The sequence below is a fragment of the Metabacillus bambusae genome (assembly GCF_017497975.1).
GTDB classification, from domain to species: domain Bacteria; phylum Bacillota; class Bacilli; order Bacillales; family Bacillaceae; genus Metabacillus; species Metabacillus bambusae.
In genome coordinates this window covers 1-57,671 of record NZ_JAGDEL010000023.1, presented here as the reverse complement: position 1 = coordinate 57,671, position 57,671 = coordinate 1, and the positions used below count along the sequence as shown (strand labels likewise).

Genomic DNA, 57,671 nt, shown 5'->3' with positions numbered 1-57,671 from the left:
CCTACAGGCATAAGACGCTCAGGAATAGAAGATGTTCTTTGTCAATTCCTGAGTGGCTTATGACCCCGAAGGTCTAGGCGCTGGAGCTAGACACCATAACTGAGTAATAAAAGTTATAAATTCTGATACTAAAATGAAAATGAGTGTGACTCTCAGAGAGTCACACTCATTTTCGATTATTCCTTATTTAAAAGGTCGTGCGCATGATAACCAACCTTTTTAAGGAGCTCAGTAACCATACTTTTTTCCTCATCAGTCAGAACACTTACAATTTCATTGATCCGTTCCTCATGTGGAGGGAATATTTCTTCAATTAATTGTTTCCCTTTATCGGTAATTTGAGCATGAGTTACTCTGCGATCTTTTGGACAAGCTTTTCTCGCAAGTAACCCCTTTTGCTCTAATTTATCTACTACGTACGTAATACTCCCACTAGCTAACAAAATTTTACCACCTATTTGTTGCAATGGTTGATCCCCTTTGTGGTAAAGTAGCTCTAAAACAGCAAACTCAGTTGGGTTTAATTTAAAGGTAGAAATATGCTTATTCACAACATCGTTAAATGCCCTATGCGCACGTGAAAGTACGATAAAAAGCTTTAGTGATTCTTCAATTTGCTTTGTTTTTTCCATTCCACTCAATCCTTTAATAAATATCTTGAATTCAAAATAATTTTATTAAACCTATAATAGATCATGAAAATAATTAAGTCAATATTTTCAGTTATAAATTCATGACCAAATGATGTTCCAATTATGATTGACTTCTGCATGAATTTTTTTTCGCTTCATTATATATTCAGCCATTAACTCTGACATATCAATAGGAATATCTTTAATAACAGGTTTCCCTTTAAACATTGAATAATTCCCTCCACCACCAGCTCGATAGTTGTTCATGACAACATCAAAGGTCTCGTCCATCCGAATCTTTTTACCGTCCTTCTCTAGCTTTACAACACGAGTTTCAATTGGCTTTGTTATGTCAAACGTATACTCGATCCCTTCCCACATATCGTAGTTATAATGCTGAGGCTTTGGTTTTGTAAACTTGGGATTGACACCTATGATCCCATCTTTTAGAAGAAAATAAGCTGCTGAGCGTTCTAAAGCATCTTTTATATCCTTTCCACTTATGCGAATAACCTTAAGTGTATTTGGATAAATATAATTTGCAACAATATCTCTCATCGTAATTTGATTTGGTATCCCTGGTGAATCATTATAAAATAATGCTGTTGCTGATATTGATACACCAGCAGCATCCATTTGAACCTTGTTTATAAACTCTATAATTGGATGTTCTTTTAAACGCAAGCTGAAACCATCCTTAATCATCATGTCGCCGACTACCTCGCCAATAGGTTGATCAAGCCATTCCTGCGTTTTTTGTTCATTTTCATTTACCAAGGCTAGCAGTTTTTCATCAGTGTTAGTTTTCTCAACCTTGATCACGCTTACCTTCTTATCGACTATTTTCATCCCTTGGCTTTTATCAAGTAATAATTCAACTTTACCAATTGCTTGTCCATTAAAACTTGGTTGAACGACAACTACATTATTAATTGTAGCTGTGATTGTACGGTGCTGATGTCCAGTTAACAGTACATCTATTCCATTTATTTGCTGACACATTTGATATCCTTGATTTTCACCTGTGATTTCTTCCAATCCTTCACCAGTATAGATATCCCTCTCAAATCCACCATGGTATGAAACAATCATAATATCTGGGTTCTCATTTTTTTTAATAAAATTAACCCATTTCTTTGCAGATTCAAATGCATTCTTAAATGTCAAATCAGCTATATGACTTGGATTTTCCCAATTTGGTATATAGTGTGTTGTAACTCCTAAAACTGCGATTTTTATTCCTTGTACGTTCTTTATTATATATGGTTTACCAAAAACGGGATCCATTGTATTTTTATGGAGAATATTTGCTGATAGCCAAGGAAAGGTTGATTGGGATACTGCATGTTCTAATACAGACATACCATAATTAAATTCATGGTTTCCAATAACTGCAGCATCATATTTTAATTCATTTAACAGAGTGATCATTGGATTTTTTTTTAATTGATTCTTTTTCACATGATGGAAGGTTAAAGGTGTACCTTGAATTAGATCTCCATTGTCAATTAGGAGCAAATGTTTATTTTTCTTCCGCTCATTTTTTATAATTGTAGAAATCTTTCCTAACCCAAGGGCTTTTTCTTTATTTGAGCTATAAACAAGTGGAAAAACATTGCCATGTATATCACTAGTTTGTAAAATCGTAATTTTTACTGTCTCCATATCTCACCGCCTCTTGTAGCTCCATTAAAATTATCTTACACAACTATTTGTAAGGCTACAATAAAAACAATTATTTTCAAATCCACAGATTTGATTAAAAAAGTATCCTTTTCGCCCATCCACCCATATACTATTCACGTATGAGACCATTAACTCATTTTTATAACCTTTTTAATGATGAATTACAAAGGAAGCCCTTTTTATAAACAATCATTTTTAAAAAGATAATTGCATAGTTATTTTATACATTCTTTCAATTTCGAATATTTCCGCTATAATATTTCTATATCAATGATTTTTTTGATAAGGGTTATAACCAATCAAAGGAGCATACTCATATGTCAGGAGTTTTATTAGGTAGTATTTTATCAGCTTTATCAACAGGGGTAGGAGCTCTTCCAATTTTGTTCTTACAAGGATCTATTACTCATCGCTGGCGTGATATTTTATTAGCCTTCACAGCTGGTATTATGATGACTGCATCGATGTTGGGGCTCATTCCTGAATCATTAAAATATGGTGGAGTCATTGAAGTATCAATTGGGCTATTTCTTGGTGTTCTCATCTTAACAACTCTAGAAAAAGCCATTCCACATATCGATTTAGAGCATTCAAGAAGTGGAATTAAATTTGATGAAAAAGCAATGCTAATTATTGCTGCAATTACCTTGCATAACATCCCTGAAGGCTTATCAGTTGGGGTAAGCTATGCTTCAAATGTAAGTGATACTGGTAACTTAATTGCATTTGCAATTGGCTTACAAAATGCACCTGAAGGTTTTTTAGTTGCGTTATTTTTAATAAACCAAAGTATTAGTAAAGGGAAAGCATTTTTAATTGCAACAGCCACAGGAACAGTAGAAATCGTTGCATCGTTACTTGGTTTTTATCTTACAAGCTTCATAGGATTTCTTGTGCCATATGGACTTTCCTTTGCTGCTGGCGCGATGCTATTTATCATATATAAAGAGCTAATACCAGAAAGTCATGGAGATGGTAATGAACGTAATGCAACATACTCCTTTATTATCGGAATTCTCTTTATGGTTATTTTAATTAATAGCTTTTAAACATTTGACTTGATTTATGAGAAAAGCGCAAGCGCCTTGATCAGACCCGACAGGCATAAGACGCTCAGGAATAGAAGACGTTCTTTGTCTTCAATTCCTGAGTGCTTATGACCCCGAGGGTCTAGGCGTTTGCGCTAGACACAAAACTAAGTAAGAAAAGTTATAAATTCTGATAATACAAAAAAAGCTGACTCAGCAAGGGGCAGACCCACTCCAACAAAATATATAGTCTATTCTCAATCTAGATAAATGAGACTATATATAAGTTATGTTTGGATGGTCTGCGCCTTATGGATCAGCCTCTTCGGTCTGATGATTTAAGCCAGTAATTATTTTTCAACCAACTGTAGTGAGTATCTGTCTGTTAGTGTCCAGTTTTTCATAGTGTGAACAAATTCATGAAATGGCCCTGTAGTTCTTTCCTTCTCTTCTAAGACAATTTGTTGATATTTATTTAGAAGCATGTCCAATTCTTGACTACACTTTACAACAGCATCACTTGTATAACCTTTTCTATTTGCAATATCGATCATTTCATTTCTTTTATTATTAATTGTTTCAAGAAGCTTTGCTTTTAATCGATCACGATTCATCGAGAGCCCCTCCTAGTTTTTCTGCAACTTATACGGTAACTTATTCAAATAAATATCTTACCTGTGAAGTATTACAGATTTTGCTATGTTTGTAAATACATTCGCAATTTTAGACAATCTTCTCAGTACTAAATTTGACAATTTATAAAATTTTCGATTAAGTGACTTGTTTTATACATTCCCAATAAATTATTTATTTAAACTACCGTTACAAAATATCGTTTCTCCTTACCTAATGATGTTAATACATGATTTCTCACTTGGTGGTTAGACTATACATCATTAAGTATGCTTCGTATAAAAGGAGAACATGTTTATGAAAATGCTTTTATTACTTGGATTACTATCAACAACTCTGTTACCTTCATTACCTCACTTATCAAGTACTCAACAAAGTAACGAACAAAAACATGTGGCGATTGTTATTGATGATTTTGGAAATGGAATGAAAGGAACGGAGGAAATCTTATCATTACCAATTCGACTTACTGTTGCTGTTATGCCATTCCTTTCAACAACAGAAAAAGACGCAAAGCTTGCTTTTGAAAAGGGGCATGAAGTCATCCTTCACCTCCCTATGGAACCAGTACATGGTAAAAAAAGCTGGCTTGGACCAGGAGCCATAACCACAGATTTATCAGATGATGAAGTGAGAAAGCGCGTAAATAAAGCTATAGATGCCATTCCACATGTTGTGGGAATGAACAATCATATGGGATCAAAAGTTTCTGCTGATAAAAGGGTCATGAGAATCATTTTAGAGGTATGCCAAGAGAGAGGATTATATTACTTAGACAGTAAAACGACTGGAAAAAGCGTTGTCGCCACTCTTGCGAATGAATTAGGTGTACCCTATTTAGAAAATGAGCTATTCTTTGACGAGCAGTACACTACAAGTCATATAATTAAACAGGCAAATCTACTGATGAATAAAATTGACGTAGACAATGAAATCATTGCCATTGGACATGTTGGAATAGCTGGTGAAAAAACCGCCTCTGTATTAAAACAATATGTGCCACTAGTAGAGAAAAAAGCGGAAACTGTCACACTATCCGAATTATTTATTGAACCAGAAGATGTAACTGAAATTCACTGAACAAAAGCGCAAGCGCCTTGAACAGCCTCTGGCAAATAAGACGCTTAAGAATATTTACTTATCGTCAAAATAGGAGTGCTGACTTTTCGTGACAGCACTCCTATTTTTAGTTATTATTTTCTATACGATCAACAGAGGCAACGCGGAAATCCTTATCCTCTAATTTATCTATTATTTTTTTCAGTTCTTTATCTGTTAGGTCACCCGATAAATTTAAGATGATTCTTCGAAGATACTTATCACCATTATCAAGGGTAAGTAATCCCTCAATATTCACATTTTTAACAATTGTTACAAGATCTTTAATTGCACCCTTATGCTCCTTTGTTCCTACAGTTAAGAGATAACCTCCTGTTTGCATCCCAAAGGAATCCTCTAGTACATCCATAATGTTTGAATGTGTAATAATACCTGAAAATTCATTTTGTTCGTTTAAAACAGCTAGGAAAGGCAATCTACGAATTGTTAAAAATGTTTTAAAGAAAGAATCCTCTTCATATATGTAAGCATCTTGATTTTTAAGTAGAGGCTCAATCGGGTCATTATCTTTTCCCTCATGTTCAATATAATGTTCAAGTAAATGGACTTTATAAATAAAACCAACAAATGTTTTCCCATTGTTTTTCAAGACAGGAATTGAACGAAAACCGGTTGTTTTCAAAAAATCATATGCTTGTTTTACGGTTGAATTTAGATCGCAATACTTCACATCTTCTTTTGATAGCGAACCTTCATCTATTCCCCCCCCTCACTAATTTTGTTGTTATAAAAGTCGTTAAAGAAAATTAAAAATAGCAAAGAATAGTCTCCTTATCATATGAAAAAATAAACATATTCATGTAAGAGTTCAATTCATTATTATACTACGACAATTTTCCATGTAACAGTTGCATTTCCAAATAAAACCTCATATACTTATTATTAATAAGCGAAGGAAAGGGTGAATGTTGAAGCAATGAAGTTCTAATCTATTTTTTCAGGACATTATATTCAACCAAATTGAATCATAATCAAACCTAGAGAAATTGGATTAGTCTGCCCATTCTTCAACTTATACATCCTTATAACAAATATCTGTGGATTCTTATTCTATTTGAGAACCTTTATTTGTTTTTACGATTATGTATAAAGTGGCAAGCGATACCTCTCTAGGTTATAGGGAGGTTTTTTTATGTTCATATTACAAGCACGGAATCTTAAGAAGCATTTTGGTGATAAACCAGTTTTAGAGGATCTTTCATTTGATCTAAATAAAAATGATCGGATCGGCCTTGTCGGTGCAAACGGAGCTGGGAAAACAACATTAGCAAATTTGATTTATGGAGACATAGAACCTGAACAAGGTACAATTAATAGAAATCCACAAATGAGGATTGGCTATTTACTTCAATCAGTAGATTATACGGTGAATGATGATAAACAACTGTCTGCCGAGTTTCTTGAACGCGCAAGTGAACTAGGGTTAAAAAAAGTTCATTCATGGCAGGAAGAACGGTTTGCCCATCTCAGTGGCGGTGAAAAGCTAAAAATTGCTTTAGCGCAAATTTGGGCAACTAACCCAGATATTCTCATATTAGATGAACCGACAAATCATCTAGATTTTCAAGGTGTGAATTGGTTAATTAATCAATTACAAGAATTTAACGGGACAGTCATCTTGATCTCTCACGATCGTTATTTTCTAGACAAAACGATCACAAAGGTGTTTGAATTAGATCTAGGAAAATTAACGATTTACAATGGGAATTATTCTACTTACCGTACTGAAAAGCAAAACCGGTATGAGGATCAATTACATCAATATGACGTTCAACAAAAATATAAAGCCCACGTAGAAGGACAAATGACACAATTACAACAATGGGCTGGAAAAGCACATCGTACAATGCGAGATCAGGAAGGCTTTAAAGAATATCATGGTGTTAAGGCGAAAAAGATTGATAAAGCGATTAAATCTAAAATGAAACGATTAAATCAAGAGCTAGAAAAAAACAAGGTAGAAAAACCAACCGAAGAAAAAAAGGTTCGGTTTCAATTCGAAGCTAGTAAAAAACGCGGAAAAAGAATTATAGAGGCAAAAAATCTTACTAAAAAGTATGCAAGCAGAACGCTTTTTACAAACAGTCAATTTTATATCAATCATGGTGAGCGCATTGGGATCATCGGTCCAAATGGATCTGGTAAAACAACTTTAGTGAATATGATTTTAGGCGATGAGTCGATAACGTTTGGTGAGCTATCGAAAAGTGATACATTAAAGATTGCTTATTTAAGCCAAGATGTTGCTGACATGCCTTTATCACAAACAGCATTAGATGCTTTACATCTATCTGAAAAAGAAAAACTTTTGCAAGCGAGAACAACACTTGCAAATATGGGAATGAATGCTGATAAGTTAGAACAACTAATCGGAACATTAAGCTTAGGAGAACGGACTCGAATTAAACTAACCAATATGTTAATAAGCGACTATGACCTATTGATTTTGGATGAACCTACAAATCACTTGGATTTAGCAAGTCGTGAACAATTAGAAACAACCCTAAGTGAATTTACTAGTTCCCTACTCATTGTTTCACATGATTATTACTTTATAAATAAGCTCTGCGATAAACTTCTTGTCATTGAAGATAATAAAATCAAGCGCATTGAAATGAATTTAGAGCAATATGAATTGAAAAAAAAACAGCAAGAAACGCCTGGAAAACAACAAATTGAGGAAGAATTATTACTCATAAATACTGAGATATCTGCGGTTCTCGGTGAATTAAGTTTGTTGACACCAGATTCTGAGAAATATAAAGATTTAGATACTACATTTTTATCATTAACGGAAAGAAAACGAGATTTGATGAGACAGATCGAAAGCTTATAAAAATTGATCGAAACAACAGACTGAGGCTGACTCAATCAAATGTTCACAACCTACCAACCCCAACCTATTATGGTTGGGGAATTGTTAGACATATAGAGTCAGCCTCACTTATACAATAAAAATGCCCTCTATTCAATTACACCTGTTTCAAGAATTTGGACGTCCGCCTTTACGTTAATCTCTACATTTGGGTATAAAGAATACCATTCCTTTTGATCCCAATTCCTTGTTCTCGTTCTAACTTGATCACCAATTCCTAAGGGATCAATGCCCAAGTCTTGAAATTCCTTTATAAGTTCCTCCCCTTTTTTTTCAATTTCCTCCTTCATTTTGCTCTCAATCTTGGATACAGCCTGCTTATTTATTTTTTCTCCCGAATACTCATTTACGATCCCTTTAAACTTTACTCTTAAAGTTATTTTAGAATCTGTCATTGGCTTTGGTACATCATAGGACCTTTTAGTATTTACATTGTAAACAGATGCCATTTCTTCTCTTTCGCCAAGTTCAAGTTCCATTGAAGCATCACTCGAGCTTTTTTCATACAGAATTTTAAATATAAACATATCGGTATCTTTTAGATGCTGCACGAATTTATCTTGTTTAAAAAGGGCTAGTCCCTTAATATCCGCTTTATCATATTCCTCTCCGATAATTGGTAAAAAGGGATCCATTCCTTCAGAATGGTAAGAATATTTAAATTGATGAAGGTTCGTTTTCGGAATCCTTCCGCTCTTAATATTTTGCTCAATTAAATTTGATAAATAGATCCCATTGTCTGTACTTCCATATTGTTTTTTCAAAAATTCCTTTGCACTACCTTCTACTATAACTAAATACACTTTTGAACCTATACTAGGATCGCGTACTAATGTATCTAATGTATCAATCAATCCTTCTTCCGCTAAACGGCTACTATAAAGTGCAACCTGTATTTTCCCACTAACAAATGGTTTATCAGATTGTTCATTTAGCTTTACACGAGCTTCTTTACTAAGTGATACACTTGTTGTAAAGGTCTCATTTAGAACAGATTTGTCAGGCCTATAAATGGGCGTCACAGCAGTAACCTCGACTGTTCTACTATCAACATAGTCGTACCCTCCCGCTGAACTGAGTTGAATATCATCTAATATTTTTTTATCAATATTCATACACCCTGACATCAAGAATAGGGAAAGTAAGATTAGAATGACGTTCTTAATGCTTAATTCCTCCTTATTTTGGACATTAGTTTTGAGTATAAGAGAAGACATGGGACATATAAATACACTAAAAGTAAACCTGAAAAGGTAACCAGGTTACTTAATTGATCAATTTTTTCTTTTCCTTCTATAAAGATACAACCCACATATAAAAAGACCATCATAAAAATGAGTATTTTCTTTTCCTTTATCTTAAAAGTGCCTGAAGCCACCTTTAAAGCTGCCCATACGGCTAAACTAATATTTGGTAGAATAACAAGCACCCAAGATGTGATACCGACATATTCAAATCTTTCAACAATTGGCATTTCAACAATCTTCCACATCGAAAGAGTTGCCCAAATATGTTCGTCTAATTGGCCTTCACTAAAATAGCAAATAGAAATAATAATTAGAAACATATAGACTAACGTAGTTAAGATATTGCCCAACTGCGCCCATTTTTGTGACTTTTCAGGATGTTTAATGTAAGGATAATACATTAATAAAGTTGAAAAACCTAAATAACTTAAGCCCATATCCTTTGTGGCAATGGCCATTTCATTTATGGAATGATTCCAAACAGGTAAAAGATTACGAAAATTTGTATATTCAATAGGAAAAAGAAACGTTAAGGCTAAGTAGAATGGAATAACAACACCTAAAAAACAAATTCCAGCAACAACACGAAAACCACCAGAAATTCCATAGTAAACAAGTAAAAGTAATATAAAGCTAAAAACAATGACATTGATATGCGGAAACATCCAAACGGAAACAACTTCTATATACGACCTTATTATAGTAAGACCTAACATAAGCCAATACAAAACCCAAATAAGGTTTAAAAGCCCTCCAAACCATTTACCAAACAATTTCCGATGAATCCCATTTAAGTCCTTATTTTTTTCATTTTTTAGCAAACCATACATGAACCAAATAATAACACTTGTCGTAATTCCAGCAAAAATTACAGCAATCCATGCATCATTTCCTGCTGATTTCACAATTAATCTCTGAAACCCTAATATCCCAACACCAACTTGAATTGCATGAATTAAAAAAAACACAAGGAATCCTGAAATTCTGACTTTTTGGTCTTCTGCCACTAGTAATTTTTCTCCATTTCCTATTGTTTATTATTCTTTTTCTCCTTACCTTTTTTTGAATTGAACCGTAATGTGTCCTCTGTTTGAAGTTCGATTGGGCGTTTCGACTGAAATGAAAAAGGTAAACGAATGAATGCATCCTTTAAGTCAGAAAACCTTGGTGGAAAAAGCGGTTCAAGAAACGGTCTTCCTAAAGATGTTAGCCTTAATAAATGAATGAGTAGAAAACAAAAGCAAAGAGCCACACCGATTAATCCAATGTAATGAGCAAATAATAGAAATGGGAATCGTATTAATCTAATCGTGTTACCCATTTGATATACAGGTGTTGTGAAGGACGCCAATGCAGCAAGTGCAACAATAATTAACAAAACATTGCTCGTCAATCCTGCTTCAACAGATGCCGTTCCAATAACAATACCTCCCACGATCCCAATCGTCTGACCAACCTTTGTAGGTAAGCGGGCGCCTGCTTCTCGTAATAATTCAATCGCTAATTCTAGGATTAATGCTTCTAAAATTGGTGGAAGTGGTATTGCACTTCTAGACGTCACCAGAGTGCTGACCAGCGCTTTAGGAATTAATTCGTAATGATAGGTAAGAACTGCTACATATATAGGTGTAACCAAAATCGAGAACAAGACAGAAAAAAGTCGTACTAAACGGAAAAAAGAAGCAACCATCCAATTTAAGAAATAATCCTCAAATGCAGAAAAAAATTCGATAAGGGTTGTAGGGCCTATAAGTCCATGTGGAGCCCCATCAGTTAATATCACTACTTTTCCTTCTCCTAAGACAGAGGCCAGACGGTCAGGCCTTTCAGTATCAATAAATTGTGGGAAGGGAGAATTAGGATTATCTTGAATCAATTGTGTAATATATGAGCTATCATTGATCTGATCGACATCTAAATCAGTTAGTCGTTGAATAACGGTATTAACATTCTCCTCATTAGTAATTCCCTCGATATATAGCACGGCAACTCTTGTTTTTGAAAGCTTGCCAATAACTAGCTCTTTCGTAAGTAATTCAGGAATGGGCAATCTTTTTCGGATCAGGTTAAGATTTGTATCAAGAGATTCGACCAATGATTCCTTTGGACCAACTACACTAAATTCAACTTCTGGCAATGATACTTGCCTTGTCCTTTCAACTTTTGCTTTTATTAGCGCCGCAATTGATGGATCATTTTGCAGGATGATCATAATTGCACCTGATAAAAGCTGTGTTTGAACTTCCTTTGCTTTTCTAGTAATTGTAATACTCTCTATTGGAAGAACATGTACCAACTGATGAATTGAAGTACCATCAAACTGCAAAAGATATGGAAAAACATCTTTATGTAAAATTTCAACATCAATGAGGGAAGTATAATAGCCTATTTTAACGATTTCATTGGTCGTTTGTATCGGAAATAATGTGAAATCATTAGATTGTTGAAATTGCTTAAATAATGACTCAAAGGTTTGATCTTGTTCATCATCTAACATCTGTTTGTCGTTACTACTCATTCATTCCACCTAGATTTCCTATAAAGATACTACTCATTATGTACTTTTTAGAACCCACTTAAACCATCACTCTATAGTCAACGAGAATAATCTGTTTGATTTTCCCTTTAAGTTTAAACAATGCCAATAAAAAAGGAGGTTAGATTAATATATCTATCTAACCTCCTAACAAGTCATTAAGTTAACATCTATGTAAGCATTTAAGAGCTTTTAATACGATATTAAATAAAAAAGGGCTGATCAAAAACAAAGGTTCTGACCACACTGTTGATATGGTCTTTTAATATCATAAAAAGCACTATAATATAGTGGTGTCAGCCCCTTTTGAGCCAGCCTCTTACTTTAATTATTTACTAATCTTTTCTTTTTCTTGGAATGGATGTGCAACCCATCCCTCTGTTTCGATAAATAATCTAACAGCTACAACTTGGCGATCTTCCATCAATGTAAAGAAATGTGGATTACCTTCTGGTACAGAAATTACATCACCAGCTTCTAGCTCTACATCGAAATAGCCAGTTTGGTCATCGCCTTTGATGATAAAAATACCATGTCCAGCCGTAATCGCTCTAACCTCATCTTCTGTGTGAGTATGCACGTTTTCAAATTTCTTAAGTAAGTCCTCTAAGTTTGGTGTTGCATCTGATAAAGCAACTATATCCCAGGTTTTATAACCTCTTCTTTCTGCCAAATCTTCAATCTCTTCTTTATATGTTGATAAAATCTCTTCTTTGTCTTGATCACTAAGTACAAACTTTTCTTTCAAAGCTTCAGAAAGTTTACTCATTTCCCAATGCTCATAAAGAACTCCTTGTTTTTCCAAAAAAGTTGAAACATTTTCATGACCTTCAATTACTTCATTTGTATTTCTAATTTTAATAACTGCCATATTGATAACTCCTCCATTTTGTGTTTATTCGTTATTTTTTCTAGGGTACTACACCAATGCACGTTTGAATGCTAATAATTTCAAATGATAAGAAAAAAGAAATTCACTAGCTTCTAAATATTTTTTTGCTTCTAGAGCATCTCTTCCCCAAGCTGTAATTCCATGGTTTCTTATTAAGACAGCACCAGCATCTTCTTTCACAAACTCTGCGAAATCAGCTGCTAAAGTTGGGATATGTGCATGATTGTAGATGATCGGAATTGTAAACTCAGCATCTTCATCCCATAATCCATATGCTTTTATAATTTCTTGACCTTTAAATGTAATGCTTCCTTTATCACCATATAGTTCAGAAATCACATTATTATCAACAGTATGAACATGTAGACTGCAGCCAGCATTCGTTTTGTTGAAAATTTCCACATGGAGAAGTGTCTCTGCAGATGGCTTTAAATGTGTTTCTCCGACTGGCAGACCTTTACTGTCAACAAGTAAAAAATCCTCGTTTGTTTCCTTTGTTTTATCTTTTCCACTTGCAGTAACGAGAAAACTTACAGGCTCATTATCAACCTTTATCGCCAAGTTTCCACTCGTCCCAGGAAACCAATCACGTCTAGCAAGTACTCTTTTAATATCAGCAAGCTCTTCCCATCGCTTAGCCATTAGGCTCATACTGACACCTCCTCTATTATCTCAATTACATCATAAAAGGTTGTAAATGGTTTATGTGGTAAATGTAATTCTTCACATTTTTCTAACAGAAAATCTCTTGCAATCACAAAATCAGCAAGTTTTGCTGCTTGCAAATCTGTAATCGAGTCTCCGATGACAATTTTATGTTGATCCATGCTTGTTAACTTTTTAATAAGTGAAGGTTTACAGCAACCACAATCATTATCACAAATATGGTCACAGCTATGAGGCCATTCAATGGTAATCATTTCATTTGAAAAATCAGCTTTATTGCAATAAATTTGTCCTTCATCAATCAAACCTTCAAGAAGTGGATAAACGAAAAAATCAATGCCCCCACTAACAATATAAAGTGGAATATTTTTTTCTTTTGTATACTGGACAAATTCTTTAAAACCAGGGCGAATTTCAGCATGATCTAATATAAATTCTACAATGTCTTTTTTTAAAGAAGAAGGTAGAAGTTGAAACATGTTTCCAACACCTTCACGAACAGAAATATCTTGAGATAGTACTCCTTTTTTAAGGTTATCCCATTCTGGTGGTGCAAACTGCTTCATAATCGCAATGATGTTATCTGTCTCTGTGATCGTCCCATCAAAATCACAGATTATTGCTTTGTTGCTCATTTGTACACCTCTTTTGCACCCCAAAGATTAATCGCAAGCTTTAGATCTTCATCAAAGGTTGATGCTTGCTTCAAAGTGATGCCCTTAAGTGTTGCATCGATTGCGGATCGAAATGCACGACCTCCGCCAATTGCTCCATTTGGATGTCCGTGAACTCCTCCACCTGCATTAATCACAGAGTCATTACCAAAGTCTTGGATAAGCAATGGGACAAGCCCAGGATGAATGCCAGCAGATGGTACTGGGAATGACTGCTTAAAAGCATCTTCCTTTAAGCAGTTTTCCGCGATACCAAGCGCCTCGTTGCGATCTAACGCAACACTACCATATGGTGATGGAAATAAAGAGAAATCCGCTCCAGAGATTCGTAATAGCTTACCAAGTAATAACGAGCTAGAAAATCCATATAAGCTTGAAGCAGTTGACGCTCCGCTTACTGCCGGATGAGCCATGATTGGAACTGAAATTTCTGGATCTTCTGCTAAGCTTTGAAGAACATCAAGTCCATATGCAAACACATTGAAAAGTAATACATTTGCACCAAGCTCTGCAGCTCGCTTCGCTTTGTCCTTTAATTCAAACGTTTTTCCAGACAAATTAACAGCATAAAATGCTTTATGACCAGTTTCTTCATAGACATTTTTCAAAACATCTTTACCAGCTATAATTCGATCTTCAAAAGGTGTTAATGGATTATCAAAAAGGATTTCATCGTCTTTTACTAGGTCTACACCACCTAAAACCTGCTGTCTTAATTGATCCTTAAGATATGTAAGGTCTCTCCCAATCACACCTTTAAAGATGCTCATTAATAAAGGACGATTATAAACACCTAAAGCTTCACGAATTCCTGAAACACCAAATTCTGGACCAGGGAATGAAGACTTCACATCCTCCGAAAGCTCTAAATCAACTAATTTCACTTCACCATCGAGTGACAGCTTTCCAAAAATAGTTGTTAAAATGGCAGGTAGATCATGACTATAATTTAAGCTTGGATAAGCAATTTTTATTTTACCTTTTGTAACTGTCTTCCCTAAGTATTGATTCGTTTTTTCACAATTTTCTAGTTGACTGACTTCTAATACTCGTCCTTTATGTGCCTTTAATTGCTCTTGTTCAAGCAATGGGAGATCAGTCCAAGAACCAACTGTTAGACCTAAAGCAATTCCCTCAGCCTTTTTCGTTAAATCTCCCTTAGCATCATGCACGAGATATGTAGCAATTACTTCACTCACTTTAAACCCTACTTTCTATCAAAGCGTATCTGATATTCTGAATCTTTTTATTTATCTTACTAATTTTATCATTTTTATTTGGATAATACCTATTACTTTTTCTTGAACATTGATTAACATTTGTACATATGGCAGAGAATGTATTAGTCAAGAATATTAAGTTGCTCGAAAATACAATAAGCCCCTTCGACACTAATAGATCGAAGGGGCTTTTACATGCATAAATAACAAGCATATCTCCTTATCTATCAGCGAATGCTGCAAGAATTAGCACCGTGCTCAAAGCATTGTTTAAGTCGGTTGCCGGGCTTCATAGGGCTAGTCCCTCCACCTGCTCTTGATAAGAACGAAACGTTCATAATATTGATTAAATTAATATGGATTATGACAGATCATTTTTGAACTGTCAACTCTGAATATTAAAACAAATTCAATGCTTTTATTCTGTTAGCAGCTTCTACTAATCTTTCTTCTGAAGTGAGAAATCCTACCCTTACATAGCCTTCACCGTAATCCCCAAAGCCAATTCCAGGTGCAACTACGACATGGGCATTTTCTAATAAATAATCTGAAAAATCTTGAGATGATTCAAACTGACTTGGTACAGGAAGCCAGGCAAAAAATGATCCAGATGGAGCCGTCACATCCCAACCAATCTCACGAAAAGCTTGAATCAAAGTATTTCTGCGAGATTCATAAAGTGCATTTAACTCAGCTACACATGTTTGTGGACTTAATAACGCATGTGCTGCCGCTTCTTGAATTGCACTAAATACACTTACATACATATGATCCTGCAAAAGATTTAAGGCTTCAATCACAGATGGGTTACCAACGGCAAACCCAATTCGCCATCCAGCCATGTTATACGACTTTGAAAAAGTATAGATTTCAATCCCGATCTCTTTTGCCCCTTTTGTTTGCAAAAAGCTCATTGGACGTTTTCCATCAAAGCCAATGGCACCATAAGCAAAATCATGAACTACACAAATGTCATTCCCCTCAGCAAATTCTACGGTTTCTTTGAAGAATTCCTCTGTTGCAGTTGCACCTGTTGGATTATTTGGATAGTTTAAAATCATAAGCTTTGCATTTTCTACCGCTTCTTTAGACAAACTTTTATAGTCAGGTAAAAAATGATTTTCTCTGATTAGTGGCATCACTTCCATCTTGGCACGTGCAAGCTCAACACCTGACCAATAATCTGGGTAACCAGGGTCGGGAACAAGTACGACATCACCTGGATTCAACAAGCATTGAGGAACCTCAACAAGTCCTGCCTTTCCACCGAATAGAATCGCCACTTCTGTCGATGGTTCAATTTCAACTCCATATTCCCTTTTATAAAAAGTTGCGATCGCTTCCTTCAAGAAAGTCTGACCACGGAATGGAGAGTACTTATGGAATTGTGGGTTTTCCACTGCTTTTTGCATTGCTTTAACAATATGATCTGGTGTTGGCTGATCTGGATTTCCTTGACCTAGATTAATAACATCATGACCCTGTGCAACAATTTTATTTACCTTTTCAACTAAACTTGCAAAAAATTGCTTCGGTAATGTTTCTAATAATTGTGATTGTTTAAAGGTTTTCATTTTTAACACCTTCTCAAAAAATTCTTGAAATTCTAGTCACAAATCATATATTGTTAGAATCAACTTGTAAAGTAAAATTTTAAAAATGAAGGTGTGATTTTGCTTGAAACCTGTCATTACTTGTATACAACTTGATATTAAATTCGGTGATCCAGCATTCAACTATCAGCAAGTAGAGGAAAAAGTTGCTGTTGCAGTTGAAAAGGACAATCCAGCGATCATCGTTCTACCTGAGCTATGGACAACAGGCTATGACCTCACTCGCTTAGATGTGATTGCCGATGAAAAAGGAGAAAAAACGAAACAATTTCTTTCCAAACTCGCAAAAAAATACCATGTTAACATCATCGGTGGCTCTGTTGCGAAAAAGATGCAGGATAATGTCACAAACACGATGTACATTATGAACGACCAAGGTGAGTTTGTTCATGAATATAGTAAGCTCCACTTATTCAAATTAATGGATGAACATCATTACTTAACTGCAGGTACTGGAAAAGGACTTTTCGAAATTGATGGAATAAAATGTGCTGGTGTGATTTGCTATGATATTCGTTTTCCAGAATGGATTCGTGCACATACAACAAAAGGAGCAGAGGTACTATTTGTTGTTGCTGAATGGCCACTGCCCCGACTAAATCATTGGAGAACATTGCTTTTAAGTCGTGCAATCGAAAACCAATGTTATGTCATAGCTTGTAATCGATCAGGCACTGATCCAAAAAACGAATTCGCTGGTCATTCCATGATAATTGATCCTTGGGGAACAATTATCTCTGAAGCTGACGAAAACACTGGTTTCATTTCAGCAGAAATCGATGTTGAAACAGTCAAACAAGTAAGAAGTCAAATTCCTGTATTTGAAGACCGACTTCCTGACTATTATAAGTGATTTTCAAATTACCTGTTGACAAATCCAAATAATCATTGGTAACATGCTAATCAAGCATTACATTTTTCTTAATAGATAAAATGTTCTAAAAATAACGTAATTTAGTAAACATTAGTTTCATAATGTTTATCCATATTGATCTCTTATCAAGAGTTGGCAGAGGGACTTGGCCCTATGACGCCGCAGCAACCGACCATACTACCATTGCAAAATGGGGTGATTCTTTTCACCTTGGATTGTTTCCAATAGGGCACGGTGCTAATTCCATCAGAAAGGCAATCTTTCTGACAGATGAGAGGTGCGAAGCGACGCCTTCAAGCCTCTTTCATACTGAAAGGGGCTTTTCTTATTTTCTAAAGAAAAGCCTCCATCATTCAAACTACTAATATTTGGAGGTATTATTATGTCTACTAAAAAATCATCTGTTTATGAACCATTAACTGAAAGTGGAGCAATCGCTCTCACGAAACGATTACAATTATTCGAAGAAAATAGTAATCTACTTTGCAATGAAATTGGAGATGGAAACTTAAATCTCGTTTTCAAAGTTAAAGATAGTAAAACGGAAGAAAGTATCATCATTAAACAAGCACTTCCATATGCAAAGGTCGTAGGTGAAAGTTGGCCTTTAACACTTGATCGAGCACGCATCGAAACACATGCATTATTAAAACAAGCTGAATTTGTTCCTCAGTATGTACCAAAGGTTTTTTACTCCGATGAAAAGCTAGCCATTACCATTATGGAGGACTTATCACGTCTTCAAATATCTCGAGCTGCACTCATTGAAGGTAAAGATTTACCCCTGATTTCAAAACATATCGGAGAATTTTTAGCTAAAACTTTATTTTACACATCCGACTATTCCGTTAATCAACATTATAAAAAAGCTTTAGTCAAACAGTTTATCAATCCTGATCTTTGCAAAATTACTGAAGATCTTGTTTTCACAGATCCATTCTTCGATCACGACACAAATGATTATGAACCAGAACTCGAGCAAGATGTTGAACGAATTTGGCAAGATCAAGCTCTCAAGTTAGAAGTTGCTAAGCTTAAACAGAAATTTCTTACAAAAGCAGAAGCACTTGTCCATGGTGACTTACATACTGGAAGTATTTTTGCTGATGGTAAGGAAACGAAAGTGATTGATCCTGAATTTGCTTACTTCGGACCGATCGGTTTTGATGTAGGCCAGGTATTCGGAAATTTCTTGTTAAATGCGATTTCACGAGATGTTGAAAACCAGGAAGTGCTTTTCAAGCATATCGAAACAACATGGAATGTTTTTGTAGAAGAGTTTTCGAGAGCTTGGAAAAATGATGGTCTTGAGATCTTCACGAAAGTTGACGGTTATTTAGAACATGTATTATCAGAAATTTTCGAAGAAGCAGTTGGTTTTGCTGGCTGTGAAATCATCCGCCGTACAATCGGTCTAGCACATGTAGCAGATCTTGATTTAATTCAGCCATATGAAAAAAGAATTTCAACAAAACAGCTTGCCCTCACAATAGGTAGTGAACTTATTAAAAACCAAAAAGCAATTAAAGACCCTACTCAATTTAAAGACTATGTGAAACAAACTGTGAATCTATAAGTCTATTTCTAAAAAGTATGTTATTTTTAGACACTTAAAGCAATTTCATGAGATTAGGACTAAATTAATAAGCAAAAACAATTTGATAATAGGCATTATCTGAAAAACACAAGCATTGCAAATAGCCTTTCAAAAAAATGTTAGAGAATTAGTGAAAATAAAGGAGTTATTGAGCATGGCAACAACAAAATTTACGATACCTCGTTCAGTTATTTGGAAGGAGGAATCAATCTCCCTATTAAATCAGCAAAAAATCCCGCATGTAACAGAATATCTTGAATTAACAACGATAGAAGCTGTCTGGGAGGCTATACAAACCTTGAAAGTAAGAGGTGCTCCTGCTATTGGGATTACTGCAGCATTTGGCCTAGCATTATCAGCCTTACAAGATCAATCTAATACACTTGAGGGTTTTCAGCTAAAGCTCAAACAAAACCGAGATTATTTAGCTAGCTCAAGACCAACTGCTGTGAATTTAGTATGGGCTTTAGACAGATTGGTTACCAGTATCACTGAAACGAAATCCATCAATGAGGCTAAAACAAAGCTTGTACATGAAGCAATTCAAATCCAGGTAGAAGATGAAGAGGTTTGTCGATTAATTGGAGAGAACTCGCTCTCAATTTTTAACGATGGTGATCGCATTATGACAATTTGTAATGCAGGGTCTATCGCAACTGCAAAATACGGAACAGCTCTAGCTCCATTTTATTTAGCAAAGGAACAAAACATAGAATTAAGTGTCTTTGCGTGTGAAACCCGTCCGGTTTTCCAAGGTGCACGGTTAACAACTTGGGAGCTTATGCAGGCTGACGTTGATGTTACATTAATTACTGACAACATGGCAGCACATACAATTAAGTCAAAAAAAATCTCAGCTATTATTGTTGGTGCTGACCGTATTGCAGCTAATGGTGACACGGCAAACAAAATCGGTACATTCAATTTAGCACTATTGGCAAAATCATTTAACATTCCATTCTATGTAGCAGCACCTTTATCAACATTTGATCCTTCTATTTCAGATGGTAATCAAATTCCAATTGAGGAACGTAATCCTGAAGAAGTGACTGAGATTAATGGAGTACGAATTGCTCCAGAGGGTGTAAAGGTATTTAACCCTGCGTTTGACGTCACTCCTGCCGAGCTCATCACAGGTATCATAACGGAAAAAGGGATTCTTTCTGGGGATTATCGAGAATTAATTTCAGAATTATTTTCTGTCTAAATTGACAAAGTGAAAACCTTAGTCCTCCATTTTTAAAGGGCTAAGGTTTTTACATTTTAGAGCCTATTTTGATACTTTGACTCATACTTGCTCCCTGATGCTTCCATTTTTTCTAACAACCCGTTTTTTTCAGCTTCTGAGATGATATGAAGCTTTGAAAATAACGATGCATAAAAATAAACCTTTTTTGGACGTTTATGAATCCACATCTTACTTGCCCCTTTCTTTACCATACGCAACTTTTTTCTCTTACTCAAATAATATGTTACGTAGCTAAAATTGTGACAAGTTAGGCTTGTGAATCTTGTCAAATCAATGTTAATTTTTTATATTTCAATCTGGAAGATTATTGATTTATTGGTAGAGTAATATGAAAGGTAGTTCCTTTCCCTTCCTCACTTTCGACATCAACGATCCCTCGATGCTCCTCAATAATTTTATAGCTCACCATTAAGCCAAGACCTGTACCACGTTCCTTCGTTGTATAAAATGGTTGCCCAAGTCTTTTTATTTTATCCTCAGAAATACCTGTACCTCTATCTATAATTGATACTACTATATGACTCTCATCTTTTCGTTTAATTTGGACATCTATCTGTCCACCCTTAGTCATAACCTCAATCGCATTTTTAAGCACATTAATAAAAACTTGCTTTAATTGATTAGGTTCACAATAAATTAAAGGTAGGTCTTTTTCTAAGGAAAGCTTCATTTGTACATTTACAAGGATCGCTTGCGCGTTTAATAAATCAATTGTTTCCTTCATAATCTTACCTATTTCTATCTTTAAATATTTAATTGCTTGAGGTCTTGCTAAAATTAAAAATTCAGTAATGATTGATTCTATTCTGCTTAATTCTGATGTTATCACATTAAAATACATTGAAAAGTCATCCTTCACACTTCCTTCAAGAAGCTGAATGAATCCCTTTAATGCTGTCATAGGATTACGTATTTCATGAGCGATTCCCGCTGCTAATTCACCTACGACGTTTAACGTATCAGATTTTCTCAACTGCTCCTCAAGCTCCCTTTTTTCAGTAACATCACGAAATACTGCTAAATTCATATTTTCATTAATATTACTTTTTAAGGTGAATTCTAAGATTTTTTCTTCCCCATTTTCAAATCTATAGGTTATTTCTTGTAGTGATTCTTCCAAATATTTTGAGTCGAACCCTGTTTTAACTCGATCTTTTTTCAAATCAGAGGAAAGTAATTCATATAAGTTAAAGGAGATAATATCCTCAGAAGAACCATTTAAAATACGCAATGCCGAAGGGTTTGCTTCAATGATTTCAAAGTCATTGTTAAATAAAACAATTCCATCCATTGCCCCATCAAATATTTTACGGAACTTTTGCTCACTTTCTCTAAGTATCTTTACCATACGTTTTCTTTCACTTACATTGCGAAAAATCGTTAAGTGATGTCCTTCAGCTATATCCATTTTTGAAGTAAATTCGAGCTCCTTATTTTGCCCATTAGGCATATGGAAAAGGAGTTCCTCTCTAATTGCTCCCATTTGAAAGTATTCCTTTTTTACTTTTGCAAAAGCTAGTGTCGTTTGATCGATAAAATCAAGAATATTTCTAGTGACAAGCTCATCTTCTGCCAATTCAAATGTTCTGCTTGCGGCTTGATTTACCCTTAAGATTTGACCATCTTTTCGCCAAATCATAATGGCATCAATCGCATTTTCAAAAATCTCTCTAAAGCGTTCCTCACTCTTATAAAGCTTCAATTCCATCGAGCACTTTTCAGTAATATCTCTCATAATCGCCATATAAAAACCATTAATAATATTTGAGGTCGTTGTGAATTCAAAAATTTTCTTATCACCATTTTTTAGGACAACTGGTAGTTCGCCTTTAGCACTTCCGTTTTCCTTTAATACACCCCATAATTTATCTAGCTTATCATTATCTTGTTTATCGATAAAATCATCAAGTGCATATGAGTTTAATTGAACTTTGTTAATCTCAAAACTAGTACAAAAAGAGCCATTTGCATCAATAAAAGAGCCGTGCTGATCAAAGATGACAATACCATCTACTGCACGATGAAACAAATCTTTAAAAAGCTGCTCATTAATTGTTCGTTCACGTTCAAGCATTTTCTTAAACGATACGTCCTTAAGCATAGCAAGATCATATCCATTAATGGCCTGTCTGCGTAGCGAAATCTCTAAAAACCTTACTTGCCCGTTTTCTAATTTAACGACTACCTCCTTCCCTAATGAGTCTTTCTTATATAGTTCATCCACTAGTTGCTTTATTTCATTCTTAGGAATAAGTGTAAGAAAGTCATAAAGGTTTCGTTTACAAAGCTCTACCTTTGTTAACTGAAACATATGACATGCTGAAGAATTTACATCAATAAATCTCAACTGTTCATCAAATATTGCAACAGCATCAAGTGCACCTTCTAAAATATTTTCATGCTGAAGAACTTTCGATTTAAGCAATTCATTTTCAGCCTTCAATTTAGCCAATTGTTCTTTCATAGTAACGATTTCGTTTTCCTCCATCGTCTGCTTCAATCTTTTCACCCCTAATTACCACAATCTTCACTATCAAATATTCTACAAGGAGTGTCATTGTCCTTCACTTATCTACAAAATGATTAGAAAAACTTGGCTTTTCGCCGAGCACTTTGGTGAAAACCTTAGTTTTTCTTATACTATCCTCCTTAATTACCTATTAAAAGATAGTGCTAGAAAAACTTGGCTTTTCGCCGAGCACTTTGGTGAAAACCTTAGTTTTTCTTATACTATCCTCCTTACCTATTTAAAGATAGTGCTAGAAAACCTAGCTATTCGCCCGCACTATGGAGAAAGACTTAGTTTTTAAAGCACTATCTTTTTTGAATCTATTCGCATGAAAAAAATGTTTGCTTTTTTTTCAAAAAAAATTATGATAGATGTTGGCATATTTGAGATTTCATTTGATTTCATAACCATTCTTACATTAAGGTTACACTTACGTTACATCCCCAATAAAATATATGTCATTTTACGAATAATAGTTTAGTAACGCATGCTACTTGGGAATAAAATGGAGGACATCAATATTTCTCTTGTTAACTTGCCGTAAAAGTCCAATAAGTCTCGTTTTATAACTTCAAAAGAAAAGGTGAAAACATGAAAAATCGAGATAGTTACTTCGATAATGCTAAATTCTTTTTAATACTTTTAGTTGTTTTTGGACATATCATTCGCTCATTTATTGATGACAGTCCAATGATTATGAATATATACAAGTTTGTTTATACCTTTCACATGCCAGCATTTATCCTGATTTCTGGGTATTTCGCGAAAGGGTTTAGAAAAAAAGGCTATGTGTCAAAAATAACGAAAAAACTCATACTTCCATATCTTATTTTTCAAGGGATCTACTCAGTATATTACTTTTTCATTGAGAAACAAGGTTCAATTGTTCTTGATCCATTAGATCCACATTGGTCGTTATGGTTTTTGATCAGTCTATTCTTTTGGAATGTACTCCTATTTGTTGTTACAAAACTTCCGACGAAATGGGCACTAGTTCTAGCATTTTCAGCTGGGTTAGCAGTTGGTTATTTTGAGATCATTAGTAATTATTTAAGCTTATCGAGAACATTTGTCTTCTTCCCATTGTTTTTAGTCGGCTTTTACTTAAAACGCGAGCACTTTACGTTTATTACCAATTTACCTGTAAGAGGATTATCAATTACTTTTTTAACGATAACATTTATTATGTATTTTAATCTTAACTTTGATTATGAATGGCTTTTCGGATCAAAATCGTACTCACATTTTGGCGAGCCGTCTGTCTTGAGTGCAGTTATTCGCCTAGGATTTTATTGCTTAACACTCATTACATCGATTAGCTTTTTGTCGTTAATTCCAAAATCCCATGCCTTTTACACAGAATGGGGAACACGAACATTTTACGTCTATTTATTACACGGGTTTATTATTCAATATATGAGAAATAGTGAGTTGTTAGATTGGATGAAAGATTATCAAAGTCTTAGCTTAATCATTATTTTATCGATCCTTTTAACATCAACGCTATCAACCAAAATCGTAAAAGCACTCACCCAGCCATTTATTGAATTACGTGCATCAACATTCAACTATTATTTAAAGAACTTTACAACATTAAATACAAAGTCTGATTAAGAAGAGCATACCCTGCTCTTCTTTTTTTATATAACTGTTTTAAACCCACTTGTTTTCTTCCATACTATGGCTATGAAACCAGTAACACATGTACGATTTTTTTAGCAATTATGATACAATAAGATTTTAATTCCATGATAATCAACAATTATAATGACAAAAATATAGGTAGAAGTGGTGTTACATTAAATGAAAACTGTTTTATCAACATTAAATGCAAAATACATTCATACAAGTCTTTCTATTCGTTACTTAAAAGCTTATGCAGCTCCTGAGTATGATATTGAACTTGCCGAATATACAATTAAAGATCCGTCAATGAATATCGTCACTGATCTGTATTCAAAAAAACCTGAAATACTTGGTTTCAGTTGTTATATTTGGAACATAGAAGAAACAATTAAAGTTATTAAAATGATGAAGAAAATCAATCCCTCGTTAATTATTGTCCTTGGTGGTCCTGAGGTAACATATGACACAAGAGAATGGATGGAAACAATCCCTGAGGTTGATTTTATTATGATTGGTGAGGGCGAACAGTCGTTTAAGCAGTTATTAGATGAATTGCATGGTGAACAAAACTTTGCAAACGTAAGTGGCATTGCGTACCGTGAAAAGGATTCTGTACAAATTAAACCACAACGAAATAAAGTTGACTTAAAGGAACTTCCATCTCCATATCGTTTTGAAGAAGATCTACCACATCTTGCAAAACGTGTGACATATATTGAAACGAGTCGTGGTTGTCCATTTAGCTGTCAGTTCTGTTTATCTTCAATCGAGGTTGGTGTTAGATACTTTGACCGTGAGAAAGTAAAAGATGATATTCGTTTTTTAATGAATCATGGAGCAAAAACAATTAAATTTGTCGACCGAACCTTTAATATAAGCCGTAGCTATGCAATGGAAATGTTTCAATTTTTAATTGATGAACACAAGCCTGGAACTGTTTTTCAATTTGAAATAACTGCTGACATTATGAGACCTGAAGTCATTCAATTTTTAAATGACAATGCTCCAAAGGGGTTATTCCGTTTTGAAATTGGAGTACAATCAACAAACGATGCAACAAACGAGCTTGTAATGCGAAGACAAAATTTTAATAAACTAACAAGAACGGTAACAATGGTAAAAGAAGGCCAAAAAATCGATCAACATTTAGATTTAATTGCTGGATTACCTGAAGAGGATTACAATTCCTTCAAAAAAACCTTTAATGATGTATTTGAGCTACGACCTGAAGAGCTTCAATTAGGCTTCTTAAAAATGTTAAGAGGTACCGGGCTTCGTTTGCGAGCTGCTGACCATGGCTACGTCTTTATGGATCATTCACCATATGAAATTTTAAAGAATAATGTCCTTTCCTTTGAAGATATGATAAAAATCAAACAGGTTGAGGATGTATTAGAAAAGTATTGGAATGACCATCGTATGGATGAGACAATTGAGTACTTAGTTTCAACTGTTTTTGCATCTCCATTTGATTTCTTTCAAGGCTTCGGAACGTTCTGGGATGAAAAAGGGTGGACAAGGATTGGTCATCAGTTAGAAGACTTATATAAGCACCTTTTTGACTTCCTTGAGAGTGCAAAAAAAGAGGAGTTACACATTGTTAGTGGATTTATGAAATATGATTACTTGCGAAATCAAAAATATAAACCACGTAAACCTTGGTGGAATGATGCCTTAGCAAAGCATGAGAGAAGTACGATCTATCATGCAATCTTAGATAATCCGCTTATTTTAGGTGAAGAATTTGCTAGTAAGCAATTATCTGAAAAAGATCTATTTAAACATACAGTACTTGAAACACTTCCATTTAATGTGAATCATTATTTAAAAACAGGAAAAATAGTTGAAGAGGATTCATTAATTCTCGTTCATTATGATCCAATTCAGGCCAAGACTACTGTATATTCAACAGCATTAACTGAACTTGATTTAAAAGTGAGCTAAAAGTGAGAGGTCTTATCCCTCTCACTTTTTCTATTTTCATACCTTATTTTTCTTTACGTTTTTTTCCTTCTTTTTTACCCTTGTTTTTATTTCCTTCAATTACACCATATATTTGTGAAGCATTTACATCGCCAAGCTCATGACCAAACTCTTCTTGCAGAAGATCCTTAGATGTTGGTTTTTTATGATTTTCCATATCTTTGCTTTTCATATGTTTTTTTGTCATCGTAATATTACTTCCCTTGCTTTCCTTTTTTTGAATTACGATTTGCACCCTTCATCGGGTCTTTATCATCATTGATTTCAGCAAATTCAGTATCAGGAAGGCTTTCAGTTGGTGTGAAATTATGTTTCGTTGCCTGGTTTCTAGCAGCTTTTCTTTTCATTAAAATCACCTCAAATTCATTTATTTAAGATGCTACATATATACTTTTACCTAATTTGCTTTTTTCTATCATAGGTAGTAAAAGGGAAATTTAATTTTCGTTATGCTCATAAGCGATGAGTACAATATCTTCTCCTGTTTCTTCTCGTAGCTTAGATTCCATTTGGAGTATAGATTGAATTTGTGACTCCGTTAAATTCGCAACAGGAAACTCTCTCTGATTGTCCATTTTCTCACCTCACTTCTATCCTTATTTACTTTTTCAATTTCATATCTAAATTATGTACGGGAATAATAAGACAGAGGTGAGCATAGTGTCTAAAGGTAAAAAAACAAAAGTTTCAATCGAAGATACATTACCACATCAAATTAATTCTCCTTCCTGGAAGGATACAGGGATTAAGATGAAAGAGCCTTTTATTAATAAATATGGTGTAATGATTGGAGATTGCTTTTATGATTCTGATGCATCTCCATTAAATCAATGGAGTGATGAGATTGATCCAGCGATTATGTCTGGGGAGCAATGGGTACATCCAACAAATGATATTGGGTGGAATACACCAGAAAATCGTGAATTAATTGAATCAAAGAGAAAACCATTTGGTGTTCCTTTTACACATCCTGATAAAGATATGAGCTATAATAGCGATTAAAATAGAATGTAGAGGTTGAAAGTGTCTGTCCCTTTTATGTCACTCTACTCATTTTTCAGAGTTATTATTTTATAAAAAATAAGCATCAAAAAAAGGCTGACAAAAAATTGTCCAGCCTTTCTAACCTTTAATTTGGGGAAAATGCTTTAAATACTTCCTTTACTTTCGGTACAACATAATGGCTTCCACCTTTTGCTTTTACATCCTCAATCATCATTGTAATTAAAAGCTGTGGATCCTCAGAATTAACTGCAACAAACCAGCCATTCTCCTGACCATCTTGATCCTCTTTTGATTGTTTAAGTTCTGCTGTACCTGTTTTCCCAGCTAATCTCTGTCCTTCAATATGTGGTTTATAGCCCGTTCCATTAGGATTTTGTACCACCTGTTCTAAATCCTTAAATAAAAGATCAGTATGTTCTGGGGTGACAATTTTCTCTTTCCACACTGTTGTTTGTGCTTCAGATTGTTTTTCCAGATATGGTTTTATCATGTTTCCATTATTCACAAATGTTGTGTATGCTGCCGCAATATGGAACGGGCTCATCTGAATTTGCCCTTGACCGTAGCCTGAATCAGCTAAAAGCTGTTCATTTGTAAGCCCATCACTTGCAATCGTTGATTTACTAATTGGGAACGGAAAATCAATCTCTTCCTCAAAGCCAAAATTCTTTAATCCAGTTGATAATCCTTCAGCCCCAATATCTAATGCTAGTTGGGCAAAGAAAATATTATCTGAATAAATCATAGCATTTTCTAAGTTAACGGTTTCTACTTTACCAGATACACGTGTCACGTAATAGTTTCCCCAGCTGCTATCTTTTCGCCATGTTGAACCTTTGATCACCTTTGTATCTTCCGGTTGGAGTTTTCCAGATTCCAAGCCAATAGCTGCTGTTAGCGGTTTAATTGAAGATCCTGGTGAATAGGTTTTGTTGAATCGAGCCATTAATGGATTTAGTGGATTAGTAGACAAAGCGTCATATTTTTCATTTGACATCCCGTAAATAAACTCGTTAGGGTTATATGCTGGACTGCTAACCATTGCTAATGTCTCACCTGTAATTGGGTGAATAGCAACTGCTGTTCCTGGTTCACCATTTAATTGTGCATAAAGTGCCTTTTGAAGATCATTATTAATTGTAAGCTTAATATCTTCCCCGTTTACTGGTGCTTTCTCAGCAATAACCTTATCTGTTCCATCGACATAGATTTTATACCCTGTTTCACCCTTAAGACGATCCTCATATACTTGCTCAAGGCCTGCTTTTCCTACACTAGAGGTACTGCTATAACCTTTACCTTTTAACTCCTCAAGCTGTTCAGCTGTAATGCTTCCAATGTACCCAGTTAAATGTGCAGCTGCTTCACCTAGTGGATAAACCCTTGAAGCGACATTTCTATTTTGCACTGATGGTATAGCAATTAATTGGTTCAAGAGTTTTTCATTAGTAGCGTCGATCTTTTTAATAGGAACAAATAATTCCGGCTTGACCCAAGATTGATTTAATTTTCCTTCAATCTCTGATACATTTAACTCTAATAATTTTGCAACGTTTGCAAGGACTTCATCTTTGTTTTCAGGTAACTTTACTGGAACAATACCGATTTCATTTGCTACTCCGTTAACTGCAAGTCCTTTATCATTCTGATCGAAAATTTGTCCCCTTGCAGCTGGAGAACTCGAGACTCTTACTTCTTCTCCTTCTTCTAGCTGGGGAAAAATCATCGATGGTGACCAAGTAATAAACCAGTTTTCACCGTCTTCCACTTCTTCTTTCTTTAACTGAACATCTTGCTCAAAAGAAACTTCCCCTGCGAGAGTTTCCATCTGAAGAGAAAATGGATACAAAACCTCTTCCAAATCACCTTGTTTTTCTTCCTCTTTTGGCTTCTTAAATGTTACTTTTACATTAGTTGCTGAAACACCATCATAAATATCCTTGTAGCGACTGGTGAATTCTTCCTTTGATATTGTTTCCTTTGTGCTTGTTGTCAGCATGTCATACATCTCAGAAAACTTTTGATCATTCCATAGTTCTATGTATTTAGAAAAACGGTCACCTGCTGTTGGAGTTTCTGAACAAGCACTTAGTGCCATCATCGAAAATAATAATAATAAACTTAGCCAAAATTTTTTCATCATCTGCCCTCCACTTTACATATTGTACCAAGAAAGTATATCATAGTGATTTTAAAATAACAGAAATTTTGCCTATTTCTTTCAGAAAAGCGCAAGCGCCTTGAACAGACCCGACAGGCATAAGACGCTCAGGGATAGAAGACGTTCTTTGTCTTCAATTCCTGGGTGGCTTATGACCCCGAGGGGCTAGGCGCTGGAGCTGGATGCTAAGCGCTTATCCACAGTACAAGAATTTTATAATTTCCTAGACAATTAAAAAAGATTGACGATTACGTCAACCTCCATAAATTTTACCCAATAATAACTCTTTCCTTTGGAAAATGGTAATTATCTTTTCTATCTTTTGTCCCTAATAAATACAGAAATGATAAAATCCCAATTCTACCAATGAACATTAATATCATAATCACTACTTTTCCTACTGTACTTAAATCAGGTGTGATTCCCATAGAAAGTCCTGTTGTTCCAAACGCCGAACATACCTCAAATAAAATTTCAGTAAATGAAAAAGGTTCTGTGATTGTTAATGTGACAACAGCGAAAAAACATATTAACATCGCCATCATTGTCACCACAACGGACTTCATTAAATCTTCTTCGTGTAGCTCCCGTTTAAAGATCTTAATTGATTTATTCCCTCTTGCAAAATGGAAAAGAAATAAAAGGTTTAAAGCAAAAGTTGTTGTCCTTATCCCACCACCTACTGAGCTTGGCGAGGCTCCAATAAACATTAAGGCACAAATCACGAGTAACGTTGGTTCAGTATACAAACTAACATCCATCGTAGCTAGTCCAGCACTTCTAGTAGCTGTAGATTGAAACAACGAATAAAACAATGTTTCATGCCATACCATCCCTTTATAAAAAAAGGAGTATTCTAAGCAAGCAATAGTTATTGTTCCACCAATAACTAATGAAAAAAAGGTAATTGATGTAATCTTCGTGAATAAGGAAAATCGATATTTTTTATTTTTGTTAAATAAGAAGTCCTTTACTTCGATTAATACTGGAAACCCGATTGCTCCCAAAATAATTAAAATGATAACGATAAATTGGATAAAATAATCGTCTGCAAATGGGATCATAGATTGTCCTGTAATATCGAAGCCTCCGTTCGTCGTAGCACTAACCGATGTGAAAATACCATGTAAAAACGCTTCCTGCCATGTTTCATAATAGTTCAGGAAGTAGACTCCTAAAATGATCCCGCCTGTTAATTCAATTAAAAGAATTAAGCCGATGATTTGTCTAATCAAATTAACAATGCCAGACAAATTCGTTTGGTTTTGGTCTGTCATGATCAATTGTCGTTCCTTTAGGCCTATTTTCTTCCCCATGATTAGCCAGACAAATGTACCGAGAGACATAACACCTATGCCTCCAAATTGTAGAACAAAAATCAATATAAAAATTCCAGGTACACTTAAAGTATCCGCAGTTGAAATAGAAGTAAGACCTGTTACACTGACTGCACTAACAGCAGTAAACAAGCCATCGATAAACGTCCATTCCACCTCAGGCTTATGCGCTACAGGCAAGCTTAATAAAAAAACAGAAACTGTAACAGCTATAAAATAATAAGATACGATTAATTGTACGGGTGTTAATGATTGCAAACGTAGCTTCCATTTGTTCATACTCATTCATTCCTATCATAAAAACTGCTTTGACGTCCTAACGACACCATAAAATATGTATGCCCTCTATCATAAAGAAAAAACGAACAAAATTAAAGTGCTTTTCAATAATACTTTAATTTTAGAAAATTGCATAGATTATGGAAAGTTCTTTTCACAAATTGGATTACTCTAGTCATATTAGATAATTTTTATTTTCTATGAACAAAAGCTCAGGGCGCCTTGAACAGCCTCGGGCAAATAAGGCGCTAATGAATAGAAGGTGTTTTTTACCTTCAATTCATTAGTGGCTGTAGACCCAAGAGGGGCTAGGCGCTGGAGCTGGATACCTAGCGCTTATCCACAGTACTAGAATTTTATAATTTCCTAGACAAAAAAAAGATGACTTATAAGTAACTACCACTTATAAATCACCCCTAAACGATTATTTTGCTTCTAAACGACTGATTCGATCATCCAAATTCGGATGTGTTGAAAATAATGACAGTCCCTTTTTGCTATTAATTTTCAATGTTGATAGTGAAGCTTGGTCATCTCTTACACGGCCAGTATAGTGTTTTAATGAACGAAGAGCATGGATCATTTTGTCCTTACCAGCTAAATCCGCTCCACCTCTATCAGCATGAAATTCACGATATCTAGAAAAGGCAAAAACAACAAGGCTTCCTAACACTGAAAATACCAATTGAAAAATAATTATTGCAATAAAATGAACAATTGGCGCAATATCTTCTCTTACAAAACGAGTGACAAGCCAAGCTGCAATACGAGCAAAAAAGACAACAAATGTATTGACGATCCCTTGTAATAATGTCATTGTCACCATATCTCCATTAGCTATATGTGCCACCTCATGTGCAACAACACCCTCAATTGCAGCATCATCCATCTCATGTAATAATCCAGTTGAAACAGCGACAAGTGAACGACGTTTAGAAGGACCTGTAGCAAATGCATTTACTTCTGGTGACTGATAAATACCTACTTGAGGCATTTTTGTTAACCCTGCCGCTCTAGACAAACGATGAACTCTATCTACTAAGTTACGCTCAGTTGATGAAAGAGATGCTGATGGATCTAAAACTTGGACCCTCATCATCATTTTTGCCATCCATCGAGACATTGCTAATGACATAAACGAACCTGTAAATCCAATTACAGCACTAAAAATTAGTAAGTTAACTAAATCAATATTACCGTTCAACGTTTGATAGGGTGATACGTTTAATAAGGATAAAACAATACCTATAGTCGTTAAAACAAGAATATTTGATAAAAGAAAGAGAAAGATTCGTCTAGCCATTTTAACCTCCAAATTTTAAGTTCATATGAACTTATATTATAATTAAATTATAGAAACATATTAGTGGAAATGCAAGAATGAATACTTCCTTTACAAAAACTTTATTTTTTATTTAGGCTACCCTGAAAATAACTATGTTTAACATTACCATTCGCTCCAATCAAAAAAAGTTCAAAAATCAACAATGAAGCTTTAACAGAATATTTATTATTATCATCCATTTCTAGCTCACAATGGAAAAATCCCAATAGTATGTTCTATAATAAATATTTAAGATACAAGACTGAGGTGTCATGATGCCAATTCAATTAACTCGTAAACAAATGACAAATTTATTATATTCCTTAAAAGGAGAGTCAAACCAATCTCCTTCATCTATATTAGAAACCGCATTAGGAGTTTCACCTAGTAAAGAAATGAAAGTCCCCACCTTCCTTTTGAAAACAAATAAACGACGCAGTCACAATCAAGTATATGGCTTATCAACAAATGAAATTGTATCTCTTGCGAATTTATGTGAGCTTACATCTCTTAAATCAACATCAATCCAAAACTGGATTAAGCGTGATGTCAAGGAATTGATCGGTGCTCCAGAGCTTGGTAAAAAATATTCAATTGAACAAGCTGCAATGCTATTAATTGTAAAAGATTTAAAAACAGTTTTTGATTTTGAAAAAATACGCAAGCTATTAACAGTTGTGTTTAATACTTTATCAGATCGAAGTGACGATTTAATTAGTCCAATCGTATTTTATGAAATTTATGCAACAGTTCTTGATTCTCTAAATGCTTTACCCTCGTTAACACTAAATGATAAAACATTAGAAAACAATATTGTTGAAAAAATCAACGCGATACCTAAGAAGTTTTCAGAACTCCCTGCCAAGCAATGGGAGGCAATTAGAAATGTTTTAGTTATTACTGTCTTGTCTGTTTTAGCATCCCATTTACAAACGAGAGCACAAGTTTATTTAAATGAAAAATCTTGATTTTCCTTTAGGCTAAACATTACCAGTATAGAAAATGTCCTTAAAATGAAAACTTATGAATAAGGCTGACTTAAGTTATCTTTTATTATTAAGTATTTAGGATAAACTTTATGCCAGCTTTATTAAGAATATTTAAAGGGGTGTGTGTAGAATGTCTAGAAGTAGTAATAAGTTACTTGTCCCAGGGATTGAACAAGCTCTGGATCAAATTAAATATGAAATTGCCCAGGAATTTGGTGTTCATTTAGGATCAGATACAGTTTCTCGTTCAAACGGATCTGTTGGTGGAGAAATTACAAAACGTTTAGTGGCACAAGCTCAAGCACAATTAAACGGTCAAAAAACTGAATAATTATATGGCAAAAAGGCTGACATTTCAATCAGCCTTTTTACTTTGATAGATGACTAAAGACCATTTATTGGTGAATTAATCTTCATCATTTTTGTTTCGATTATTTTTCTTCTATTTGTTTTGATTTTCTTTCTGATTACTTCTTTTTTCCTTATTTTCTTTATCGTTACGATTATCTTTTACATCCAGTTTATCTCTAACATTGCTATCTTTCTGGACATCCAAATCGTTTTGATCTTGTCTAACTTTTTTATCATTCACCTTTTGGATAACAGGTTTTTTTTTTGCATTTTCATTTTTCTTTGCAGCTTTTTCATTTTTCTTTGCAGCTTTTTCCTGCTTGCTTACATTTTTATTATTCTCACTTTGTTTTTTTACATTGCTATTACTACTTGAGTTCTCTTTTAACTCGTTCTTTACATCTTCAAGCTTTACTTTTGTTTCTGATTTTAACTTTTCTTTAACAGTTTGGTTGTTACTAGTTGTTTCTTCTGATATAGATTGGTTCTCTGTATTAGCTTTTGATGAGCTTTTATCAGGTTGTTCTTGATTTTTTACTGGTTCTACTACTTTGGCTTCCTCTTTAAGCTCTATATACTTCCCAGTTGAAATCCCTTGATTCTGAGCCTTTTCTCTCGTTTCATTATCAGATTCAATCGTATTTACAACCATTTCCTGATCTTCATAAGAGGTACTAATCTCATCAATTCCAGCTTCCAACTTAGTTTGAACGGCTTTATCTTCTTCATTAATTACTGTTGTTATCAAAATTTCCTTACCTGGATAAACATAACCCTCTACTTTAGATTCAGCTACAATAGCATCAACAATTTTATTAAATGGTTTGTTTTCCCATACAGGAAGCTTTTCAATAAGCTTTTCAGCTTCTTCATTTAAAGGCACTAGAGAAATAACGTTTAGTTGATTATCAATTCCAACTTCAAAGCTAGGATTAATATCAATCGACATATACGCATACACTTTATCATTATTAAAAGACGGTAAAAAACTTATCATAAAAAACATAATTGCTAACACAGATAAAGCGCCTACTCTAACTTTTCGAGAATTAAATAGGTCAATTAAACTTCTTTGTTTTATTCTAGATGTGCTTGTAGCAGCTTCTTCACGTTCATCCATTAAAGGAAAAAAAGTAATTTCTTCCCCTATTTCATAGCTACCCAATTTACTATTAGCTTTTAAAAATTGCCCATCTGGGGTGAGCAGTGTTACAAAGTCATCATTATACTCGACGACGACCCCTCTCTTCATGAATGTAGCACCCCTTTAATATAATCTTTTAAATAGAGAAAGTCCCCTGACAGAATGATGGCCATTGCAATAATGTATTTTCTATTTCGTTCGATTGTCTTACGACTTACTGCAACTTTTGCTTCAAGCTGTTTTACAGGAAGTTGTTTTTTTTGGAAAAGAAACTCCCTTAATTCGTCATCCTCTACCAATTTCGTTGCGACCACAATTGCATTTTGCCTTGCATCATAATGCTTTGGAGATTGTTCAACTATTTCAGCAAAAGTTAATTTAAAATCATTTAGGCAATGCTGAAAATAGGCAATTTCTTCCTTTCGGTGCTCTTGCTCAATCATTTTCGTATATTCATCAATTGATAAATCTGATTCAATTTTACTTTGAGAGAATTCACCCTCTTCATGCTCATGAAGGTCTAGATTAATAGTATAAGGATTACGAACTTCCTTACGAATATAATCAATTACTTTACGTTTAATCACTAATTCAGCAAAAGCAAACAATGAACTTCCTTTATCTGTTGAATATTTTTCTATTGCATCATTAAATGCAATTAATCCTATACTAAATTCATCATCATTTTCGTTTATATATCGTTTACAAACAGAAGATACGGTTTTCGCAATAAATGGTTTATATTGTTCAATTAATTGGTTTTGTAAATCTCTGTCACCTTGTTGAATTAAGAGAACGGTATCTTCTAATGTACGTTTTTTCTTACCTAGTCTAAACAAAAGGCTAAGCATTGGAGTTTCACCTCTGTTTCCCCTATATTACTTTGTCTATAATAGCTAAATTACATAGGGATCGCAAAGGAAGAAATATGAAACTATCTTTCTTATTTTCTACAGATTAAAGACAATTGTTACAAATTACAGTACTTTATACCCACAAAAAACATGAGGACGATTTTCACGTACACGACATAAATGGAAAATGAAATATAATGATTGACGAAAAAAATGATCAATAAATGTTCATTATATAGTTAACTTTTTCTACAAGAAAACCTTATTCTTTCCTTATTTGAACCATTTGTATACCCCTTACCCCCTTTTAATTCTAATGGCTTATTTCTTCTTACACTACATTATTTCGATACATCTTTCCGTATTAAGGGTGCACAAAAAAATATTTTCAAAAAAAAATTAATATAAGTAATTAATCCTATATTTTGTTACATATTTGACATAAAAAGATGTCACTTTCAAGAATTTGCTTACATTAAACCTCCTTTTTTGGATAATCTTTAAGTATAAACATTCCATAAATTCCAATATTTAATATTTACTTACAAAAAAAGACGTCTGACAAGTTACTATCAAACGTCTTTAAATCCTTTTATTGGTTTTCAACCTTTTTCATTAATTGTTGATCTGTCTCATCTTCAACTTTTACATCCTTCGATAGGAACCAGCCGCCAATAGCAATTCCAGCAAGAACAATCCAGAAAATCACTTTCCATGTTGCTGATTCAATAAAGTGTTTAGACACTAGATCAATTTCTGGGTGTGCTAACGTATACAACGCTAGCTTTACTCCAACCCAACCTACAATGACAAAAGCTGCTGTTTCAAGATTTGGTTTTTTCTTTAGAAGTTTTACAAAGTACGTAGCAGCAAATCTCATAATGATAATTCCAATAATTCCTCCTGCTAGGATTACAAGGAATTGACCACCATCTAACCCACCAATGACAGGAAGATTAGTAGCTGGTAATGTTACAGCTAAAGCAACCGCCGCCAAGATAGAATCAACAGCAAATGCCAGATCAGCTAATTCTACTTTCAATACTGTTCCCCAGAAGCCAGACTCTTTTTTTACCTTTTTTTGATGCTCATGCTTTTTCAGTACAAATTTCTTTATAATATGATTGATTGAGATATAAAGTAGATAAATGGCACCAATCGCCTGAACCTGCCATACGTTTACTAAAAACGAAATTAAAAATAATGCACCAAATCGTAAAACAAATGCACCTGCAAGCCCATAAAACAAAGCCTTTTTCCTTTGATCATCCGGTAAATGCTTTACCATCACCGCCATAACAAGTGCATTATCAGCTGCTAATATTCCCTCAAGAGCGACAAGAACAAGTAATACCCATCCATACTCCAACAATAATGTTACATCCATTTTTTCTCCTCCTATGCTTTAGGTCTATTTTCTTATACCCCGTGTTAGCAAAAGGACAACAAAAAAAGACCTTTGCCAACGTAGGCAAAGGTCTTGCTGAGCATGTGTTACAAATCCGATCATGCCAACAAAGCCGATGGAAGTAAATCCATGAAATGACGACTTTGTTTTCAGGTATTACCCTGAACGCTACTCCCCTTTGAAAGAAGAATATTAAGTTACTATTATCATATGTTGAAGCTTATATTTTTGTCAACAGATTTTTCTTCCTAAGTGCAAAAACCAGTAGATAAGTGCCTTAATTAACAATATTCTTGTTAATTAATTTTTTCCTTCTGATTGAGAGAAATTTATAAAGGAGAAAAATAACTAAAACCCCTATTCCAATTGGAAGTATATAAGAATTAGCTAATTCTGCAACATCTTTCCATCTTTCGCCAAGTTTAAACCCTAGGTAAACATAAATAAATGTTATAGGAAACATAGCTAAAAAGGTATATATTGAAAACACCCAAACATTCATTTTAGCCATGCCACAAGGAATCGAAATTAAAGTTCGTACACCTGGAAGAAATCTTGCGGTAAAAGCAACCATTGCTCCATTTCGTGCAAAAAATGTATCAGCCTTTGCAAGTTTTTCTTCGTTAATGAAAACAAATTTACCAAATTTCAATAAAAATGGTCTTCCTCCAAATCTTCCAACTGCATAAAGTGTTAATGGACCAAAAGTGCCCCCTATCGTTCCTGCTAAAACAGTCCCCCATAAGGTCATATCTCCTTCATATACCCAAAAACCTGCAAGAGGCAAAACAAGCTCTGCTGGCACAAATTCAATCGTTAATGCAAGCATAATTCCTAAATATGATAGCTCTTTAAAATTTTCTATGATTGATAAAATAAACTCTTCCATAAATAATCACCTATTTTCATTCAAGAAGTTCTACCGTCCTATATAATACACATATTCATGTATACAGACAACCATTTTTATGAAGGAACGAGGATAAAACTACACTAAATCTGGCATTTGCAAGTTCCGTTGAAATGAACTTCTTTCACTCCTCTATCATTCCTACTTTTTTAAAATGGTTACGAGAATACTTCATATTCATTTGGTTAGGAGGAATTAATATGGATTGGCTCCAAGCAATTATTTTAGGAATCATTCAGGGATTAACAGAATTTATACCAATAAGCAGTACAGGACACCTTTATCTTGGACGAAAGCTATTCGGCTTAGAGGAGGCAGGCTTATATTTAGATACAATGCTTCACATTGGTACACTCATTGCCTTACTTGTTTTTTATAAGGACATCATAATCAACCTGATAAAAAAACCGTTTAGTCGAATAACTGCATTGCTAGTAGTTGGAACAATTCCAGCTGTTTTTACTGGTGTATTGTTCAGTGACTTTTTTGATGAAATCTCAAAAACAGGTGTAACAATTGGTTGGGAATTTCTCGTAACTGGATTATTTTTATGGTTTGCCGACTCAATTAGAAATGGTGCAAAAAAGATAGACGACCTTTCTCTTTTTGACTCTTTTTTTATTGGAAGCTTTCAAGCATTTGCAATTTTCCCAGCGATATCTAGGTCTGGTATGACGATCGTTGGTGCGCTTATAAGAAAAATGGACAAAGAAGCTGCTGCTTATTTTTCATTTTTACTTTCAATCCCCGCGATTTTTGGTGGTGTCATTTTTCAGCTGAAAGATGTAATGTCAGGGAACGTTCCACAAATTAGCCTGTTATCAATGCTTGTTGCAACCATTTCTTCTGCTTTTTTTGGATATCTAGCAGTTAAATTTATGATTTCCTTTGTTAAGCGACAGTCCCTAAAGATTTTTGCAATTTATGTATGGGTACTAGGTGGAATCATTATTATTTTGCAAAAATTAGCTATTTTTTAGTATCTGTTAAACTTGGTTGTTGATTTCCGCAGCACGAGTTCGATATCAGCCCAACAAAGTGCAAAAAACAACAGTGAGCTTTAACAGAACTTTTTTAAAAGTCAAAAGCATTAAGCTTTTGGCTTTTTTCATTGGTATGTATTACTAGTCATGAAAAGGGAAAAAGTTACTTATGCTAGTAATAAAAAATAGGTATGTCGTATTTAAGCTAAATCAATGAATTAACCACTATTAACCACTATGTTAGCCTGTATCCCAAATATAGTGGAGTGAACAGAACAACCTCTATCATCATTTTAAAATATACGATGGAAAGCAGGGAATTGTATGCATACGATGTGGAAAGGATCGATCAGTTTCGGACTGGTAAACATTCCAATAAAGCTTTATGCAGCAACTGAAGATAAAGATATTAAACTTAGAACCCTTCATAAAAAATGCCATACACCGATTCAATATGAAAAAAAATGCCCTAATTGTGATGAAGAAATTTCGACCGAAGAAATTGTCAAGGGTTACGAATATGTAAAAGGGAAATATGTTGTTCTTTCTGATGAAGAACTTAAAGAACTAAAGGACGAGCATGAGGACAAAACCGTAGAAATCATTGATTTTGTTAAAATGGAAGAGATTGATCCCATTTACTTTAGTCGCGCTTATTTCATTGGTCCAGGTGAAAATGGTGGAAAAGCATATGGATTACTACGTGAAGCATTAAATCAATCCGGTAAAATTGGTGTTGCACAAATAACAATCCGCTCCAAACAACAACTAGCAATGGTCCGTGTTTACCAGAACTGCATTGTCATGGAAACAGTCCATTATCCAGATGAAGTTCGAAATGTGAAAGAAGTTCCAAGTGTACCTGAGCAGGTCGAAGTTGGCACTAAAGAGCTAGAAACTGCCATCATGTTAATTGATCAACTTACTACAACCTTTGACCCTGAAAAATATAAGGATGACTATCGACTCGCACTTCAAGAACTAATTGAACGAAAAGTAAATCAAGACGAGGGCAAAACACCAACAGAAGCAGCACCAAGACAAAATGTAGTTGATTTGATGAGCGCACTACAAGCAAGTATTGAAAAAACTAAAAAACCACAAGGAAAAGTAAAGCCTGTTAAACCAGCAAAAGCAACACAAGCTAAAGCTGCTGGTGATGAAGGTGGTCAGCAAATGGCACCAAGTCCAACAACTGCTAAAAAGACGAAAACTGTCCGTAAAAAGGCTTAGGGGATCCCATGAGTCACATATCCGTTTTTATCAACAAAGTGCCAAAGTGGGCATTAGCAGAGCTTCTCGATTATGTTCGAAATTCACACTAAAAACACGCTTAGATAACAGCATTTCCTGTCACTAAGCGTGTTTATTATACAAATATATTTCCAATCTAGCTTTATTACTGAACATCTAAGCATTTGCCCAATCCTACTACCTAATTTAAGCTAGAATAAACGGTAAGGAGCTTAAATTATTTTCAAAACCTATTTTTTAAAATATACCTAGTTCTGTTACTCCATAGTTTCTAGTCACTAGGTCCTTCTTACTCACTTCATTACAGCAAGCACAACTGTACCGCCATTATTTTTCGCTGGTATATTAATTGTTACTTCCTTGTTGCTGTTTACTATATATTCTTTATCATTGTATAAATCTCTAAACTTAGTATTAGCGGGAAAATCTACTACAAATGTTGCTTGTTTTGCATTGTCTCTTACATTTAATCCAACTAAAACCTGCTCTTCTTCATATTTTCTTTTAAATACTAAATAGCCTTCAGCATCTCCACCTGCTACTTTTTCACGAGTACCTTTTGAGAATACTTTAGAATACTCTGCACGGATGTTTAGTAATGTTGAATAATGCTTGTGTAATGCCATTGCGTTAGGATCTTCTGTTTCAAGTAGCCCCCATGGCATATCATCACGATTTTGCCCAAATTTTAATACAGTTTCACCTTCTTTTTCCCAGTCTGATTTACCGGACCTGCCTAATTCTTCTCCGTAGTAAATAACTGGTTGACCTTTCGAGGTAATTTGTAATGCTGAAGCAACCTTTAATTTGCCTACATCTCCATTCACGTATTCAGATAGAAAGCCATTTTGGTCATGACTGCTTAAAAATTGTCCTAGTGTTGCTGTGTTATTAAGTTGGTTGTTTCGTGCTTGTAAATATGTTTCGACACTATCAATGCTTCCATCTACAAATGCTTTTGCTTTTTCTTTAAAATCAAAGTCAAGAAGCGAATCCATTTGACCAGTCCCTAAATATCCGCCATCATTGGCAACACTTGCCCCCCAATATTCACCAATCATTTTGAAATCAGGATCGATAACAGTTAAGTCGTTTTTCAATGCTTGCCAGGTTGCATCTTCAACATGCTTTACCGTGTCAATTCGGAAAAAATCAATTGTGTCGCCGCGATCAGTTCTTGCTTTTTCAAGCCATGCCGTTTGCCAATCGATTATTTTCGCACGTACCTCAGGATCTTCTGTTTTGAAGTCTGGAAGATTGTCAAGTTCACCTCTGACAGTTGGATCTTCATCAACTGTTCTGAACATGCCCTGCAATTTTGAGACTTCCTCATCTGTCGGGAGATTGTCTGAATCAGCTTTCCACGCGTCATTCATTTTTCCATTCACACCATAACCAGCATGATTTACAACCACATCTAACATAATTTTCATGCCGCGGTCATGAGCTTTTTCAATTAACTCTTGAAATGTTTCAATATCACCTAAGTGCTCATCTAATGCTGTAAAGTCCTTTGCCCAATAACCGTGATAACCATATTGTTTTGCTTCTAGACCTTCTGCAGTTGTGAAATCCAACCCTTTGTTAAAGTCAATATTATCCACAATGGGTGTAATCCAAATTGTATTAATTCCTAGATTATCAATATAGTCTAACTTGTCAATAATCCCTTGAAAGTCACCACCATGATATGCTTCAGCATGGTCTTGATCATATTCGTTTGTGCCGTTGTTAGAAGGATCTCCGTCCTTAAAGCGGTCAGTTAGCATGAAATAAATTCGTGCTTCATCCCAATCAAAATCTAATTCATCACCTACAGTTGGCTCTGGAATAACAGTTACCTTGATTGTTTTTGTATGGTTGTTTCCATACTCATCAACTACCGTAACAACTACTTCCTTCTCACCTGCTGATATTGATTCGTTGGCAGCAATTGAAACAGCGCCAACTTCAGGGTCAATTTCAACCTTTTCCTGTCCACCAAGTGGTTCTAGGTTTACAAACATTTCCTTTATGGTTACATTTTCATTTGATGAAGCTTTTACGGAAAGAACCGCATTTTCATCAGATGAAAATTCATTTGGTGTTACACTTGCTTCAATTGTTAGATCTGGACGATTATATGTGATGATTGACTTTTCGTTTTTAGTGTTTTTCGGGTCGGTAACCTCAGTTGTTTTACCATCTTTTGTGACTAAAAAGCTATACTCATGAGTCCCTTCTGCTAAGTCTTCAAGCTTATAAGAGAAGTATTCATCTTGTTCACTGTATTGCATTGTGTACTCTTTACCATCGATTTTAATTTTAACTTGATCAATTGTATGCATGCTCTCCCCCTGGAAGAGCTCTTCATCTCTGTAGTAGAATGTGACATTACCATCCTCTAAAACTGGACCTGTAACAGTTGGTACCACTGTTTGACCTGTAACACCTGTTACAACAGTTACTTTTGTAATTAAATCATCGCGATTAATTTGCACAATATGATCATCACTGTCTGGTGATATCTTTGCTGTATTCCAATCCGTTCCTTTTCGTACTAAAAAACCTATTGATTCTGTCTCAGGTGCGATTTCCACATTTGCTATCGCTGTGTCACCTTTAATTGATTCAAAGTCTATTTGATCATTTTTTACTCCTGTATTCCAAACCCAGAGATTCCAAGCCCCAAAATCACCCGTAAAATCTCCATTAGGCCTTATATATTTAATCCGTACATAACGTTTTACATTTTTGTTAATTGTCATCTCTAATGTAGCAATTGCATTTTCAGATTGTGCTGTTATTGTTACAATCCCTGGTTTCATACCCGTAACTTTTCCTGTATTATCAACCGTTGCGATCGTCTTATCAGATGAGCTCCATGTTACCTTTGCTCCCAGCATGTCTTGATCATATTGGTCTTTTACAAGAGCAGAAAGTTGTGTAGAATAGGTTTCAAAAATGGAATTATTCCCTACAATTGTTATAAGCTCAGGTGCTAAATTATCAACTATAACCTCTATTTCAGCGGTTATTTTACCTACTTTTGCGGTAATCGTCGATTTACCATTTTTAATACCAGTTACTTTTCCATTTGAAACCGTTACAACCTTTTTATTTGAAGAAGACCATTTGATTTTTTCTCCTAACATCACTCTTCCCCTCTGATCTTTGACATAAGCGAACATATTCTTTGATTCATTTGGGTTTATTGCAAGTGACTGAGGAGTGACTTCAATGGTTGTTGCAATAGGCTTATATGCTGCTTCAGCTTGATCGTATAGCACCATCATCGAAAGTCCCTCAACTAAAACTTTATTGCTCTTTACTGTTCGAATTGTTTCAACTCCTGCTGCTGTATGATCTACAACGACATTCCATTCACCATTCGCAGGTAGTGTCACTTCTTTCGCTTTTTTATTGGCATTGTATATGACTACAATGTTTTCCCATGGATCATTGTTTGCATTTTCTTTCAACTGAAAGGCAACAACTTGTTCATTGTGTTTAAAAACGTCTAGATTTTTTTCAATCTCTTCTTTTGAATCTATTTTAAAAGCAGGGTGTGTTTTTCTTAACGTAATTAATCCTTGGTAATAATTAAAAACAGATTGATACTCATCTTTTAATTCCCAACGAATTTGATTAATTCGATCGGGGCTCTTATAGCTATTATGTTCACCGTATTTACTTCTGAGCATTTCCTCCCCTGCATGTAAAAAGGGGATCCCTTGTGAGGTTAAGACAATACCATTTGCTAAAAGACTTCGCTTTACCCATTCATTATCTAATTCATTTTCTTCTGTAATCACAGCATGTGGATCATAATTTATATCCTCATGATTTCCATCCATCTCTGCGACCCGCATGAGCTTATCCCATAGATTTAAGTTATCGTGTGCAGTTACATAATTAATGCTTTCAGAAGAACGATTTGTAAAGTCATGGATCGAGCCTTGGAGACCTTTAACTAGTTCCGCTTCTTTATCATTTGCACCTGTGGCAAAACCTGTTCCAGCTCCGTCGCTATCTCCTTTAATGGCTCCTCTTATGTGATCATTAAATACTGCGTAGCCTTGATCTTTTTGGGAACCCTTCACGTTTTGTAATGCTTGAGGCAAACTTGAAGGACCACCAGTCCACGGTTCGCCATAAATCAAAAAGTTTGGATCAATTTGATTTTTTAGTTCTTTCGTAATTTCTTGCATCGTTTGCTTATCGATTAATCCCATTAAATCAAACCTGAATCCATCAATCCCATATTCAGATGCCCAATAATGAACAGAATCCTTAATGTATTTACGAACCATTGGTCTCTCAGACGCAACTTCATTTCCTGTACCTGAACCATTCGTGATTTTCCCTGTCTCATCTGTACGATAATAGTAGCCAGGGACGATAGAATCAAATGGTGAACCTCCTTTCAACTGTGTCGATTCATTCATGTATGTATGGTTGTACACAACATCCATCACAACACGAATCCCTTGATCATGTAAAGATTTCACCATTTTCTTATATTCTTTAATTCTACTAGATGGATCCTTTGGATTGGTAGAATACGAGCCCTCTGGTACATTGAAGTGAACTGGATCATAGCCCCAGTTGAATTTTGCATCTGGTGAGTTAGGGTGATCAACTGTTAATTCATTTACAGAGCCGAAATCATAGGTAGGTAGTAGATGAACATAATTTACTCCCAATTCTTTTAAAGAATCCACACCTGTTTTTACACCGTTTGGGCCAGTAGTTCCCTTTTCAGTAAATGCCAAATATTTCCCTTTGTTTTTCATGCCCGATTGTTCGTTAATGGAAAAATCTCTTACATGTAATTCATAAAGTATCGCATCATTTGGTGAAGAAACTGCTGGTTTATCTAATGGATCAAACCCTGCTGGATCGGTTTTGTCTAAATCAACGATCACTGCTCTTTGACCATTAGCTGAAGTCGCGCGTGCATATGGATCTACTGCATAGTTTACTTTTCCATCTGCAAACTCTACTTTGTACATATAATATTTGTTTTTAAGATTTCCTTTTAGATCTAATGACCAAACACCATTGCTAGCTCTCGTCATGTCTGTTTCTTTACCATCAGAATGATCGATTACAAATGCATCTTCATACCTTCCAGCATTTTCATAGATTGCTAGACTTACTTTTGTTGCTGTTGGTGCCCATAGTTTAAATGTCGTTTTTTTAGGTGAATATGAAAAACCCAAATCATCTCCTGCATAATAAAAGCTTTCATCATTTAGAATCTCTCGCATTATGATTTTTGTTGGTTCTGAGTCTCCTATCTTTACTTCATAGATCTTCCTTACGTCTACTTTTTCACCATCAGCTAAGGATAGTTTTACTTTTTTATCACTAATAGCCGTTGTTGTTGTTTTCACTATTTTATTCGTTTCTTTCTCAATTACTTTGAAAGATGGATCAGTTACTGCTTTATTTGTTGTCACTAAAATTTCAGTTAACGAATCCATTAATGCAGATTGAACTTTCACAGGTTTAGGAGATTCAATTGTAAATATTGAATTTCCATCTACTGTATTAGGATTTGCAGGATCTATTGTCGACTCATCCCAAGAACGATTGTTTTGCACAAATTTATATTGGTAATCCCCAGCTTCTAGGTTAGGGACCGTTACAGAAAAAACGCCCTCCTTCTCTATCATTTCAATTGCTTTCGTAAGCTCCCAATCTACAAAATTACCGATGAGATATAATGCTTTTTCCCCTTTACTTTCATAGTTAAATGTTACACTTCCATCCTCATTTATGACTGGGCTAGTGATTTTAAGTGTATCATTCACTGTAGGTGTGTCTTTAATTGTTAAAATGGAGTTTCCATCCTTTTGATTGGGATTAGAAGGATCAAGAATCCATTTCCCATCAACAATAAATTTATATTGATATGTCCCTGCTGGAAGATCCTTTTTAAGCTCCCATTGCCCTTGCGTTTTTTCAGTCATGTTAAGGGCTCCAGATTCCCACTCTGTAAAGCTTCCGGCTACTTTAACAGTAGCTGCCTCTCCCTCATAACTAAACGTAATAATACCATCATCATTACTAACAGAATTCGAATCGATCGCGGTAATGCTTGCAGAAAGAAACAAGCCCGAAAAAACCTGTAAAACCAATGAAAAGATAACTAATTTAGATAGCGCTTTCATTTTAAACTTTCTCAATCCGCATAACCTCCCCTTTGACTAAAGTTATTTAGGAAAACGTTTGCACAAAAAGTTAAATAAACAAGATTTCTGTAAATAGAAATCTTATCAATTGATCGTACAAGCGTTTACATAAAATTTATCTTTAGAATATCACTTTCGTAAATTTACCGCAATGGTTCAATGTAAGGATTTTGTCTATGTAGACCTACTTTTCATTCGTTAACCATTTTGCAGCCTCATACAATGATGGAAATTGATAATCTGCTAATCCTTCATTATCTCCAATTAAAATAGTTTTTGTTCCAGCTTGTCTTCCTGCTAAAATGTCAACATCACGATCACCAACCATGAAACTCTCCTTTAAAGAAACTTGATGCTTTTCAGCAAGTCTATGTAGCATTTCAGGTTCTGGTTTACGACAGGCACAACCAGCATGAGGCTTGTGTGGACAATAAATAATATCGTCTATTTGCCCTCCATACTCAGCGATATCATTTTTCATTTTTTCATGTACTTTAACTAGCATCACTTCCTTCATATACCCTAGACCAATACCACCTTGATTGGTCACTACAAACACTAAAAACCCAGCATCATTTAATAATTTAATTCCTTCTCCTACACCTTCAAGCAAAAACATTTGCTCTGGTTTATTAACAAATTTAACTCTTTTACTTAGCACTTCATTTATTACACCGTCGCGATCAAGAAAAACAGCTCTATTCAAAATTTTCACATCCTTTCATGATTCTTGATTAACTGTCCATATTATAAGTAAGACATTTGATAAAGGGTGAATTGACAGTGAAACCAATGCTACCAACTTTACATAGTGAAATCCCTGTAGGTAATGATTGGGTATATGAGACAAAGTACGATGGATTCCGTGCCACTCTTACCATCACGAATCAAACCATTGACATAATAAGTAGGAACGAAAAGTCTTTAAATCATACATTCCCAGAAATCTTAGAAGAAATCCGACAACTTCGTCAAAAGCTAGAACCTTTTTTACCACTTACGCTTGATGGTGAAATTGTTTATCTTACATCAAAACATTTTTCTGATTTTGAACAATTACAGATTAGGGGTCGGTTAAAAAACAAAGAGAAAATAAATCAGGCTGCAACCCAATTTCCATGTAGGTATTTAGCGTTTGATCTACTTGAGATTAACGGAAAATCGATACAAAATGAACCGTTAATAACAAGAAAGGAGCAGCTTCAAAAGCTTTTCAAGGCTGTGAACCTCAAAGCGTTCGTGGATCCCTTACTCTCCAATCTTTTACAGTATGTTCCATATACACCGCAATATACTGATTTATGGAAAGAAATGAGGCTTAATGATGGTGAAGGATTGATTGCAAAACAGTTAAAAAGCAAGTGGGAAAGTGGTGTACGCACAAAACAATGGCTAAAGATAAAAAATTATAAACATGCAAGTCTTTTTATTTCTGGTTATGATAAGCAAAATGGGTATTTTCATGTTGCTGTTTTAAAAGGTGAAGAAATAATTCAGGCTGGAGTTTTTTCTCACGGAATCACTAGTGAAGAACGTGAAGCACTAATTAAGATTGTGAAGGAAAACAAACGCTCTGAAACACCAAGCTTCGTGGAGATTGATCCGGCTATTGTTGTAGAATTACAATTTTTATCTCTTTATAAGGAACAGTTGCGCGAGCCTTCATTTAGTTCATTTCGATTTGATATACACCATGTAGAATGCACATGGGATCAGCTTCTATTATCAACTGCACCTATTCATGAGGAAGTTACGTTTACACACCCTGATAAACCACTTTGGGAAACAATGGACGTTAAAAAAGAACAATTCTTAAGTTATCTTTATCAAATATCACCGCTTATGCTTCCTTTTTTAAAAAATCGTCTATTAACCGTCATCCGATTTCCACATGGTATGTTTGGTGAAGCTTTTTACCAAAAAAATCGACCAGATTATACACCAAGCTTTATCGAAACAAAAAAGCATGAGGATATTGATTATATTATTTGCAACGATTTATCAACATTACTTTGGTTAGGTAATCAATTGGCATTTGAATTTCATATCCCCTTTCAAACAATTGACACAGATTATCCAACTGAAATTGTATTTGATCTAGACCCTCCATCAAAGGAGTATTTCTCTCTGGCCATTAAAGCAGCAACAGAAATGAAAAAGATATTTGATCAATTTGGGTTAAAAACATTTCCTAAGCTTTCAGGTAACAAAGGATTACAAATTCATATCCCACTATCAAAAAACTCGCTAAGTTATGATGAAACGAGAGTCTTTACAGCCTTTATTGCCGAGTTTTTAGTGACCAGCTTTCCAGATGACTTTACAATTGAACGTATGAAAAAAAATCGCGGTAATCGGTTGTATGTCGATTATATTCAGCACTCAGAGGGAAAAACAATCATTGCACCCTATTCCCTGCGAGGCAAAAAAGAAGGTGCCTACATTGCCGCTCCATTAGATTGGACAGAAGTAAACAATAGCCTTTCTGTAGATCAATTTACTATTGAAAATGTACTTAACCGGGCTAATACAATTGGATGTCCATTTCAGGAATATTTTTCTTCTCCCCAAGATGAAACATTGCAAACATTAATAAAGGGTCTAACTTCAACTTAAATAGTTGGTTTTAGACCCTTAGTATCTATCAGTTTATTTTATAAATACGTGCTTCATGAGGCTGCAAAATGATTGAAGCACCTAACTCCAGTTCATGATTGTCATAATTAGCAATGAGTAATTCTTTTTTTGAACCTTGATGTTCTTTTTGTAAAAAATACTCTCGAGGTTCATTTGAGTGGTTCAATACGATAAGCCAGGTCGTTTCATTAAGGGTCCTAGTATAAACATACAAATGTCCATCTCCTGCTGATAAATCTGTGAAATCTCCATAGACCATTACATCATGCTTCTTCCTTAAAGTAATAAGCTTTTGATAGTAATAGAAAACTGAGTTTAGATCCTTTAAAGCTTCTTCTACATTTATATATTTATAATTAGGGTTCACTTTAATCCATGGATTACCATTTGTAAAACCAGCCTGATCTTGATCACTCCACTGCATTGGTGTTCTTGAATTGTCACGGCTTAATAGGAGAAGACTATCAAACACCTCGTTTGGATCTTTCCCTTTCCCCACTTCCTCTTTGTATTTATTTTTCATTGCAATATCATTATAATCATCAATTGAGTCAAAGCGCACACCTGTCATACCAATCTCCTCACCTTGGTAAACATACGGAGTTCCAGGAAGAGTATGAATCATTGTCGCTAATAGTTTTGCTGATTCAACTCGATAAGCTAAGTCATTTCCATAACGAGTCACTTGTCTAGTATGGTCGTGGTTATTTAAAAACTGAGAGTTCCAGCCTTTACCCTTCAAACCTTGATACCAATGGTTTTGGATTTCTTTAAACCTGAGCATATCCCAGGTTGGCATTTCATCAGCAACTTGGAAATGGAACAATGTGTTAAGCTCATTTCGATCTTCTCCAACATAGAGAAGGCCTTCATCTGGCGTAACAAATGGAATTTCCCCAACTGTCATACCATCATAATGCTGTAAAACCTCTCTGTTCATTTCTTGAAGGTATTCATGAATACCAGGATTATTTGCAAGATAGCTAATATTAGTCGGGTCTTCTGCATCAGGGAAGCCATCTTGCTTAGCTAACAAATTAATGACGTCCATTCGAAATCCGTTAATTCCCATATCTAGCCAAAAACGCATCATGGAATAGATTTCTTGACGAAGCTCAGGATTTTGCCAATTTAAATCTGGTTGCTCTACTGCAAAAGAATGTAAATAATATTGTTTAGTTTTTTCATCATATTCCCATGCTGATGGAGCGAAGTAAGAACGCCAATTATTTGGTTCTTTTCCGTTCCTTGGATCTTGCCAAATATACCAATTACGCTTCGGATTATCTTTCGAAGATTTAGATTCAATAAACCATGGATGTTGATCAGAAGTATGGTTAACAACTAAATCCATAATTACCTTCATTTCACGACTATGGATCTCACTTACTAGTTTCTTGAAAATCCCCATATCACCCGCTTTATCCATAATTTCATAATAATTTGAAATATCATAACCATTATCATGATCCGGAGATTCATAAAATGGATTTAACCAAATGACATCAATTCCTAGCTCTTTAATGTAATCTAACTTTTCAAGAACCCCTTGTAAATCACCATATCCATCACCATCAGAATCATAAAAGCTGCGCCAGTATACTTGATAGACAACCGCTTCCTTCCACCATGTTTTTTTTATCATTATTTAACCATCCTTAGCTCAGTATTTGTTAATAATAAAGCAGATCATAAGAATGACCTGCATTGATAAAATCTATTTACTTTTATAAACTCTTGCTTCATACGGGCGCAATTCAAATGAATGGATGTCTTCATTTGGAGAAACATCATAATTGCTGATTAAAAGTTCTGGAGCAGTGATTGTCACATTACCAGGTAGGGTAAATCGAGTTGCTTCACCGCTAAAGTTCGTAATCACCAACAACATTTCATTTTCGAATGAACGTGTATAAGCAAAGATTGATTCATGTTCTGGTAAAATAAGCTCGTAATCACCGTAAACGATAATTGGGTGATTTTTTCTTAACTGAATGATGTTCTTGTAGTAGTTATAGATAGAATGTTGATCCTCAACAGCTATTTTTGCATTTATTTCTTTGTAATTTGGATTTACCTTAATCCAAGGCTTACCAGTCGTAAATCCTGCATTTTCACTATCATCCCATTGGAATGGTGTTCTTGCATTATCTCGACCTTTTACATATATCGATTCCATTACTTTTGCCGAATCTTCGTTACCTTCAATAACTTTTTCTTTATACATATTTATAATTTCAATATCTTTATAGTCATCAATCGAATCAAAACGAACATTTGTCATCCCAATTTCTTCACCTTGGTACACATATGGAGTACCTTGTAGCATATGAAGGAACGTAACAAGCATTTTTGCTGATTCAACACGGTATTCTTTATCATTACCAAAGCGTGAAACCATTCGAGGCTGATCATGATTATTTAAGTATAAGCTGTTCCAACCTACTCTATTTAATCCATTTTGCCATTTTGAGATATTTTCCTTTAGATCAAGTAAATTAAGTTTCTTTAAATCCCATTTCCCTTTCGGCCCTGAATCAAGATCCATATGTTCAAATGTGAAAACCATGTTTAATTCTTCGCGTTCATGACCAGTATAAAGCTTTGCGTCTTCAACAGAGGCACCTGGCATTTCACCAACAGTGATGATGTCATATTTTGAAAGAACTTCCTTGTTCATTTCATGCAAAAATTCATGAATGCGTGGACCATTCATAAAGAATTCTCCACCTGATGCATATTTTTTCCCTTCTGGGTTAGGTGCATCAGGTAATCCTGGTACTTTTGAGATGAAATTGATAACATCCATTCGGAATCCATCAATTCCTTTATCAAGCCACCATGTCATCATTTTGTATACTTCATTACGAAGCTTTGGGTTCTCCCAGTTTAGATCAGGTTGCTTTTTGCTAAAAATATGTAAGAAATACTCATCTGTTGCTTGATCATATTCCCATGTAGAACCACTAAATGCTGATTCCCAGTTATTTGGTTCACGACCATCTTTACCAGGACGCCAAATATAGAAGTCACGGTAATGATTATCTTTGGATTTTCTAGATTCAACAAACCATGCATGCTCATCAGAGGAATGATTAACAACTAAATCCATGATCAGCTTCATTCCGCGGTTATGAACTTCCTGTAATAGTTCTTCCCAATCCTTCATTGTACCGAACTCATCCATAATATCCTGATAGTCACTAATATCATAGCCATTATCGTCATTTGGGGATTGATAAACAGGAGAAAGCCAGATCACATTAATTCCAAGATCCTTTAAGTAATCAAGCTTTTCTGTAATCCCCTTTAAATCACCAATCCCATCACCATTACTATCATTAAAGCTTCTAGGATAAATTTGATAAATGACACTTTCTTTCCACCATGTTTTGTTCATGTTGTACACTCCTTTGGGGGGACAGTCCCTAATTTCCACTTTAGTCATCTCACATTGACTTAGGGACCTTTTTGGGGACTGTCCCCATTGGTTTTATTCTCTTTATTTATTGAGGATTAATATGCATTTCTCGTTAAATCAAATACTTTGGGGGACTGTCCCCAATTATTTTATCGAGCCCTTCATAACTCCACTAATAATCCATTTTTGTGCAAAGATGTATACGATAATCATTGGTGCTAAGGCCATTAAATATGATGCAAAGGCCAGGTTATAGTCTGTGCTAAATTGTGATTGGAAAATGTATTGAACTAATGGCAATGTGGCCATGTCTCGATCACTCAGCATGACAAGTGGAAGCATAAAGTCATTCCAAGCACCTAAACATGTAATAATTGCGACAGTAGCATTCATAGGTGCTAATAATGGAAAAATGACTCTCCAGAAAACACCCCATGTGCTTGCTCCATCAATAACAGCTGCTTCTTCTAACTCTTTTGGAATAGAACGAATATACCCTACATATATAAACGTATTAAACGATAAATTGAACACAACATATAGAATAATTAGGCCAACAAGATTATCCATTCCCCAAGCAGCCGTTTGTTTTACGATTGGTAACATGATGATTGGAAAAGGAATAAACATCGCACTTACAAAATAATAAAATAAGAATTTATATGCCTTTTTATGCATGTTACGGGCGATTGCATACGCCACTAATGAATTTGTAAGTACAGTAAAAATCACAACAAAGACAGTGACAAATACCGTGTTTCCAAGAGCACTAAAGAAATTTGTCATCTCAATTGCTTGTGTAAAATTGTCAAATGACCATGATTTTGGGAGGGCTAGTAAATTCCCTGCCATCTCCTGTGGTGTTTTAAAGGCAATAGTAATCGTTAAATACAAAGGTAGTAAAATGAGTAATGTCCCGACAATTAAGAGAGTGGTAACAGGCCAGTTTGTTTTTTTGTTGATCATTAGTTTTCCACCTCTCGTTTTTCTAAGAATTTAAGTTGAATAATTGAAATGACGACAATCACGATGAAGTAAATAACTGCATTTGCGGACTGATAAGCAAACTCTCCACCTTCAAAACCGCCACGATAAATTAAAAGTGAGATCGATTCTGTTGATTTACCAGGTCCTCCGCCAGTAAGAGCAACAATTTGATCAAATACCATTAAAAAGCCTTTCATTGCTAATACCATGTTAATAGTGAAGAAAGGTGCAATTAGAGGGAAAGTGATCTTCCAAAACTTTGTCCAAACTCCAGCCCCATCTATACTTGCAGCTTCATAAATGTCTTCAGAAATTGTGACAAGTCCTGCTAAATAGAGAATTGTATTAAAGGCCACCGATTGCCAAACTGCTACAAGGACGATACCAAGCCATGCAAACTTTGGGTCTCCTAATATATTTTTTGATAGGAATTCTATTCCTAGACTCTCCCCAATTCCTGGAAGGAAATGAGTAAAAATAAAGTTGAAAATGAATCCGACGATTAAAATACTTAATATATATGGAAGAAAATAAATTGCACGAAGTGTCTTTTGAAATTTAATCTTTCCATTAAGCCCCATAGCAACAAGTAAGCTAAAGATATTAACCAATATTGTAGAAATAATTGCGAATTTAAAGGTAAACCCATATGCATCTAGAGCCCGCTCATCTTTAAAAACATTTAAATAATTTTTTATTCCAACAAAACTCCAATCCCCATATCCTTTCCAATCTGTAAAACTGTAGAAAATCCCTTGGAGAGTGGGATAAGTATGGAAGATGAAAAAAAGGATAAACGCAGGTATTGCAATAAGCATATATACGGAATTTTTCTTTTTCATTTTTACCTCTCCTTTTGAGCAAATAAATCACATCTATGACCCTTTTTATGCTCTATCATGCATAAGACGCTTCTTAATAAAAGGTACTTCTATTACATTTTCACCTTTAATTAAGGAGTGGCTTATACATCAAAGAGCAAGGCTATTGTGATTACTAAGACTATAAATAGAAAGGGGCACCAACAGTAGATGCCCTTTCCATCAACTAATTTTTTAACGATTCTGTACTTTTTTCCATTCACTATCAAGCTTTTTCAAGAATGCTTCTTTTTTCTTTTCAATTAAGAATTCTTGAACAAGATTTTCTGCACCCATACCTGCTGGATAGTAATGATCAGGGAAGCTTGTAATAGCTCCGGATTCAAAGTTTGTTTTAATTCCTTCAAATACAGGATCTTCTTGGAATACTTCTTCTATAGCAGAGAATGCTTTTTGTTCGTCAATATAACGTTTTGAAGTGTCTTTATTCATCATAAATTCAATAAATTTCATTGCTTCCTCTTTATGCTCTGTTTCTTCACTCATCGTTAATAATACATCTACACCAGAAACAAGTTTATTTTGAGCAGGATCATTAGTTACAGGCATAGCGAAAGTTCCAAGTTCAATATCTGGATTAGCTTTAACAATTTCAGGAATTGCCCAGTTTCCTTGGATATACATAACACCCTTTCCATTAGCAAAGGCATTATTACCATCCCCATACGCAACACCCATGTTGTCTTTATGACCGTATTCTGTAAGGGTTAGCATTTTGTCAGCTACTTCATCATAGCTTTTAACAAATGTTGCTTCACCAGCACTTTTCTTTTCAGCAAAATCTTCACCAGCAATATTTGCAGCAAGTGAGTTCCAAGAAATCATTCCAGTCCAAGCATCTTTTAAGGTAAAGTAAATTGGAATTTCTCCAGCTGCTTTAGCTTTGTCTAAAATAGCAATAAACTCATCCCAAGTTTTTGGAACCTCCAAACCTAATTCTTCAAACTTTTGCTTGTTATAAATAACAGTATTAGCATTAGTTGCATATGGAAGTCCGAATACACCTTCTTCTTCAGCACCGACTAAGCGGCCAATCATATCAACATAAGAAGGTTGAATTGCTTTTAGTAATTCTGAATCTGAGAAGTCATGTAATACTCCGGCACGACCTAATTCGCCATATGTGGCATTACCACCAATTGACATAATATCAGGCAGGTCGTTTTTCGTTAAGCGAGTCTTCAATACTGTTTCTGCCTCTGGAGGTGCATCAAGTTTAATTTTAATATCAGGGTTTTGTTCCTCAAATTCTGCAATAATCCCCTTATAGGTATCAATACTTTCGGCTTTGTTTGAGAAAAGTTCTAATGTAACTTTTCCATCTTCAGCACCTCCACCTTCATTACCTCCACATCCTGCTAGAATGGAAGTCCCTAATGCAAGACTAAGGATACTTGCTGTTACTTTTTTCATCATAGTAATTCCCCCTAAAAATGGTATTTGATTAATTGATAGTTATGTTGCGTAAACATTTACGGTTTTAAACATTTTAAAAATTTTTCAAATTAAAGTCCTAAGTAAACGTTTACTCATTGTATTAAAAAAACACTACCTTACATTCATACTTAGTTTTTTATAATATATCAGTAAACGTTTACGTAATAGTTCAAAAAAAATTACACCTCCTGATCTCTTACACTTTTCCTCTCAACGATTTTATGTGGCATTATTCTACTTTCTATTAATTTATCAGAATCCAACATCTCAAATAGCATATTAGCAGCCATTTCTCCCATCTCTGTGAGGGGCTGTGCGACAGTTGTTAGCGGGGGTACTGACATTTCAGCAATACTTAAATTATCATAACCAATAATCGATAATTCGTCTGGTACCTTTATCCCAAGTTGATAGGCCGAAGAAATTGCTCCAATTGCTAATTCATCACTTGCAGCAAAAACTGCCGTTATATCAGGAGCCTGTTTCAATAAAATCTTTAAACTATCCATTCCATCGTAAAAGCTAAATCCTCTATTAAATATTATTTTCTTTTCATCTACTAGTAGGTTATTATCTTGAAGTGCACTTATATAACCATCTATCCTTGGTTTTCCCGAAATAATATCATCTTTATTCCCACTAATCATTCCTATTTTTTTGTGGCCTTTATTTATTAAAAATTGTGTAGCAGTATAGGCTGCGTGTCTGTCATTAACCTTAACGTATGGGACAGGATGCGCATATGTTTCTGTCGACAAAAGAACCATCGGGACATTCATTTTCTTAATATATTGATAATATTCTTCTAGTAATGGTGCACTTGTGAAAATAATACCATCAATACGCTTTTCATTTAACAGTTGAAGGTATTTCATTGTTTTCTCACCATTTGATTCTGTATGGCAAACAATGACACTTGACCCTACATCATGAGTAGCTTTTTCTATTCCACTTAACAGGTCTGTCACTAAAGTACTTGATAATTTTGGAAACAGCACCCCAATTGTATGTGTTCGTTTATTAATCAAGCCTCTTGCTACAGCATTTGGCTCGTAGCCCAATTCCTCAATAGCCTCGAGGACTTTCTTTTTTGTTTTTTCTGAATAACCGGTTTGGTTATTAATAATTCTTGATACCGTTGCGATGGATACATTGGCTAGTTTCGCAACATCCTTAATAGTAAATGACATGAGTTACCTACTTTCTAACTTAAGAAAACGTTTACGTTGTTATATTATCATTCAAAGAAAACCTTTTCAATACTTTTTTTCATTTTGTGGACTATTCCTCAAACTTATGTCCTACCCTTCACTTATTTTTCTACGAAAAAAAGAGGGACTCAATATTAAACTGGCACCCGTGTCAAGGACACAAGAAAAAAAGAGTCACGCAACTAGAAGATGATTCCTATATTGGTTAGGGGTCATCTTTTTTAAATTCCATTGATAACGGTAATTGTTATAGTAAACCA

At 34.8% G+C, this 57,671-nt stretch carries 47 protein-coding genes and 3 riboswitches; of the genes, 14 read left to right on the top strand and 33 right to left on the bottom strand.

What is annotated here, in order from left to right; all coding sequences use genetic code 11:
- Positions 1-176: 176 nt before the first annotated feature.
- Both I7822_RS22850 and I7822_RS22845 read right to left on the bottom strand, forming a co-directional pair.
- Positions 177-632 carry a MarR family winged helix-turn-helix transcriptional regulator gene (locus I7822_RS22850; protein WP_207981380.1) on the bottom strand — a complete coding sequence of 152 codons (456 nt, stop codon included), beginning with the start codon at positions 630-632 and terminating at the stop codon, positions 177-179.
- Positions 633-731: 99 nt separating this feature from the next.
- Positions 732-2,297, bottom strand: coding sequence for a bifunctional metallophosphatase/5'-nucleotidase (locus I7822_RS22845; RefSeq protein WP_207981379.1), 1,566 nt, complete (start codon positions 2,295-2,297; stop codon positions 732-734).
- Between the two features lie 338 nt (positions 2,298-2,635).
- Here I7822_RS22845 and I7822_RS22840 point away from each other — a divergent pair, with 338 nt between their 5' ends.
- Positions 2,636-3,367 carry a ZIP family metal transporter gene (locus tag I7822_RS22840; RefSeq protein WP_207981378.1) on the top strand — a complete coding sequence of 244 codons (732 nt, stop codon included), beginning with the start codon at positions 2,636-2,638 and terminating at the stop codon, positions 3,365-3,367.
- 329 nt (positions 3,368-3,696) lie between these two features.
- Here the strand turns inward: I7822_RS22840 and I7822_RS22835 are convergent, their stop codons facing one another.
- Positions 3,697-3,960 carry an aspartyl-phosphate phosphatase Spo0E family protein gene (locus I7822_RS22835; protein ID WP_207981377.1) on the bottom strand — a complete coding sequence of 88 codons (264 nt, stop codon included), beginning with the start codon at positions 3,958-3,960 and terminating at the stop codon, positions 3,697-3,699.
- Positions 3,961-4,276: 316 nt separating this feature from the next.
- On the opposite strand from I7822_RS22835, the gene I7822_RS22830 reads away from it, so the two are divergent.
- Positions 4,277-5,059, top strand: a complete 783-nt coding sequence (locus I7822_RS22830) for a divergent polysaccharide deacetylase family protein (RefSeq protein WP_372442209.1) — start codon at positions 4,277-4,279, stop codon at positions 5,057-5,059.
- Between the two features lie 106 nt (positions 5,060-5,165).
- On the opposite strand, the gene cbpA is transcribed toward I7822_RS22830, so the two are convergent.
- Positions 5,166-5,798, bottom strand: a complete 633-nt coding sequence (gene cbpA, locus I7822_RS22825; RefSeq protein WP_307847857.1) for a cyclic di-AMP binding protein CbpA — start codon at positions 5,796-5,798, stop codon at positions 5,166-5,168.
- A 432-nt stretch (positions 5,799-6,230) separates the two neighbouring features.
- Here cbpA and abc-f point away from each other — a divergent pair, with 432 nt between their 5' ends.
- A complete protein-coding gene (abc-f, locus tag I7822_RS22820) occupies positions 6,231-7,934 on the top strand; it encodes a ribosomal protection-like ABC-F family protein (protein ID WP_207981374.1) in 1,704 nt (567 codons plus the stop codon).
- A gap of 128 nt (positions 7,935-8,062) precedes the next feature.
- Here abc-f and I7822_RS22815 read toward each other — a convergent pair whose 3' ends face one another.
- The 8 genes from I7822_RS22815 to I7822_RS22780 all read right to left on the bottom strand — a co-directional run bounded on the left by I7822_RS22815 (position 8,063) and on the right by I7822_RS22780 (position 16,782).
- Complete coding sequence (locus I7822_RS22815) at positions 8,063-9,190, bottom strand: Ger(x)C family spore germination protein (RefSeq protein WP_207981373.1); 1,128 nt, start codon at positions 9,188-9,190, stop codon at positions 8,063-8,065.
- The gene (locus I7822_RS22810; protein WP_207981372.1) at positions 9,142-10,227 is read right to left on the bottom strand and encodes a GerAB/ArcD/ProY family transporter; all 1,086 of its coding nucleotides are present in this window, start codon (positions 10,225-10,227) and stop codon (positions 9,142-9,144) included. The genes I7822_RS22815 and I7822_RS22810 overlap by 49 nt, the downstream gene beginning before the upstream one ends.
- 20 nt (positions 10,228-10,247) lie before the next feature.
- Positions 10,248-11,738, bottom strand: coding sequence for a spore germination protein (locus I7822_RS22805; protein ID WP_207981371.1), 1,491 nt, complete (start codon positions 11,736-11,738; stop codon positions 10,248-10,250).
- Positions 11,739-12,084: 346 nt separating this feature from the next.
- Positions 12,085-12,627, bottom strand: a complete 543-nt coding sequence (gene mtnD / locus I7822_RS22800) for an acireductone dioxygenase (protein WP_207981370.1) — start codon at positions 12,625-12,627, stop codon at positions 12,085-12,087.
- 48 nt (positions 12,628-12,675) lie between these two features.
- The gene (locus I7822_RS22795; RefSeq protein WP_207981369.1) at positions 12,676-13,299 is read right to left on the bottom strand and encodes a methylthioribulose 1-phosphate dehydratase; all 624 of its coding nucleotides are present in this window, start codon (positions 13,297-13,299) and stop codon (positions 12,676-12,678) included.
- Entirely contained in the window at positions 13,296-13,949 is a 654-nt protein-coding gene (gene mtnX, locus I7822_RS22790) for a 2-hydroxy-3-keto-5-methylthiopentenyl-1-phosphate phosphatase (RefSeq protein ID WP_207981368.1), read from the bottom strand. The genes I7822_RS22795 and mtnX overlap by 4 nt, the downstream gene beginning before the upstream one ends.
- Positions 13,946-15,187: a 2,3-diketo-5-methylthiopentyl-1-phosphate enolase gene (gene mtnW / locus I7822_RS22785; protein ID WP_207981367.1), complete on the bottom strand. Its 1,242-nt coding sequence runs from the start codon at positions 15,185-15,187 to the stop codon at positions 13,946-13,948. The genes mtnX and mtnW overlap by 4 nt, the downstream gene beginning before the upstream one ends.
- Positions 15,188-15,425: 238 nt before the next feature.
- A riboswitch (SAM riboswitch) is annotated at positions 15,426-15,534 on the bottom strand.
- A 72-nt stretch (positions 15,535-15,606) separates the two neighbouring features.
- Positions 15,607-16,782: a pyridoxal phosphate-dependent aminotransferase gene (locus I7822_RS22780; RefSeq protein WP_207981366.1), complete on the bottom strand. Its 1,176-nt coding sequence runs from the start codon at positions 16,780-16,782 to the stop codon at positions 15,607-15,609.
- 103 nt (positions 16,783-16,885) lie between these two features.
- Here I7822_RS22780 and I7822_RS22775 point away from each other — a divergent pair, with 103 nt between their 5' ends.
- From I7822_RS22775 to mtnA, 3 genes are all read left to right on the top strand, one after another.
- Positions 16,886-17,674: a carbon-nitrogen family hydrolase gene (locus I7822_RS22775; protein ID WP_207981365.1), complete on the top strand. Its 789-nt coding sequence runs from the start codon at positions 16,886-16,888 to the stop codon at positions 17,672-17,674.
- A 140-nt stretch (positions 17,675-17,814) separates the two neighbouring features.
- Positions 17,815-17,972, top strand: a riboswitch (SAM riboswitch).
- A gap of 105 nt (positions 17,973-18,077) precedes the next feature.
- Positions 18,078-19,271, top strand: coding sequence for an S-methyl-5-thioribose kinase (gene mtnK, locus I7822_RS22770; protein WP_207981364.1), 1,194 nt, complete (start codon positions 18,078-18,080; stop codon positions 19,269-19,271).
- A gap of 175 nt (positions 19,272-19,446) precedes the next feature.
- The gene (gene mtnA, locus I7822_RS22765) at positions 19,447-20,499 is read left to right on the top strand and encodes an S-methyl-5-thioribose-1-phosphate isomerase (RefSeq protein WP_207981363.1); all 1,053 of its coding nucleotides are present in this window, start codon (positions 19,447-19,449) and stop codon (positions 20,497-20,499) included.
- Positions 20,500-20,555: 56 nt separating this feature from the next.
- On the opposite strand, the gene I7822_RS22760 is transcribed toward mtnA, so the two are convergent.
- Both I7822_RS22760 and I7822_RS22755 read right to left on the bottom strand, forming a co-directional pair.
- Complete coding sequence (locus I7822_RS22760) at positions 20,556-20,708, bottom strand: hypothetical protein (protein WP_207981362.1); 153 nt, start codon at positions 20,706-20,708, stop codon at positions 20,556-20,558.
- Positions 20,709-20,845: 137 nt separating this feature from the next.
- Positions 20,846-23,041: a PAS domain-containing sensor histidine kinase gene (locus I7822_RS22755; protein ID WP_372442208.1), complete on the bottom strand. Its 2,196-nt coding sequence runs from the start codon at positions 23,039-23,041 to the stop codon at positions 20,846-20,848.
- A 600-nt stretch (positions 23,042-23,641) separates the two neighbouring features.
- On the opposite strand from I7822_RS22755, the gene I7822_RS22750 reads away from it, so the two are divergent.
- Positions 23,642-24,664 carry an acyltransferase family protein gene (locus tag I7822_RS22750; protein ID WP_207981361.1) on the top strand — a complete coding sequence of 341 codons (1,023 nt, stop codon included), beginning with the start codon at positions 23,642-23,644 and terminating at the stop codon, positions 24,662-24,664.
- Between the two features lie 189 nt (positions 24,665-24,853).
- Complete coding sequence (locus tag I7822_RS22745) at positions 24,854-26,620, top strand: B12-binding domain-containing radical SAM protein (RefSeq protein ID WP_207981360.1); 1,767 nt, start codon at positions 24,854-24,856, stop codon at positions 26,618-26,620.
- Between the two features lie 43 nt (positions 26,621-26,663).
- On the opposite strand, the gene ykzE is transcribed toward I7822_RS22745, so the two are convergent.
- The 3 genes from ykzE to I7822_RS22730 form a co-directional block, all read right to left on the bottom strand.
- Positions 26,664-26,846, bottom strand: coding sequence for a protein YkzE (gene ykzE / locus I7822_RS22740; protein ID WP_207981359.1), 183 nt, complete (start codon positions 26,844-26,846; stop codon positions 26,664-26,666).
- Positions 26,847-26,853: 7 nt separating this feature from the next.
- The gene (gene ykzP / locus I7822_RS22735; protein ID WP_207981358.1) at positions 26,854-27,006 is read right to left on the bottom strand and encodes a protein YkzP; all 153 of its coding nucleotides are present in this window, start codon (positions 27,004-27,006) and stop codon (positions 26,854-26,856) included.
- Between the two features lie 90 nt (positions 27,007-27,096).
- Positions 27,097-27,234: a hypothetical protein gene (locus I7822_RS22730; protein WP_185653086.1), complete on the bottom strand. Its 138-nt coding sequence runs from the start codon at positions 27,232-27,234 to the stop codon at positions 27,097-27,099.
- An 85-nt stretch (positions 27,235-27,319) separates the two neighbouring features.
- Here I7822_RS22730 and I7822_RS22725 point away from each other — a divergent pair, with 85 nt between their 5' ends.
- The gene (locus I7822_RS22725) at positions 27,320-27,661 is read left to right on the top strand and encodes a DUF3905 domain-containing protein (protein ID WP_372442207.1); all 342 of its coding nucleotides are present in this window, start codon (positions 27,320-27,322) and stop codon (positions 27,659-27,661) included.
- A gap of 127 nt (positions 27,662-27,788) precedes the next feature.
- Here the strand turns inward: I7822_RS22725 and I7822_RS22720 are convergent, their stop codons facing one another.
- The 3 genes from I7822_RS22720 to htpX all read right to left on the bottom strand — a co-directional run bounded on the left by I7822_RS22720 (position 27,789) and on the right by htpX (position 32,744).
- A complete protein-coding gene (locus I7822_RS22720; protein WP_243459629.1) occupies positions 27,789-29,807 on the bottom strand; it encodes a penicillin-binding transpeptidase domain-containing protein in 2,019 nt (672 codons plus the stop codon).
- Between the two features lie 287 nt (positions 29,808-30,094).
- Complete coding sequence (locus tag I7822_RS22715) at positions 30,095-31,441, bottom strand: TrkH family potassium uptake protein (protein WP_207981356.1); 1,347 nt, start codon at positions 31,439-31,441, stop codon at positions 30,095-30,097.
- A 424-nt stretch (positions 31,442-31,865) separates the two neighbouring features.
- Positions 31,866-32,744, bottom strand: coding sequence for a protease HtpX (gene htpX / locus I7822_RS22710; protein WP_207981355.1), 879 nt, complete (start codon positions 32,742-32,744; stop codon positions 31,866-31,868).
- Between the two features lie 293 nt (positions 32,745-33,037).
- Between htpX and I7822_RS22705 the strand changes: the two genes are divergently transcribed.
- Together I7822_RS22705 and I7822_RS22700 are read left to right on the top strand one after the other, a co-directional pair.
- Positions 33,038-33,733, top strand: a complete 696-nt coding sequence (locus I7822_RS22705) for a DUF1836 domain-containing protein (RefSeq protein WP_207981354.1) — start codon at positions 33,038-33,040, stop codon at positions 33,731-33,733.
- Positions 33,734-33,884: 151 nt separating this feature from the next.
- Positions 33,885-34,085, top strand: coding sequence for an alpha/beta-type small acid-soluble spore protein (locus I7822_RS22700; RefSeq protein WP_066331113.1), 201 nt, complete (start codon positions 33,885-33,887; stop codon positions 34,083-34,085).
- A gap of 111 nt (positions 34,086-34,196) precedes the next feature.
- Here I7822_RS22700 and I7822_RS22695 read toward each other — a convergent pair whose 3' ends face one another.
- From I7822_RS22695 to I7822_RS22680, 4 genes are all read right to left on the bottom strand, one after another.
- Positions 34,197-35,357: an anti-sigma factor domain-containing protein gene (locus tag I7822_RS22695; protein WP_207981353.1), complete on the bottom strand. Its 1,161-nt coding sequence runs from the start codon at positions 35,355-35,357 to the stop codon at positions 34,197-34,199.
- On the bottom strand, positions 35,354-36,100 hold the full coding sequence (sigI, locus tag I7822_RS22690) for an RNA polymerase sigma factor SigI (protein WP_207981352.1): 747 nt from the start codon (positions 36,098-36,100) through the stop codon (positions 35,354-35,356). The genes I7822_RS22695 and sigI overlap by 4 nt, the downstream gene beginning before the upstream one ends.
- 595 nt (positions 36,101-36,695) lie before the next feature.
- On the bottom strand, positions 36,696-37,490 hold the full coding sequence (locus tag I7822_RS22685; protein ID WP_207981351.1) for a TerC family protein: 795 nt from the start codon (positions 37,488-37,490) through the stop codon (positions 36,696-36,698).
- Between the two features lie 98 nt (positions 37,491-37,588).
- Positions 37,589-37,700, bottom strand: a riboswitch (yybP-ykoY riboswitch).
- 88 nt (positions 37,701-37,788) lie between these two features.
- Positions 37,789-38,400 carry a DedA family protein gene (locus tag I7822_RS22680; protein WP_207981350.1) on the bottom strand — a complete coding sequence of 204 codons (612 nt, stop codon included), beginning with the start codon at positions 38,398-38,400 and terminating at the stop codon, positions 37,789-37,791.
- 221 nt (positions 38,401-38,621) lie between these two features.
- Between I7822_RS22680 and I7822_RS22675 the strand changes: the two genes are divergently transcribed.
- Both I7822_RS22675 and ku read left to right on the top strand, forming a co-directional pair.
- On the top strand, positions 38,622-39,401 hold the full coding sequence (locus I7822_RS22675; RefSeq protein WP_207981349.1) for an undecaprenyl-diphosphate phosphatase: 780 nt from the start codon (positions 38,622-38,624) through the stop codon (positions 39,399-39,401).
- 327 nt (positions 39,402-39,728) lie between these two features.
- On the top strand, positions 39,729-40,637 hold the full coding sequence (gene ku, locus I7822_RS22670; protein WP_207981348.1) for a non-homologous end joining protein Ku: 909 nt from the start codon (positions 39,729-39,731) through the stop codon (positions 40,635-40,637).
- A gap of 314 nt (positions 40,638-40,951) precedes the next feature.
- Here ku and pulA read toward each other — a convergent pair whose 3' ends face one another.
- Together pulA and I7822_RS22660 are read right to left on the bottom strand one after the other, a co-directional pair.
- Positions 40,952-46,831: a type I pullulanase gene (gene pulA / locus I7822_RS22665; protein WP_207981347.1), complete on the bottom strand. Its 5,880-nt coding sequence runs from the start codon at positions 46,829-46,831 to the stop codon at positions 40,952-40,954.
- Positions 46,832-47,021: 190 nt separating this feature from the next.
- A complete protein-coding gene (locus tag I7822_RS22660) occupies positions 47,022-47,543 on the bottom strand; it encodes a D-glycero-alpha-D-manno-heptose-1,7-bisphosphate 7-phosphatase (protein WP_207981346.1) in 522 nt (173 codons plus the stop codon).
- Positions 47,544-47,629: 86 nt separating this feature from the next.
- On the opposite strand from I7822_RS22660, the gene I7822_RS22655 reads away from it, so the two are divergent.
- Positions 47,630-49,453, top strand: coding sequence for a DNA ligase D (locus I7822_RS22655; RefSeq protein WP_243459637.1), 1,824 nt, complete (start codon positions 47,630-47,632; stop codon positions 49,451-49,453).
- 28 nt (positions 49,454-49,481) lie between these two features.
- Here I7822_RS22655 and I7822_RS22650 read toward each other — a convergent pair whose 3' ends face one another.
- From I7822_RS22650 to I7822_RS22620, 7 genes are all read right to left on the bottom strand, one after another.
- Entirely contained in the window at positions 49,482-51,116 is a 1,635-nt protein-coding gene (locus tag I7822_RS22650) for a glycoside hydrolase family 13 protein (RefSeq protein WP_207981427.1), read from the bottom strand.
- A 75-nt stretch (positions 51,117-51,191) separates the two neighbouring features.
- A complete protein-coding gene (locus tag I7822_RS22645; protein WP_207981344.1) occupies positions 51,192-52,874 on the bottom strand; it encodes a glycoside hydrolase family 13 protein in 1,683 nt (560 codons plus the stop codon).
- Between the two features lie 165 nt (positions 52,875-53,039).
- Positions 53,040-53,858 (bottom strand): carbohydrate ABC transporter permease, encoded by an 819-nt coding sequence (locus tag I7822_RS22640; protein ID WP_207981426.1) that lies wholly within the window; start codon positions 53,856-53,858, stop codon positions 53,040-53,042.
- 2 nt (positions 53,859-53,860) lie between these two features.
- Positions 53,861-54,724: a carbohydrate ABC transporter permease gene (locus tag I7822_RS22635; protein WP_207981343.1), complete on the bottom strand. Its 864-nt coding sequence runs from the start codon at positions 54,722-54,724 to the stop codon at positions 53,861-53,863.
- A gap of 213 nt (positions 54,725-54,937) precedes the next feature.
- Positions 54,938-56,179 carry an ABC transporter substrate-binding protein gene (locus tag I7822_RS22630; RefSeq protein WP_243459626.1) on the bottom strand — a complete coding sequence of 414 codons (1,242 nt, stop codon included), beginning with the start codon at positions 56,177-56,179 and terminating at the stop codon, positions 54,938-54,940.
- A 200-nt stretch (positions 56,180-56,379) separates the two neighbouring features.
- Positions 56,380-57,390 (bottom strand): LacI family DNA-binding transcriptional regulator, encoded by a 1,011-nt coding sequence (locus tag I7822_RS22625; RefSeq protein ID WP_207981342.1) that lies wholly within the window; start codon positions 57,388-57,390, stop codon positions 56,380-56,382.
- 195 nt (positions 57,391-57,585) lie between these two features.
- A partial coding sequence (locus tag I7822_RS22620) for an IS3 family transposase (RefSeq protein WP_207981230.1) occupies positions 57,586-57,671 on the bottom strand: 86 nt, incomplete at its 5' end.

Bases quoted from the DNA above. Each gene is read 5' to 3' on its own strand.
- I7822_RS22850 (WP_207981380.1), bottom strand. From the start codon at position 632: ATGGAAAAAACAAAGCAAATTGAAGAATCACTAAAGCTTTTTATCGTA.
- I7822_RS22845 (WP_207981379.1), bottom strand. From the start codon at position 2,297: ATGGAGACAGTAAAAATTACGATTTTACAAACTAGTGATATACATGGC.
- I7822_RS22840 (WP_207981378.1), top strand. From the start codon at position 2,636: ATGTCAGGAGTTTTATTAGGTAGTATTTTATCAGCTTTATCAACAGGG.
- I7822_RS22835 (WP_207981377.1), bottom strand. From the start codon at position 3,960: ATGAATCGTGATCGATTAAAAGCAAAGCTTCTTGAAACAATTAATAAT.
- I7822_RS22830 (WP_372442209.1), top strand. From the start codon at position 4,277: ATGAAAATGCTTTTATTACTTGGATTACTATCAACAACTCTGTTACCT.
- abc-f (WP_207981374.1), top strand. From the start codon at position 6,231: ATGTTCATATTACAAGCACGGAATCTTAAGAAGCATTTTGGTGATAAA.
- I7822_RS22815 (WP_207981373.1), bottom strand. From the start codon at position 9,190: ATGTCTTCTCTTATACTCAAAACTAATGTCCAAAATAAGGAGGAATTA.
- I7822_RS22805 (WP_207981371.1), bottom strand. From the start codon at position 11,738: ATGAGTAGTAACGACAAACAGATGTTAGATGATGAACAAGATCAAACC.
- mtnD (WP_207981370.1), bottom strand. From the start codon at position 12,627: ATGGCAGTTATTAAAATTAGAAATACAAATGAAGTAATTGAAGGTCAT.
- I7822_RS22795 (WP_207981369.1), bottom strand. From the start codon at position 13,299: ATGAGCCTAATGGCTAAGCGATGGGAAGAGCTTGCTGATATTAAAAGA.
- mtnX (WP_207981368.1), bottom strand. From the start codon at position 13,949: ATGAGCAACAAAGCAATAATCTGTGATTTTGATGGGACGATCACAGAG.
- I7822_RS22780 (WP_207981366.1), bottom strand. From the start codon at position 16,782: ATGAAAACCTTTAAACAATCACAATTATTAGAAACATTACCGAAGCAA.
- mtnK (WP_207981364.1), top strand. From the start codon at position 18,078: ATGTCTACTAAAAAATCATCTGTTTATGAACCATTAACTGAAAGTGGA.
- mtnA (WP_207981363.1), top strand. From the start codon at position 19,447: ATGGCAACAACAAAATTTACGATACCTCGTTCAGTTATTTGGAAGGAG.
- I7822_RS22760 (WP_207981362.1), bottom strand. From the start codon at position 20,708: ATGTGGATTCATAAACGTCCAAAAAAGGTTTATTTTTATGCATCGTTA.
- I7822_RS22750 (WP_207981361.1), top strand. From the start codon at position 23,642: ATGAAAAATCGAGATAGTTACTTCGATAATGCTAAATTCTTTTTAATA.
- I7822_RS22745 (WP_207981360.1), top strand. From the start codon at position 24,854: ATGAAAACTGTTTTATCAACATTAAATGCAAAATACATTCATACAAGT.
- ykzE (WP_207981359.1), bottom strand. From the start codon at position 26,846: ATGACAAAAAAACATATGAAAAGCAAAGATATGGAAAATCATAAAAAA.
- ykzP (WP_207981358.1), bottom strand. From the start codon at position 27,006: ATGAAAAGAAAAGCTGCTAGAAACCAGGCAACGAAACATAATTTCACA.
- I7822_RS22730 (WP_185653086.1), bottom strand. From the start codon at position 27,234: ATGGACAATCAGAGAGAGTTTCCTGTTGCGAATTTAACGGAGTCACAA.
- I7822_RS22720 (WP_243459629.1), bottom strand. From the start codon at position 29,807: ATGATGAAAAAATTTTGGCTAAGTTTATTATTATTATTTTCGATGATG.
- I7822_RS22715 (WP_207981356.1), bottom strand. From the start codon at position 31,441: ATGAACAAATGGAAGCTACGTTTGCAATCATTAACACCCGTACAATTA.
- htpX (WP_207981355.1), bottom strand. From the start codon at position 32,744: ATGGCTAGACGAATCTTTCTCTTTCTTTTATCAAATATTCTTGTTTTA.
- I7822_RS22705 (WP_207981354.1), top strand. From the start codon at position 33,038: ATGATGCCAATTCAATTAACTCGTAAACAAATGACAAATTTATTATAT.
- I7822_RS22700 (WP_066331113.1), top strand. From the start codon at position 33,885: ATGTCTAGAAGTAGTAATAAGTTACTTGTCCCAGGGATTGAACAAGCT.
- I7822_RS22695 (WP_207981353.1), bottom strand. From the start codon at position 35,357: ATGAAGAGAGGGGTCGTCGTCGAGTATAATGATGACTTTGTAACACTG.
- sigI (WP_207981352.1), bottom strand. From the start codon at position 36,100: ATGCTTAGCCTTTTGTTTAGACTAGGTAAGAAAAAACGTACATTAGAA.
- I7822_RS22685 (WP_207981351.1), bottom strand. From the start codon at position 37,490: ATGGATGTAACATTATTGTTGGAGTATGGATGGGTATTACTTGTTCTT.
- I7822_RS22680 (WP_207981350.1), bottom strand. From the start codon at position 38,400: ATGGAAGAGTTTATTTTATCAATCATAGAAAATTTTAAAGAGCTATCA.
- I7822_RS22675 (WP_207981349.1), top strand. From the start codon at position 38,622: ATGGATTGGCTCCAAGCAATTATTTTAGGAATCATTCAGGGATTAACA.
- ku (WP_207981348.1), top strand. From the start codon at position 39,729: ATGCATACGATGTGGAAAGGATCGATCAGTTTCGGACTGGTAAACATT.
- I7822_RS22655 (WP_243459637.1), top strand. From the start codon at position 47,630: ATGCTACCAACTTTACATAGTGAAATCCCTGTAGGTAATGATTGGGTA.
- I7822_RS22645 (WP_207981344.1), bottom strand. From the start codon at position 52,874: ATGAACAAAACATGGTGGAAAGAAAGTGTCATTTATCAAATTTATCCT.
- I7822_RS22635 (WP_207981343.1), bottom strand. From the start codon at position 54,724: ATGAAAAAGAAAAATTCCGTATATATGCTTATTGCAATACCTGCGTTT.
- I7822_RS22630 (WP_243459626.1), bottom strand. From the start codon at position 56,179: ATGATGAAAAAAGTAACAGCAAGTATCCTTAGTCTTGCATTAGGGACT.
- I7822_RS22625 (WP_207981342.1), bottom strand. From the start codon at position 57,390: ATGTCATTTACTATTAAGGATGTTGCGAAACTAGCCAATGTATCCATC.